Genomic DNA, 44,575 nt, shown 5'->3' with positions numbered 1-44,575 from the left:
GCCCTTTCCTCAATTGTTTCTTACGTTTTCTTACGTTTCCGGCATCGTCGCCTTCACCATCGTGCCGTCTTGTTGTGGGCACAGCATTTTCGACTTCGCGATGCAATATCCTATATGTACTCCTACGCCCCGAAGTTATCCACAGTCTTGCGTGTTGGAAACAGCGAAATGTGAATAACATCAATGTAATTTGTGGATAACTTCGGTGCGTAAAACCGCGCTGTCACGGCCTTTTGCAGGCAGTGAATAAGCAGATATGAATTGTGAACGTCTTCGACAGGTTATCCACATTTTGCTTATGAGGGCACGGTCGCCAGAACCTCGATAACTTTTAAGTGGCCCGGCTATTTTATTGATCTGTTATTTCTCGTTGACGATGGGTTTCAACGTGATGGGATCGATGTCCGGCCCCTTTTCGTAATCGTCGTACTGACGTTCGAGAATCGGTATGCCTTCTGGCGTGTATTCGGCGTCGTCCTGCATCGGAATGCCGTAGCTCGTGGACTTCAGAATAGGCGTCTTGCTGGCATAGTCCCTCATATCTTTTTGCGGAATGACGACGTGGCGCTTGTTTTTGTCGTGGAACTTGGACCATGGCCCTTTGGGATCATGCGATTTTTCGATGAGCTCGTGCAGCGAGATATCTCGCCCGTATTGCAGTCGATGACGAAGATAAATGTCGATGTGGGCGACGTCTGCGATGTGGTTGGGAGTCAAGATTTGTTGGTGAGCTACTTTTATCGTTTGCTTGGATAGTGAATCTATGCCACTGCCTTCCGCGGTGTTATCCTGAGGTTTCCGCCGAGTTCCCTGATGGCGCTCAGGATGGTACGGAACGAGGGGTTCGCGTCCTTGTTCAATGAGTGGTAGAGACTTTCCCGACCGACGTCTGCGCGGCGTGCGATCGCACTCATCTTTCGTTCGGCCGTGGCGGCAGTCCGAAGGGTCTCGAGTACCAGACCCGTTGCCTCCTTGTCGTCCTCGACGTTGTCGATTTCCTCGAAAGCGTCGTTGATGTAGTGGTCGATGTCCTCTTGTGTTTTGAGGTGGTCTGAGATGTCGAATTGCTTGAAGTTAGTCATGGTCTTTCCCGAATCGGTTGTTACTTGTGGATATGTTTTAAATGGGTGTAACGGTTTGCGATGGTCGTTTTCACTTATGGACGTCTATTTGCGGTGTTGTGTTTTCCGGCTCCATTCCTTTTGCATTGCCTTGGCCTTTTCGATGTCACGTCGCTGCGTGCTTTTGTCGCCGCCGGCTAGGAGCAAAATTATCTCTGAACCTTGTTTGGCATAGTAGACACGGTAGCCTGCACCTGTGTGGAAACGACATTCGTTTACGCCGTCTTTCACGCTCTTGGTGTCTCCGGTGATTGCACCGTTGTACTGGATACGTTGGATCCAGAAATAGATTTTATCTTTGGCGCGTTGGTTTGGAAGCTTGTCAAGCCATGTGTCAAAGGTGTCGGTCGTGATGACGTTCATGTAAGAAGTGTATCATACAAAATACAGTTTATGTGATTTCCTGAGTTCAAGTTAGAAGCGTGACACCACTGTTTTCAGTCGGTCTGATTGTATCTGTTTGGTTCTGGTCTGTATCTTCTTTACCGTTCGGTCTTTATATATGCCCTTGTGCGGCTTTTTGGCTTTCCGATGGCTTGCACCTGCCCCGCGGCGATGAGTGTCTTGAGCGCGCGCTGCACGGTCTTGGAGGATTTTCTGGTTCGTTGTGCGAGCTCACGGGCGGTGATCGCGGCGCCCGACGGCATGGCCTCGTAGATGGCTGCCAGAGTCTCTTCCTTGACTTGGCTTGCCGGGCCTCTTCCGTTCGTGCGAGCCTTGTGAGCTGTGCGGGCCTTGAAAATTCGGGGGTTTCCGCTTGGTTTGCTCGTCGGTGAAGAGCCGGCGTGCGGTTCTTGGCTTGTGTGGGCGGTGGAAACTGAAGAGGCTGAAGAGGCCGCAGGGTCCGCAGAGCTTGAAGAGACTGAAAGGTCCGCAGAACCTGCGCTCGCGGATTGTCCTGAGGGCCCTGAGTATCCTAAGAGTAAGGGCGGCAACGCTGGGTCTGCGCGCCACAGAATGACGGTGAACTGGTCGGCGGTGGCGCGGAACGTGGGTTTGGGCAGGCCTCGTTGCTCCAATTGGCGCAGCACGAAGGGGATGCCGGAGCCTTGCCCCTCTACGGTCGTCGCCGTGCCTTCCCCGGGAATCGGGGCGTCGCGTACCAGGACGATGAGCGCGGCGTTGCGGCAGCGTGAGGTGCCGTCCGCAAGGTTTTCCGTGGTTGCCCCGCCCCAAAGCCCGCCGGGGTTGCTTACCTCGACACGGTTCGGGTAGATGTCGACGCTGACCGGCTGGCCGCGGAAATATTGGTGGTATTCGCGGTGCACCACGGCGTTGGCGAGCACCTCGCGCAGCACTTCCTCGGGTATTTCGAGTTCGTCGGTGCGTCCGATGCCCTGGACGAATGAGTATGTCCGCAGGTTGCGGCGCACCGCCTGCAGAGCCGTGTCGAGCATGACCGGGATTGGTCCGTCGCATTGCGCGCGGTCGAGGAAACGCAACTTGCCCGGCTCGGATTTGGTATCGCCAGGGTGGGCCGCTACGTCGATGATGAGCCGCGGGAAGAACTGCTGCGGGAATTGCCCCGTCGCGAGCAGACCGCCGAGCAGAACCTCGCCTTTTTTGTCGGTGATGTCGAGTCTGGCGAGTTTCTGCTGTTTCGTTTTCGCCCCGTAAAGCGCCCGGGAGTTCTTCTTCGCGGCAAAGATGAGCCGTAACTGCTGATCGTCCAGATCGGTGGCGTCACAGCCGGGCACGACCTCCATGTCGGCATAGCTTGGCGTGAGCTGGTGCCGATACTCGTATATCTCGGCGGACGAAAGGCGGATGTCTTTGTCGTCAACGCGTTTGTAACTGCCGTTCTCGACACCTTTTGCCGTCACGTAGCAGGGCTTCTTGCCGATATCGTTGGCGAAGATGGTTACCACGAGAATTTGCCGGCCGTCGACGGTTTCGCGACGCATACGATAGGTGGGCGGGTTGGTGAGTCTGATTCCGTCACTGCCGCCATCTCCCATGCCTTCGACGAACTGGTCGCGGACTTTGTTGATATCGAAGCCTTGCGCCGGCGCGAACCCGCTTGATTCATCCAACCCGAGCAGCAGGATGCCGCCGAATGAATTGGCGAACGAGCTCACGGTGTCCCACACGCTGGCGCTCAGGCCGTGCGCGCAGGCTTTCGCCTCGTAGTCCGCGTCGTCGGTCCGCTGCGATCTCAGCCGTTGGATCGCCTTGGCCAAGGGCTCGTTCAGAATCGTCATCGTCGCCTTCTTCGACATTTATCTTCGTCATCGACATTGTATCATAGACATTTATCTTCGTCATCGACATTATCTTCGACATTGCTGATGGCGCAACGATTTACGGCTGTTTTGAGCGATAGATATTAGGTATCTTCGACATTTTAGTTTTGTCGATGACGAAGATAATGTCGATGTGAAGTCGGCATTTTGGGCGTTGTGAAACGGGCGTCGGTGCGCTAGGACGTGGTTTGATCGTGCGTTGGCGCTTTGGCGTTGGTTGGGTTTGTTGTTTGGTGTTGGTGGGTGTGGGTGCCGGCGCGGGGTTGGTTGTTGGTGTGTTGGTCCCGTGCCGGCACCCTGTTGGTTCCCGTCCTCGGCCGGTTGGTTGGATGCGGCCGGGCGGGAAGTCTTTTATTGGTGGTGCCAGCGTCGGCGGTTGCGGGCCAATTGGCTCATGCCGATGAGGAACACTCCCAAGAGGGTCAGGGCGATGATCAGCATGGTTCGTTGCCCGCCGGTCAGGGGGAGCGCGTGGTGGAAGTAGCCGTCGATGGCGGGCTGGTTCTGCTGGTCGGGCTCGCTGTAGACGTGGAGGTCGGCGTTGGTGTCGCGCCATTGGTAATCGTGGGCTTTCAGCTTAGCGACGGTGCGGTACCTGCCTCCTCTGGGCAGTTCATCTGCGGTGAGGGTCAGCGTCCATGGGTGTTCGGTGTGTCCGTCGTAGGCGAGCATGGCGCCGTGCTGGTCGGTGGGGCTGATGGTCACAACCCGTGTTCCGGCGGGTGTGAGGCCGGTCTGGCCGTCCAACGGTGTGAGGTCGAGTGTGATGGCGTCCTCGCTGGTCCATGGTGTGGCGGTGCCGGTGACAGTCACGGTGTTGGTCATATGGTCGCGTGTGATGCCGGTGACCGTGGGTGTGGCGAGCTTGTGCCAGACGGCGTACAGGGTGGTCTGCGTCTCCGTGACTCCCACAGTGGCGGGCAGTTGGATGTTCCGATTGGAGGGGTCGTTCATGTCTTGGTCGGGTTGCTCGTTGGCGGGTGTGGTGGTCCATCCGGCGAAGACGAAGTGGTCGGGTTTCATGGTGCCGGTCGCGTTGGGCAGGGTGGTCCAGGCCTTGCCGCTGGCGGTGTCGACGAACGACTTGAGGCCGGTTGGCGGTGTGCCGGTGCCGCCGTGGGAGTCGTTGGTGTCGAACGCGACATTGAGCCAGGGCAGGGTGCCGTTCACGAGGCCGCCGCCTGTCTGGGTGGCGGTGGAGTCGATCTGGTTGCGGGTCTGGGGGTCGGTGATCGTGTACATGGCCGCCAGCGTGTAGGCCTCTCCGGGGGCTGGGAAGGTGGTGGCCTGGCCTCCGGTCAGTGAGCCGGGCAGGGCGAACGGGTCGGGGGTGATGGTCTGGCTGCCGGCGGTGGTGCTGGTCTTGGAGGTGCACTGCACCGGGTAGAAGTCGTCGTTCTGGTTGCTGGGTTTGGCGCAGACCTTGACCGTGCCTCCGGCGGATACGGCAGGCTTGGCCGGGTCGTTGCCGGTGGCGCCGATGGCGGGCATGGCCGCATCGAGGTTGGCGGTCACGCTCACATTGACGCCGCCTTGGTCCGTGGTGTGCGGGGTGACTGCCACCGCCGGTGTGCCGGGCATGGCCTGGGGTGTCGAGGTCCACTGCGCGGTGACGGTGGCGGTGCCGCCGGCTCCCTTGGCCGCGGTGATGGTGTGGTTGCTGACCGTGGCCGCGCCGCCGGTGACGTTGCCGGTGTCGATGGTCCAGCCGTTGAAGAGCTGGTGTGGTTTGTTGCCGGTGATGTGGGTGGGGGTGGCAGTGGTGTAGGTGCCGACTTTGAAGGTGGTGTCGATGGCGAGCCCATCGCGCTTGGGCGTAGCGCTGGTGGCCGCCGCACCGATCTGGGTGGGTAGGCTGGTGTCGCCGGTTCCGCCGTTGAGGTTGTAGGTGAGATCGGTCCAGGTGGGGGTGATGTCCGCGCGGATGTAGACGCCGGCGGGGTGTGCGGAGGCGGCGCGTGTCTTGAGGGTGGAGAGGGTGCCGTCACCGGGTGTCCCGGCCGTGGCTCCTACTAGGCCGAGGTCGCTGGGGTGGTGGCCTTTGGGCCAGTCCCACTCGTGCCAGGTGGTGGATGCGGATATGCTGCCGAAGGCGTAGTCGCCCAGTTTGGTGTCGGGGCCGAGGCGGAGGCGTTGCAGGCCCCTGGGTAGCATGCCGCCGGCCCAGCCTCCGAACCTGCTTGTTTTGCCGGTGTCCCAGCCGCTGAGGTCGAGGTCGGTCAGGGCGGTGTCGCCGTCGAACGTGAGGTACATGTCTTCGACGTTGCCTGTGTTCAGGTCGGCGACGTCGAGGTCGGTCAGGGCGGGGTTGCCGGAGAAGGTCCTGATCATGCTGGTGATCTTGCCGGTGTCCCAGCCGTCGAGGTTCAGGTTTTTGAGTTTGCTAAGGCCGGAGAAGGCGAGGCGCAGGTTGGTCTCGGTGCCGGTGTGCCAGCCGGACAGGTCGAGTCTTTCCAGCTTGCTGTCGCTTGCGAAGAGCAGGTTGCCGGTGTTGCGGTCGAGGGTGACGGGGTGGTGGTTGTTGGTGAAGGAGGTCATCTGGGGCATGTCGCCGAAGAGGCTGCAGTCGTTGTAGACATCACCGGTGATGGTCAGGTCGCCTTCGATGCTGACCTTGGTGATGCTGCTTTTGACGGTGTTCCAGGGGATATCGTCATCGTCGGTGTAATCGTCATTGGGGCTGGTGCCGCCGGAAAGGCGCAGGACGCTGTCTTCCACGGTCCAGCAGACGTCGCCGAGGTCGCCCTGGCTGTCGATGCCGGCTATGCGGCCGGCGGAGGTTCCCCATGTCCGCCATCCGGCGGCCGCGCAGGCGCCGGAGGCGGGGGTCTGGGTGCGCGGCCCCCATTTGGCGTAGAGGGTGACGCGGGTGGCGGCCCCGTCGGGCGTTCCCTTGCTGGTGGGTATGGCGGCGGTGCCCATGTAGCCGTCGCCGGCCCCGCCCGGGTCGGCGGTCCACAGGTTGGCGAACGCGGTGCCGGCAGGGGCGGTCATGCCGGTGGCGCCGGGCAGGGTGGGGTAGCCCATGCCGGCGGTGGTGTCGACCAGGCTTTTGGCCTCGTTGTCCGCGCCGGTGCCGGCTCCGGGCTTGAGGATGACATCCATCCAGGGCAGGACGCCGGTGAACTCGGTGCTCCAGTCGCTGGTCACGCTGTGGCCGGAACCGTCGGTGTAGGTGGCGCAGGCCTGGGCCGTCCACGTGGCCCCGGGCGTGAAATAGCTGGCGTAGTAGGAGGACTGACCGGTCGTGGACGTGTTCGACGTGGACTGGTAGTGGCTGGTGGCGGTGGTGGGTTTGACCTGGATCTGCCAGTCGGTGACGCCGGTCTGGAGGCCGGTGGCGGTCAGATAGACGCGGTTCTCCGCGTGGCTGTAGCGGGCGGTGACGCCGGTTGGTGCCGGGACGGTGTGCCATTGTGCGGTGAGAGTGAGGGTGGTGTGCCCGTTGGTTGTGGTGGCGCCGGTGGTGTTGGTGGGGATGTCCCGGGGGCCGGGCTGCCAGAGGCTGGTGCCGTCGCTCCATCCGGTGAAGTCGGGGAACGCGTGCGCGGGCGGGGTCATGGTGCCTTTGTCGGGCAGGGTGAATGTGGCCTTGTTGGCGGTGGTGTCGGTCAGGGCGTCCTTGGCGTCTGGTGCGGTGCCGCCGCTGGCGCCCTTGTCGAAGCTGAGGGTGGTCCAGGGCAGGGTGCCTTGCAGGTCGGTGGTGGCGCTGTCGGCGTTGTTTTCGGTGAGTTTGGCGGTGAAGTGGTGCTGATGTCCGTATCCGTAGCGGGTGGTGTAGTCGGTGGCCGGGAAGGTGACGGTCCAGTTCCATCCGCTGTTGTTGGCGGTGGCGGTGATGGCGGGTTGGCAGGCGGTGTCGCCGGTGCCTTCGGTCATGCAGGCGGTGACCTTGTCGCCCGACTGGACGTTGGCGGTGCCGGTGAGGGTGACGGTGCCGGTGATGTGGTAGGCGGCGGTTAGTCCTGTGGGTGCCTGGACGGTGTGCCATTGGGCGGTGAGGGTGAGTGTGGTGTGCCCGTCGGTGGTGGTGGCGCCAGCGGTGTTGGTGGGGATGTTGGCGGGGCCGGGCTGCCAGGTAACGGTTCCGGATTTCCATCCATTGAACCATGAGTTGGCTGGTGCGTTCATGGAGCCTTGGCCGGGGATGGTGAGCGAGGCCTTGTTGGTGGATGTGTCGACCAGTGCGTTCTTGTCGCCGGGGGCTGTGCCGGTGGCGTCGCCTTTGTCGAAGCTGACTGTCATCCAGGGCAGGGTGCCTTTCAGGTCGGTGGCGGCGCTGTCGGTGCCTTGGCTGGTGCGGGTGGCGGTGAAGTGGTGAGAGTGTCCGATGCCGTATCTGTCGGTGTAGTCGGTGGTTGGGAAGGTGATGGTCCACTGCCATGCGTTGCTGGCGGCGGTGGCGGTGACAGCTGGTTGGCAGCTGGTGTCGCCGGTGCCTTCGGTCATGCAGGCGGTGACCTTGTCGCCGGACTGGACGTCTGCGGTGCCGGTGAGGACGATCTTGTCGTCGCTGTGCCGGTAGGTAGCGGCGAGCCCCGTGGGTGCGGTGATGGTGTGTGCTCTGGCTGTGGCGGTGTAGGTGTCGGTGGAGTGCCTGGGGTAGGTGAAGGTGGCGCCGGGGGCGTAGTCGGTGTGGTTGATGGTCCAGCCGTCGAAGTGGGTGTGGGCGGGGCAGGTGGCTGGTGTGTTGGCGAGTGTGGTGGTGGCGGTGCCGGTCTTGCCGGTGCTGTCGGGGTGCTGGTCTGCCGGTTTGGCGCATCCTGTGGTGCCCATGTCGTAGGTGATGGTGACGTTGGTGGGCAGGGCGTGCCATTTGGCGTAGAGGGTGTGGGTGCCGGCGTCCTGCTGGCCTACGGGGTAGCTTGCGTTGGCGTAGTTGGTGCCGGTGCCGCTGTTGTTGGTGTACCAGCCGTCGAAGACTGCCCAGGCGGGTATGCCCGATGGGGCGCCGTTGACGGGTATGCTGGCCGCGGCGTAGGTGGTGTCGGCGGTCTGGTTGCCGGGTTGTGTGGCGGGCAGGCCGTTGAGGTTGTAGGCCAGGGTGGCTGTGGTGTAGTTGATGTGGGTGCGGGCGGTGGCGGTGTAGGTGGCGGTGGCGTGCTGGGTGAAGTTGAAGGTGCTGTAGGCGCTGTAGTTGTTGTAGTTGATGGTCCAGCCGTCGAAGCGGATGTGGGCGGGGCATGATGGGGTGCCGGCGAGGGTCAGGCTGCTGTAGTTGGCGCTGTCGGCGGTCTGCTGGCCGGGCATGCTGCAGCCGGAGCCGTTGGCGTTGTAGTTGATGGTGACGGTGTCGGGGCGGACGTGCCATCGTGCGGTGACGGTGTGGGTGCCCTCGTCGTGGACGTTGACGCTGTAGGTCTGGCCGGCGTTCATGTTGTTCCAGCCGTCGACGGTCCAGCCGTCGAAGACCTGCCAGTCGGGGTGCGAGGGCGGATTCTGGAGGGCGATTGAGCCGCCGTTGTTGGTGGTGTTGATTTCTTGGGATCCGGGTGTGCCGCCGGGCATGCCGTTGAGGTTGTAGTTGAATGTGACTTTGGTGGTTCTGGTGTGCCAGTGGGGGGTGGCGGTGTGCGTGGCGTCGGTGCGCTGGGGGTAGGTCAGAGTGTGTCCGGCGTCATAGGCGCTCCAGTAGTCTAACCACCATCCGTCGAAGATCTGCCATGAGGGGTGGCTTGGTTCGCCGGCGAGGGTGATGCTGCCTTCGCCATTGGTGGTTTCTACTCTTTGGTCTGCTGGTTTCGACGCGCCTGTCATGTCGGTCATGTTGTAGGTGATCGTGACATACGTTCTGGCGCCAAAGTAGTTGGTGTAGCAGTCGTCGGTGTAAGGGTCGGAGGTCTTCAAGCCGCCCCAGGTTTGGGTGTAGACGTAGACGATGTAGTCGCCATGTCCGCTGGTGAAGTCTGACCCATCGGGTCCCGTGTGGCCCCATTGCTTGTAGATGCCGCCCCATGCGAAGTTGTCGTGGTCGTAGACGCCGCCCGTGTGGCCATCGGTGAGCATCTCCGTGTCGGAGCATTGGGCGGGTATGTTGTTGGTGCCGGCACCGGGGTCGACGCCGGCGGGGCAGAGGCGCATGTGGACCCATGTGTCTTCCCCGTCGATGCGGTCGGCGAAGCCGTAGCCGCTGAGCTTCCCGTCCGGGCTGATGCCCCAGTTGGTGACGCGCACGCCGCCGCCCGAGCGCATGCTCACCCTGGGCGCGCTTCGTGACAGGAGGGGTGAGGGGGCACCGGTGTACGCAAGGTTCGGGGAAGCGACTCGGCTGGGCGCGGCGGGCAGTGTGGCCGTGGCGTGTGGCAGAGTGGCGGCCGGTGTGGTTCGGTAGTTATTGCCGGTGGTATGGGACGCCGATTTCATTCGTTGCAGGAATGTGGCGAGGGTCTTGGACGCGTCGGAGAAGTCTTTTGCTGCGAGGGTGCCTAGGGTTTTGGGTTTGGCTGTGGGGGTGGCGGCGGCGTTGGTGTGGGTGAGGCCGGTCTTGGTGGTGTCGAGCGCGGTGTTCTTGGTGTTTCTAAGTTGTTTTGTTGGTTGGGCGGAACCTTGGGTTTGGCTGGCGTTCTTTGACTGGTTGGCGTTCGACGGTTGTACGGGTTTGTTGGATGCCTGAATGTTGGTGGTGCCTGGGGTCTGACTGGCGGCGTTGCCGGTGGGAGCGGTGGTAGTGGAAGTGGAGAGTGTTGTGGATGAGGATGCGGGGGAGCCGTTGGTCTGGATCGACGATGATGCGGAGACGGAAGTGGAAGTGGGGGCGACCGACGAGTTGGAGGCGGCGGTCTGGCTGGAGGCGGCTGTGCCGGAATTGACCGGGTTGTTTAGTGACGGTTCATTTTGCGGGGGGGGGGTACGATTCCCGTGGCTATGCACATTGTCAGTGCGATGAGACTGTTGATGACGCTCATAAGGTACCCACCCTTTATTACTTCAGACTCTTCTAAATTTCAAAACGCGACTCTGTGTAATACGTCGCGTTTCCACACAACACCGAAACTATTGATTAAACATTAGGGTGTCTTACGCCCAAATTCAATCCGGGGCTGTACGGCGAATCGTGCTTCCTGGCGTCTTTGCCGGGAACCGCGTGGAACGTTTGCCGTCCTACTTTGCCTTACAATTCGTGGGCTTTTGGAAGGATTTGACGCGGTTTCAAAACACAGTGAAACCGCGGTGTCCTTCGGCGTGTCGCGATTTGGGCATAGAAGGCTGGCCCCGTGTGCCTGTATTAGGGGTTTGGGTCTGTGCATGACGGTCCGGTGGCCGGGACGGTTGGTGCCGTCCGTCGGTCGGGTGCGTGCGGGTTGGCGGTGCTGGCCGTCGGGTGGGTACCGCTGTCCTTTGGCTGGGCGTGCGCGGGTTTGTGGTGCAGGCTTTGAGTAGGTGCCGTTTTCCGTTCGTCCGATGATGTGGGCTGTGGTGACGGCTGGGTGCGACCGGCTTTCGCGGAGTTGTGGGGTTTGCTGTTTGGCGGTTCCTTTCGTGTTGTTGTCTGGTGTTGGTTGTTGGTGGGTGTGGGTGCCGGCGCGGGGTTGGTTGTTGGTGTGTTGGTCCCGTGCCGGCACCCGGTTGTTGTTCCCGCCTCGGCCGGTTGGTTGGATGCGGCCGAGGGCGGGAAGTCTTATTGATTGGCGCGGACCGTGTGTTGTTGCCGGTCCGCGTGGTGGGGTTGCGCGTGCTTTCGTCTTTGTTCGTGTGGGCTGTGCTGTTGGTGCTGGCGCTAGTCCGCGCGGGTTGGGTTATGTGTGTGCTCGTTCGTGGCTGTGCATTGGTCTGCTGCCTTCCTATTGGTGGTGCCAGCGTCGGCGGTTGCGGGCGAGCTGGCTCATGCCGATGAGGAACACTCCCAGCAGGGTGAGGGCGATGATCAGCATGGTTCGTTGCCCGCCGGTCAGAGGGAGGCTGTGCTGGAAGTAGCCGGGTAGGTTGGTCGGGCTGCTGGCGGCGGCGCTGTAGACGTAGAAGCCGGCGTTGGTGTCGCGCCAGGCTTGGTCCATGGCTCGGATCTTGGCGTCGGCGCGGTATCGACCGCCTGTGGATAGGTCGTTTGCGGTGAGGGTCAGGGTCCAGGGGTGCGCGGTGTGCCCGTCGTAGGCCAGCGAGTTGCCGTGCTCGTCGGTGGGGCTGATGGTGGCGTACCTCGTGCCGGCGGGGGTGAGGCCGCCCTGGCCGTCCAGCGGGGTGAGGTCGAGGCCGACGCCTTCCTGCGTGGTCCAGGGGGTGGCGGTGCCGGTCACCGTGACGGTGTTGGTGAGCGTATCGCGTTTGATGCTGGTGACGGTGGGGGCGGCGAGCTTGTGCCAGACGGCATACAGGGTGGTCTGCGTCTCGGTGGCGCCGCCGGCGTCGAGCTGGATGATGCGGCTGGCCGGGTCGCCCATGCCTTGGTCGGGGTTGGTGGCGCTCGCGGTGGCGGTCCATCCGGCGAAGACAGCGTGTTCGGGTTTCATGGTGGCGGTCGCGTTGGGCAGGGAGGCCCAGGCCTTGCCACTGGCGGTGTCGACGAAGGACTTGGCGTCGTCGGGTGGGGTGCCTGTTCCGCCGTGGGAGTCGTTGGTGTCGAAGGTGGTGTCGGCCCAGGGCAGGGTGCCGGTGGTGAGGCCGCCTCCGGCTTGGGTGGCCGAAGAGTCGATCTGGTTGCGGGTCTGTGGGTCGGTGAGCGTGTACATGGCGGCCAGCGTGTACTGTTCGCCGGGGTCGGGGAAGGAGGCGGTGTTGGAGTGCTGCCGGGCGCTGCCGGGCAGTTCGAGCGCTTCGGGGGTGAGCGTCTGGCTGCCTCCTGTGGTGCTGGTCTTGGAGGTGCACTGCACCGGGTAGAAGTCGGCGTTCTGGCTGCTGGGTTTGGCGCAGACCTTGACCGTGCCGCCGGCGCTTACGGCGGGCTTGGCCGGGTCGCCGTTGCCGCCCTCGATGGCGGGCATGGCTGCATCGAGCGTGGCGCTGACGCTTACGCTGGCACCTCCTTGGTCCGTGGTGTGCGGGGTGACGGTGACTTGGGGCGTGCCGGGCGTGGCCTCGGGTGTCGAGGTCCATTGGGCGGTGATGGTGGCGGTGCCGCCGGCTCCCTTGGCTGCGGTGATGGTGTGGTTGCTGACGGTGGCGGTGCCGCCGGACGCGTTGGCGGTGACGTTGTCGGTGTCGATGGTCCATCCGTTGAACAGGCTGTGTGGTTTGTTGGCGGTGATGTGGTGGGCGGCGTTGCCGGTGTCTCCGGTGCCGTCGGGGATCGTGTATTCGCCGTCCTTGAAGGTGGTGTCGATGGCGAGCCCGTCGCGCTTGGGCTGTCCGCCGGTGGCCGCCTGGCCTATCTGGGCGGGCAGGCTCGCGTCGCCTGTTCCGCCGTTGAGGTCGTAGGTGAGGTCGGTCCAGGTGGGGGTGACGTCGTCGCGGATGTAGGTGCCTTCGGGGTGTGCGGAGGCGGCGCGGGTTTTGAGGGTGGTGAGGGTGCCGTCGCCGCTGGCGCCGGCCGTGGCTCCTACGGGGCCGAGGTCGGCGGGGTGGTGGTTTTGGGGCCAGTCCCATTCGTGCCAGGTGTGGGATGCGGATATGCCTCGGAAGGCGCGGTCCATGAGTTTGGTCTTGGGGCCGAGGCGCAGGCGCTGCAGCCCGCCCGGCAGCAGGTCGCTCATGTACCAGCCGTTGGAAGAGGTGTTGACTCGGCTGGTGTCCCAGCCGCTGAGGTCCAGGTCGACCAGGGCGTAGTCAGCGTCGAACACAGATTGCATTTCCATGACTTTGCTGGTGTTCCAGGCGGACAGGTCCAGGCCGGTCAGCTTGCGACAGGAGCCGAACATTTGGCTTATCTTCCATACGGTGTGCAGGTCCCAGTGGCTGATGCCGGTCAGCGTCTCCAACTGGTCGCAGTGGAAGAACATGCTGTCTAGCCCTTCGGCGGTGGCGAAGCGCATGGTGGGCAGGTCGAGGCTCTTCAGGCCGGTGTCGTTGTAGAAGAGGTCCATGCCGGCGAATTTGTCGAGGTTGATGGTGTTGCTGTTGTGGGCGAAGGCGGTCAGGTTCGCCATCTGGTCGAAGGGGGTGTTGATGGTGCCGTTCTGGCTGGCGAAGGTGAGGGTGAGGTCGCCTTCGATGCTGATCTTGGTGATGGCGCTTTTCTGCCCGTTCCAGGGGATGTCGGCGGCGCTTCCTGTGTAGGAAGGGCTGGTGCCGCCGGTCAGGCGCAGGGTGGATCCCTCGATGGCCCAGCACACGGCTCCGGTGTCCTGTCCCGTGATGCCGTGGATAACGCCGGCGCTATTTTTCCATTGCTGCCAGCCGGCCACGCTGGTGCAGGGTGTGCCGCGCGCAGGGGCTTGGGTGCGCATCTTCCATTGGGCGTAGAGGGTGACCAGTGTCTCGCCGGTGCTTCCGGGTGTGCCCGTGGTGGTGGGGATGGCAGTGTCTCCGGCGTTGTAGGTGTTGCCGGTGCCGTTGGGGTTGCTGGCCCACCCGCCGGTGGCTTGGAAGGCCATGCCGGCGGGAGGAGTGCCGATGCCTGCGGGCAGGGTCAGGTGGGCTTTACCCTCTCCGGTGTCGACGAGGGCTTTGATGGTGGTGGCCTCGCCGGTGGCCTGCCCGGGGTCGAGGGTCACGGTCATGTAGGGCAGGATGCCGGTGAACTCGGTGCTCCAGTCGCTGGTGACGGTGTGGCCGGAGCTGTCGGTGTAGGTGATGCGGGCCTTGGCCGTCCACGTGTCGCCGGGCGTGAAGGCGCCGTTGTAGTTGTTGTAGGAGGACTGGCCGGTCGTGGACGTGTTCGACGTGGACCAGTAGCCGCTGCTGGCGGTGGGTTTGACCTGTATCTCCCAGTCGGTGGCGCCGGCCTGGAGGCCGGTGGCGGTCAGGTAGACGTAGCCGTCCGTGTGGTTGTAGCGGGCGGTGACGCCGGTGGGTGCTTGCACGGTGTGCCATTGGGCGGTGAGGGTGAGGGTGGTGTGCCCGTTTGCGTCGGTGGATGCGCCGGTGGTGTTGGTGGGTATGTCCCTGCTGCCGGGCTGCCAGAGTGTGGTACCGTCGCTCCAGCCGGTGAAGTCGGGGAACGCATTGGCGGGTGCGGTCATGGAGCCTTGGCCGGGCAGGGTGAATGTGGCCTTGTGGGAGGTGGTGTCGGTCAGGGCGACTTTGTTGCCTGGTGCGGTGCCGCCGCTGGCACCCTTGTCGAAGGTGACGGTGGTCCAGGGCAATGTACCCTTCAGGTCGGCCTGGGTGCTGTCCACACCTTTGCTGGTGAGTTTGGCGGTGAAGTGGTGTTGGTTGCCGTATCCGTAGCGGGTGATGTAGTCGGTGGTGGGGAAGGTTATGGTCCAGTTCCATGCGCTGTTGGCGTTTGGTGCGGCGGATGAGGGTTGGCAGGCGGTGGCTCCGGTGCCTTCGGTCATGCAGGCGGTGACCTTGTCGCCGGACTGGACGTTGCTGGTGCCGGACAGGGTGACGGTGCCGGTGATGTGGTAGGCGGCCGTCAGTCCTGTGGGCGTCTGGACGGTGTGTGTTCGTGCGGTGGCGGTGTAGGTGGCGGTGACGTGTTGGGCGAAGCTGAAGGTGCCGCCGGGGTTGTAGTTGTATCCGTTGATGGTCCAGCCGTCGAAGGCGGTGTGTGCGGGGCAGGTGGCAGGTGTGCCAGCGAGGGAGACACTGCTGTAGTAGGCGCTGCTGATGGTCTGGTCGTCGGGTTTGGCGCATCCGGTGGCGCCCATGTCGTAGTGGATGGTGGCGGTGTCGGGGCGGGTGTGCCATCGTGCGGTGACGGAGTGTTTTTCGTTGGCGTGGGCAGGATACGTGTAGGTTTGGCCGGGGTCCACGTAGTGCGCGCCGTCGACGGTCCATCCTTCGAAGACCTGCCAGTCGGGGTGCGAGGGCGGATAGGGCAGGGTGATCGAGCCACCAGAGTAGGCGGTGCTAATTTCCTGGTAGCCGGCCCAGCTGCCGGACATGCCGTTGAGATTGTAGTTGAACCTGACGCTGGTGGGCTTGGTGTGCCAGCGGGGTGTGACGGGGTAGAAGATGTCGGCGTGTTGGGGGAAAGATACGCTTTGGCCGGCGTTGTAGTTGGTGCCGTTGAGATACCAGCCATCGAAGATTTGCCAGAAGGGGTGGCTGGGTTCGCCAGCGAGGGTAATGCTTTTCGCTTCGTTGGTTGTGTCCACTATCGCGTTGCCTGGCGTGGACGCGCCTGGCATGCTTGACATGTAATAGGTGAGTGTGATTGTTGTGTCTCCTGCGCGGCTGCAGTAGTAGTTGGAGTAGATGATGTTGCCTTGGAATTGGTTCCAGTCATAGTTTCTGTTGTAGGCCCAAATGTTATAATAGCCGGGCCCGGCTCTGAAATCGCTGTCCCTAGTGGTCCAAGTGGTGGAGTTGCCACGGTTCTCGTCGCCGGCCCAAGAGAAAGGCGAGCCGCCCGTATCGCCGCCGCTACTGCCGTTGGTCCAGGTTTCGATGTTGCTGCAGAGTGCGTTGGTGTTGCCCGGGTAGGTGACGGGAGTGGATACGCTAGTGGGGCAGATGACTACGTGGACCCAGTTCCAGGGATAGTAGACTTGGTCGGCGGTGCCGCTGATCTGGAGATGCCCGTCGTCGTATGGATCGGCGTAGAGGCGGGTGAGGCGTGGGTTGTTGGATTGCGGTCCGACCATGGGTTCGTCCTGCGTACTCACTGATGGTGCTTCGCGTGTCAGTGAGTACGCAGTTTGGGGACCGACCGGGCTCTGCTTGGCGGTCAGTGTGGCTGTGGCGTGAGGCAGGGTGCCGTTCGTTGATGACTTGGGTTCGATGGCGGTGGCCGGTGTGGTTTGATTGTTGTCGGTGGCGTGAGATGTCGATTTCATTCTTTGCAGGAACGTGGCGAGGGTATTGGGCGCGTTGGTGAAGTCTTCTGCTGTGAAGGTGCTTAAGGTCTTGGGTTTGGCTGTGGGGGTGGCGGCGGCGTTGGTGCGGGTGAGGGCGGTCGCGGGTGTGGTTTTTGCGTCTTTGCCTGTGGTGCGCTTACTGTTTTGGGTGTTTTTGAGTTGGTCTGCGGTTGTGTTGGGGGTGCCTGGGGTATGGCCGGCGGCGTTGCCGGTTTGGCCGTTGGCGGCCGGGGCGGAAGGTGCTGTGGGCGCGACGGGTGAAGGAGCTGAAATCGAAGAAGTGGTGGAAGTGGTAGTCGCGGGAGTGGAGAGAGCTGTGGAAGCAGATACGGAGGGGCCGTGGGCCTGGACGGTGGACGGAGTCGATACGGAAGCGGGGACGGACGGCGCGATTTGGCTGGAGGCGGCGGCCGGGGTGGAATTGTTCGGATTATTTAGTGACGGTTCATTTTGCGGGGGGGGGGTACGATTCCCGTGGCTATGCACAACGCGAGTGCAACGAGACTGTGAACGACACTCATAAGGTACCCACCCTTTTACTTCAAAACTTCTGACTCTTCTAAACGCGACTCTGTGTAATACGTCGCAGTTTCACACAACACCTAAACTATTGATTAAACATTAGGGGCACTTCCGACCAAATTCAAACCGAGGTTGTATGGCGAATCGTGCCTTCTGGCGTTGTTGCCGGTGGTCGTGTGGAACGTTTGCCGTCCTACTTTGCCTTACATTTTATGGGCCTGTGGAAGGATTTGACGCGGCCTCAAAACACAGCGAAACCGCACCATCCTTCGGCGTGTCGCGATTCGTGCGCAGTCTTCCATCCGCATGTGCTGATTCGGAGGCATCGGATTTGCCGTTGTTCGGTGCTTTCTTTGCTTATAGTCCTGTTATTTCCGGCCCCGTTATTTGCGATATAAATCATCCGTTGAGAAGAACAGCAGGCCGGGGGCGTCCCTTCCGATTTTCGCGCGGACGGTTTTCGCGACGGGCCTCTTGCTGAACAGCGCCAGACGCGTCGATGCGGGCTTGAACCCGGGCACCAGGCCGACCCGTCCCTGCAGTTTGTCGATCGCCTCGGTGACGTCGAAGGTGTTGCGCCATTTGCATTCGCCGATCAGAAGCTGCCCGCGCCCGTTGGCCGCCACCACGTCGATGTCGGTCTGCTCGCGCGCGACGGGGTTGTTGCCCCACCATTTGCCGAATCTCGTTGCGCGGAACGGCAGGTCGAGGGTCCCGCTGTGCCTCGCCACCCACTGCAGGCAGATGTTTTCGAACTGCTGGCCCACATACGTCGCGAACGCCTCGCCGGAAGTCGTCTCCTCCGCCGTTTCGGGGCCCTTTCCGTTTTCGATCACGTCCACATTCGTGCCCACGAAGCGGAACCAGAAGGCGAAGAAGGGGTCCGCGATGACGTACATGCCTTTATGCGATTTCTGCGGGTTGTCGCCGAACGGAAGCTTGCGCTCCACCAGCCCCAGGTCGACGAGCGAGTTGAGGTATCTGGCGACGCTCGAGGCCTCGACGCCCGCGTGTTCGGCGATGCGCTTCGGCGTGGAGCTGCCGTTCGCCACGGCCTGCAGCACGGAAAAGTACGAGGCCGGCTCGCGCGTCTCCTCGCGCAGGAGCATCATCGGCTCTTCATACAGCAGTCCGGACTTGCGGAACATCAGGTCTGCCACGTTGCGCTTGAATCCCCGTGAGGGCCGCAACCGCGCCAGATAGTACGGCGTCCCGCCGAACGTCGCGTAATATTGCACGCGTTCCTCGTTGGAGACGTTCGGGAGGAATTTCGCGGCGTCGTAGTAATCGAACGGCTCGAGCCTGATCTGCCCGGTCCTCCTGCCGTACAGCGGGCTTTTGCCGCCCAGCACCTCGCTTTCCATGAATCCCTGATTGCTGCCGGACAGGATCATCATGACGCTGGTGTCTTTGAAGCCGTGGTCGATGGCCGTCTGCAAGGTCGAGGGCAGCGTCGGGTCGGCCTGGGCGGCGTACGGGAATTCATCGAAGACGAACACGAAATGCCCGTTGCCGGCGCTTTGGCTGTTGCGCGTCAGGCCGACGAAAAATTCAAATGCGCTACGCCAGTCCGTGAACGCGGGCAATTCCGGCATGTCGAAAAAGCTGGACATCTGCCGCGAGAAGACCTCGAGGTTCAGCTTGGTGCTCTTTTGCGAGGCGGTGAAATAGAAGGTCCGCTTGTCTTTGGAGAACTCGTCGATCAGCGACGTCTTGCCCACGCGGCGACGGCCATAGAGCACCATCATCTCGAACCGGCCGCTGCTATACATGTCTTCCAGGGCCTCGAGTTCTTCCGTGCGTCCTACGAACATCGCGTGCCTCCTTTTTGGTTTGCGCTTTTTGGGTTGCGTGCCTGTTTGTGCTTTTGGTTGCGCTGCCGGGGTCGGCGTCGCCGTTTTGCGGTGTTGTTGCTTATGCGCTACGGTTCCGCGTCGCGTTTTTGAGGCCGACGGTTCTGCGTTGCCGTTTTGTGCCGCAGTTCTGTGCGTTCGGGGACGTGCGTTCAGTGACAAGCGTTCGGTGACGGACGAGTTTCCATCTTGATTATAGCAACTTTGATATACCAAGCTTACTCATACCGAACTTCGGTATACCGAACTTCTTCGTACCGAAGTTCTGAAATTCGGCTATGGATGACGGCTCTCATATTTTGGTGTTTATCTTCGTCATCGGCACGGGCTTTGACATTGCCGGTGTTGGAGGTTTCGCAAAGGATACTTGGATGTTTGCGGCATTGGTTGGGTGGGTGTGGGTGCCGGCGCGGGGTTGGTTGTTGGTGTGTTGGTCCCGTGCCGGCACCCGGTTGTTGTTCCCGTCCGGCCGGTTGGTTGGGTACGGCCGGGCGGGAAGTGTTTTATTGGTGGTGCCAGCGTCGGCGGTTGCGTGTCAGCTGGCTCATGCCGATGAGGAACACTCCCAAGAGGGTCAGGGCGATGATGAGCATGGTGCGTTGCCCGCCGGTGAGGGGCAGGGCGTGGTGGAAGTAGCCGTCGATGGCGGGCTGGTTCTGCTGGTCGGGCTCGCTGTAGACGTGGAGGTCGGCGTTGGTGTCGCGCCAGGCGTGGTCGTGGGCCTCGAGTTTGGCGGTGGTGCGGTATCGGCCGCCGGATGCCAGATCGCTGGGGGTCAGTGTGATGCTCCATGGGTGTGCGGTGTGCCCGTCGTAGGCGAGTGTGGCGCCGTGCTGGTCGGTGGGGCTGATGGTCGCGTGCCGCGCACCCGCGGGGGTGAGGCCGTCCTGCCCGTCGAGGGGGACGAGGTCGACGGTGACGTCGTCTTCGCTGGTCCAGGGTGTGCTGGTGCCGGTGACGGTCACGGTGTTGGTCATATGGTCGCGTGTAATGCCGGTGACGGTGGTCGGCGTGGCGAGCTTGTGCCAGACCGCGTAGAGGGTGGTCTGCGTCTCCGTGGTGCCGGTGGCGTCTAGTTGGATGTCGCGATTGGAGGGGTCGTTCATGCCTTGGTCGGGTTGCTCGTTGGCGGGTATGGTGGTCCATCCGGCGAACGCGAAGTGTTCGGGTTTCATGGTGCCGGTGGCGTTGGGCAGAGCGATCCATGCTTTCCCACTGGCGGTGTCGACGAACGATTTGGCGTCGGTTGGTGGGGTGCCGGTGCCGCCGTGGGAGTCGTTGGTGTCGAAGGTGGTGTCAACCCATGGCAGGGTGCTAGTCACCGAGCCGCCTCCGGCTTGGGTGGCTGAAGAGTCGATCTGGTTGCGGGTCTGTGGGTCGGTGAGCGTGTACATGGCGGTCATGGTGTAGGCTTCGCCGGGGGTGGGGAAGGTGGTGGCCTGTCCTCCGGTCAGGGAGCCGGGCAGGGTGAACGGGTCGGGGGTGATGGTTTGGCTGCCAGCGGTGGTGCTGGCTTTGGACTGGCATTGGCCGGGTGTGTAGTCGTCGTTCTGGCTGCTGGGTTTGGCGCAGATTTTGACCGTGCCGCCGGCGTCTACGGCGGGTTTGGCCGGGTCGTTGCCGTTGCCGGTGATGGCCGGCAGGGCCTGGCCAAGCGTGGCGGTGACGCTCACGTTGACGCCGCCTTGGTCTGTGGTGCGCGGTGCGACGGAGACCGTCGGCGTGCCGGGGATGGCCTGGGGGGCCGGGTTCCATTGGGCGGTGATGGCGGCCGTGCCGCCGGCACCTTTGGGCGCGGTGATGGTGTGGTTGCTGACGGTGGCCGTGCCGCCGGTGACGTTGCCGGTGTCGATGGTCCAGCCGTTGAACAGGCTGTGTGGCTTGTTGCCCGTGATGTGGGTGGCGCTCGCGGTGGTGTATTGGCCGTCCTTGAAGGTGGTGTCGATGGCCAGCCCGTCGCGTTTGGGCGTGGACCCCGTGGCCGCCTGGCCTATCTGGGTGGGTAACGCGTTGTCGCCGGTGCCGCCGTTGAGGTTGTAGGTGAGGTCGGTCCAGGTGGGGTTGACGTCGTCGCGGATGTAGGTGCCCTGTGGTGTGGCGGAGGCGGCGCGGTCCCTGAGGGTGTTGAGGGTGCCGTCGCCGGGTGTCCCTGACGTGGCTCCTACCAGTCCGAGGTCGGCGGGGTGGTGGCCTTTGGGCCAGTCCCATTCGTGCCAGGCGTGGGTGGCGTTGAGGGATGCGAAGGGGTCGCCGTTGCCGTATTGGGAGCTCGGGTCGGTGTTGTGCAGTTGGGTGTTCGGGCCTAGGCGGAGTCGTTGCAGGTTGGCTGGCAGCATGTAATTGATGGTGAAGTAGCCGCCGGGTACGTTGCGGGTGTCCCAGCCGCTCAGGTCGAGGTCGACGAGCTTGTCGCACCCGCCAAAGGTGTAACGCATGCTGGTGACGCTGTGGGTGTCCCATCCGCTCAGGTCGAGTGTGGCCAGTTTCTGGCAGGTGTCGAACATCTGGGACATGTTGGTGACGTTGCCGGTCTGCCAGCCGGCTATGCCGGTCAGGGTCTTCATGTTCTTGCAGCGGCTGAACATCGTGTTCATGTTGGTGTTGTGGCTGACGTCCCATCCGCTCAGGTCGAGGCCGGTGAGGGCTTCGTCGCCGTCGAAGAGGTCGTTGCCGGCCCAGCGTGCCAGGCTGACGGTGTGGCGGCCGTTGGTGAGGGTGGTCAGGGCCCCCATCGTGTTGAACGGGGAGATCATCATGCTGTTCTTGCCGGCCAGGGTGAGGTCGCCTTCGATGCTGATGGCGGTGATGGTGTTCTTCTGGCCGTTCCATGGGATGTCGGTGTTGTGCTTGTAGTCGGGGGCGGTGCCGCCGGAGAGGCGCAGGACGGTGCCGTTGTCGATGGTCCAGCACACGGCGCGGGAATCGGGCGGGGCCAGTCCCCCGGTGTCGGCGGCGGGTGTGCCCCAGGTGTTCCATCCTCCGGCCTCGCAGTTGCCGGGTGTGGCGGTGGGGGTGCTTTGTTTCCATTGGGCGTAGAGGGTCACGTCGGTGGCGGGCCCGTCGGGTGTGCCGAGGCTGGTGGGGATGACGGCCTGTCCTATGGGGTAGGGGGTTCCGGTGCCGTCGGGCCGGGTGTCCCACCGGTCGAAGTTCATGGTGGCGGACGGCGGAGCCATGGACTTGTCGATCGCTGTGGGCAGGGTCAGGTAGGCGTTGTGGTCATTTGGGTCGACGAGGCCCTTGGCGTGTGCGTCGGTGCCGGTGCCCGTCCCGGGTTTCAGCGTGGCGTCCATGTAGGGCAGGATTCCGGTGAACTCGGCGCTCCAGTCGCTGGTCACACTGACGCCGGAGGGATTGGTATAGATGGCGCGGGCCCGGGCCGTCCATGTGGCGCCGGGCGTGAACGCGCCGTCGTAGTTGTAGTAGTAGGACTGACCGGTCGTGGACGTTTTTGACGTGGGCTGGTAGCTGCTGGTGGCGGTGGGTTTGACCAGTATCTGCCAGTCGGTGACGCCGGCCTGGAGGCCGGTGGCCGTCAGGTAGATGTAGTTGTTCGCGTGGCTGTAGTGGACGGTGACGCCGGTTGGTGCGGTGACGGTGTGCCATTGAGCGGTGAGGGTGAGAGTGGTGTGCCCGTTTGCGTCGGTGGATGTGCCGGTAGTGTTGGTAGGGATGTCCCTGCTGCCGGGCTGCCAGAGGGTGGTACCGTTCGTCCACCCGGTGAAGTCGGGCCAGGCGTATTCGGGGACAGTCATGGAACCTTGACCTGGTAGGGTGAACGTGGCCTTGCCACTGGCCGTGTCGGTCAATGCGTCCTTGGGGCCGGGTGCGGTGCCGCCGCTGGTGCCCTTGTCGAAGCTGAGGGTGGTCCAAGGAAGGGTGCCCTTGAGATCGGCGGGGATGCTGTCGGCGTTGTTTTGGGTGAGTTTGGCGGTGAAGTGATGTTGGTAGCCGTAGCCGTATTTGGTGGTGTAGTCGGTGGCGGGGAAGGTTATGGTCCAGTTCCAGGCGCTGTTGTTGGCGGTGGCGGTGATGGCCGGTTGGCAGGCGGTGTCGCCGGTGCCTTCGGTCATGCAGGCGGTGATCTTGTCGCCGGCCTGTACGTTGGCGGTGCCGGTGAGGGTGACGGTGCCGGTGATGTGGTAGGTGGCGGTGAGGTTGGTTGGTGCCTGGACGGTGTGGGTGCGGGCTGTGGCGGTGTAGGTGTCGGTGGAGTGTCTGGGGTAGGTGAAGGTGCCGCCTGGAGCGTAGTCGGTGCCGTTGATGGTCCAGCCGTCGAAGGCGGTGTGCGCGGGGCAGCTGGATGGTGTGTCGGCGAGTGTGGTGGTGGCGGTGCCGGTCTTGCCGGTGCTGTCGGGGTGCTGGTCGGCGGGTTTGTTGCAGCCGGTTTCGCCCATGTCGTAGGTGATGGTGATGTTGGTGGGCAGGGCGTGCCATTTGGCGTAGAGGGTGTAATTGGTGTCGTACTGGTAGCCGCCGCTTAGAGAGCGGCCCTGGTAGTTGGTGCCGGTGCCGTCGGTGTTGAGGTACCAGCCGTCGAACGCGGCCCAGGAGGAGATGTTGGACGGGGTTCCTCCGACGGTGAGGCTTGCGGAGTTGTAGGTGGTGTCGGCGTATTGGCTGCCGGGTTGTGTGGCGGGCATGCCGTTGAGGTTGTAGTAGACGCTCAGACCCGTGTAATGGATGTGCCATCGGGGGGTGACGGTGTACGTGCCATTGGCTTGATGACCGAAGGTTACGCTCTGGCCGGCGTTGTAGCTGGAATAGTTGACGTACCATCCGTCGAAAACCTGCCATGGGGAGTGGCTCGGTGCGCCGGCGAGGGTGATGCTTTTCGCTTCGTCGGTCGTGTTCACTGTCACGCTGTCTGGCGTGGAGGCGCCCGTCATGCTTGACATGTCGTATTTGAGGGTGACGTAAGTTTGCCCCCGCGAGCAGTAGTAGTTGGAGTGGACGATGACCGGTATGCTGATGCCGAAGCCGGAGGTGCGAGTGGCGGCCCAGATGTCGTAATAGCCGGGCCCGTTCATGAAGCTGCTGTCGCGAGTGGTCCAGTTCGGGTCTCTGATGAATTCGTTGCCGTACCAGCTGAAGTTGTCCTGCCCCCCGCCGTCTCTGATGGCTTCGATGTTGCTACAGCCGGGCGCGCTGGGTCCGTTTTCGGTGAAGTTGGGATTGGAGGTGCCTGCAGGGCAGACGGCGATATTGACCCATGTTTCCATGCCATAGATGGTGTCGGCGGTGCCGGCGAGTTGGATATGTCCGTCGTCGTAGGGGTCGACTCGGAAGGTGGAGAGACGTATCGCGCCGCCACCACCCTGCGGGCCGACCGTGGGTTCGTCCTGCGGGGTTGCTTTGGGGGCTTCGCGTGTCAGCGGGAAGACCGGTTTGATGCCGACCGGGCTTTGACTGGAGGGCAGGGTGGCTGTGGCGCGTGGCAGGGTGGCGGTCGTCGATGATCGGGATTCGATGGTGGCGGCCGGCTTGGTCCGGTGGCTGCTGATGCCGTGGCGGCTCGGTTGTTTTATTTGTTGCAGGAATGTGGCGAGGGTCTTGGATGCGTCGGAGAAGTCTTTTGTTGCGAGGGTGCTGAGGGTTTTGGGTTTGGCTGTGGGGGTGGCGGCGGCGTTGGTGTGGGTGAGGCTGGCGGTGGGCATGGTCTTGGCGTCTTTGTCAATGCGGCGGCCGGTATTTTTTGTATTACTGTTATTGGGCTGGGTGGTGACAGTTGAAGATGAAGATGCTAAAGAAGCCTGGGTCTGGATCGTCGATGATGCGGAGACGGAAGTGGAAGTGGGGGCGACCGACGAGTTGGAGGCGACAGTCTGGCTGGAGGCGGCTGTGCCGGGATTGGCCGGGTTGTTTAGTGACGGTTCATTTTGCGGGGGGGGGGTACGATTCCCGTGGCTATGCACAACACAAGTGCAACGAGACTGTTGATGACGCTCATAAGGTACCCACCCTTTATTACTTCAGACTCTTCTAGACGCGGCTCTGTGTAATACGCCGCGTTTCCACACAACACCTAAACTATTGATTAAACATTAGGGTGTCTTACGCACAAATTCAACACGGAGATGTATGGCGGATGGAGGTTTGCGGCGTCGTTGCCGGGAGTCGTGTGGAACGTTTGCCGTCCTGTTTTGCCTTACAATTCGTGGGCTTTTGGAAGGATTTGACGCTAGTTCGGAACGTAGTGAAACAGCGGTGTCCTTCGGCGTGTCGCGATTTGGGCGTGAAGGACTGGCCCCGTGTGCCTGTGTTAGGGGGTTGGATTGCGCGTGACGGTCCGGTGGTCGGGACGGTTGGTGCCGCTGTCCGTTCGTCCGTTGATGCGGGCTGTGGTGACGGCTGGTGCGGCCGGCCTTTGCGGAGTTGTGGGGTTTGCTGCCTGGCGGTTCCTTTCATGGGGTGGTTGGTGTTGGTTGTGAGGTGTTTGGTGGGCTTCTGCTTTTCTGGCGTCTCCTTTAATGAAGTGGTTGGTTTGGTGTTGTTTGTTGGTGGGTGTGGGTGCCGGCGCGGGGTTGGTTGTTGGTGTGTTGGTCCCGTGCCGGCACCCGGTTTATTGTTCCCGTCCGGCCGGTTGGTTGGGTACGGCCGGACGGGAAGTCTTTTATTGGTGGTGCCAGCGTCGGCGGTTGCGTGCGAGCTGGCTCATGCCGATGAGGAACACTCCCAGGAGGGTCAGGGCGATGATCAATATGGTGCGTTGCCCGCCGGTCAGGGGGAGTGCGTGCACGAGGTTGTCGTCGATGGTGACATCCTGCGTGGCCGTAGCCTTGACGTAGCGGTGGGCGACGCCTCGCCATGCACCGTCGTCGCCGACCGCGCTGGCGGACACCTGGTAGTGGCCTTTGTCGGGGAGGCTGGCATAGGGCAGGGTGAGCGTCCAGCCGTGTTGGGTGGCGCCGTCGTAGTCGCCGGATGTGCTGACAGTCGGTGTTTGCGGGGTGTCCAGGGCGCTGCCGGTCTGCCCGTTCATGGCATGAATGAGGACTTCGACGGGTTCGTCGTTGGTCCATGGGGTCGTGTTGCCCGTTAGCGTGGCGTCCTTGCTGGAGGGGTCACGTTTGCCTTTGGCGTCTATGGTGGGCTTGTTGAGCTTGCGCCATACGGCGTGCAGCGTGGTGTCGGCCTCGGGCGAGCCGGCGGGCGCGCTCAGGGTGACGGTTCTGGATGAGGGGTCGCCCATGCCGGTGTCGGGTGTAGTGGCGCTTGCGCTGGCGGACCAGCCGAGGAAGACGCTGTCGGCGGGTTCCATCGAATCGGTGGGCCGGGCGAGGGTGATGTCGCTTAGCCGGCTGCTGTCGGTGGTGTCGATGAGGCTTTTGCCGGGGTCGGGCGCGGTGGCAGTGGTTCCGCCGGGCATGTTCGTGTCGTAGGTGGTCTTGAGCCAGGGCAACGTGCCTTGCAGATCCTGGGCGCCGCCGTTGGCGCCTTGGCTGGTCTGGTGGGCAGTGAAGTGGTGTTGGCCGTTGGCGCCGTAGCGGCTGGTGTAATCGCTAGCGGGGAAGGTGACGCTCCAGTCCCAGCTGGCCGTAGTCGGTGCGGCCGGCGGGGTGGCGGTGTAGTGGTAGCGGCTATAGATCTTGACCGGTGTGCCCATTTGGCGGATGCTGGTGGTGTTCATCGAGAAGGCGGTGTAGGCCCAGATATCGTAGTAGCCGTCGCCGTTTTTGAAATCGGTGTCCTTGGTCGTGTGGTCGTTGTCTGTGGGTGCGGGCCTAGCGTGGCCGTTCCAGACGACGGTGTCGTTGGCGCCGATTATGAATTTCCCACCAGCGAAGGTGCTGATCTCGCTGCAGTCGGCGGGCACGGCTCCAGCGGTGGGTGCAGGTGTGCCCGCAGGACAGACGCGCACGTGGGCCGTGGTGGCGTTGGGGCCGGTGAATGTGGTGTCGCGGTCGACGTGGCCGGTGATGGCGATGCTGCCCACGTCGTTGGGATCGACTGTGAAGGTGTCCACGCGGGGGTTACCGGTAGTGATGGGTGTGAACGCGCTACCGGGTGCTGGCTCGGGTGCGGGACGGGAGTTGGCGGCTGAGGTTCGGCAGGTGTCGGTTTCACCGTCACCGTCCGTCATGCAGGCGGTGACGGTGTCGCCGCCCACGCCCATGGCTGTGCCCATCAGGGTCACGGTGTTGCCGGTGTGATGGTAGGTGGCGGTGAGAATGCTGGGTTTGGCGACGGTGCTCCAGGTGGCGGTGAGGGTGACGATGGTTTCGCCGGTCCCGCCAGCGGTGCCAGCAGTCTTGGAGATGGCTTGCGCAGGACCGACCTGCCAGGGTCGTCCTCCGGCCTGCCAGCCGGTGAACGCGGCCCCGCCCGGGCCAGTCAGCCCAGTGGGGCTGGCGATGTCAAAGTAGGCCTTGCTGGCGTTGAAGCCACCGCTGTTGTCGATGAGGGCCTGGGCGCCCGCAGGAAGTGTGCCGGTGCCGCCGCCCTTGGCGTACCGAAGGGTGATATAGGGCAGAATGCCGTTTTTGGTGGTTGTGGCGGTGACGGTGTCGGAGGGGTCGTCGGGGTTGGGCGCGGTGACAGTGGCAGTTATCGTGTAGGTGCTGCCGGGCGTGGGGCTGGTCAGGTCAGAGATTGGATGGAAGAGGGCGATGCAGTACCCGGATGGGCTGGCGGTGGATTCCGTGCAGGAGACCAAAGTAGTGCCGGTGGTGGCGGATGTCACGCTTATCGACCAGCCTTCGGGCGTGTTCCGGCCCTTGTAGGGGGTCACGGAAAAGGTTGATGCCGCGCCCGCAGGTGCATGTACGATGGGGTCGTCGAGCGACGGGTTGTCCATGGTGGTCCACTTGGCGGCTAGGGCGAGTGTGTAGTGAACATTGCCATCCAGGCTAGTGGCCTCCGAAATGGGCAGATCCTGCGCCCCGGGCTGGTAAGTGGTGGACGGGCCGGCCCACCCGGCGAACCAAGCGTTCGGGCCACGCAAGTTTCCACGTGTAGGGACGGGGATTGCAGCAGTTTGGTATAGCGTGTCGACCAGCACGTCGTCAGTTGTGGCAGGCTCGTCGCCGGTCACCGATCCAGCCGGGGTCGTGCCCCGGGCGAACGTGGCCCTCATTGAGGCTAGGGTGCCGGTCTTGTCGGTGATCCTTGTCATACGCTGGCCAGTGGTGGGGTTGGTGACCGTCAGTGTCAATGAGACGTGGTACTGGTAGCGATCGGCCGCACCGCGAGTAGTGTCAGTAAGCCTGTCGGCCGCCCAGCCTGTCGCCTTGCAGCTTCTGGTCGATATCGATAAGGTGCATCCGTCAGTTCCGTTGGTCCGGTGGGTGTCAATGTCCATTTTAACCGAGAGCCCGCTGAGCAAAGCTCCGGTGTCTCCGGTGTCCATGGGGTCCGCGTATTCGAAGTCGACGGTCGTCGGTGTCCCCTGTCTCGCGTGTACTGCGTTAGTGTAGTAGGACGGAGTGCCTATTTGCGTCCAGTGTGGCGTCAGTGTGGCCTGTAGTACTCCACGGCTGACTTCGTTGCCTATCGTGTAGTCGGTTCGCCCTGGGGCGATCGTCCGGACGCCTATTATATTGTCGGTGTACGTCCAGTAATTGAGGTATGTGTCCCCGCCCGGTCCGGTGAGTCCTTGTTGGCCTGGTATGTTCACGGATGCCTTGGTGCGCGTGCTGGACCTGTCGACGTACAACGGGGCTTTGATGTCCTGTGGCGGGGTACCGGTGCCCGTCCCCCTTGAGAAGATCAGGTGTTCGTAGGCCAGGTAGCCGCGTTGGGTGGTGCTGGTATCTCTCGTGACCCATTGTCCGGTGTATGGGTCGTGTATGGCGGCCGTGGCCGTGGCCGAGTACTGCACGCCGGGTGTAGGTTCCAGGCTGGAGGCCGAGATGGTAACGTCGCAGTTTCCCGTGGAGGTGGAAAGCGAGCATGAGCCCGATCCCCCGTGCCCGGTCGTGACATCTATCCTTTCGCTGTTGGCGGTTTTCGCACCCTCCTGAATCGTGAACTTGACCGGTCCCGCCGGGCTGTCTTCAGGCTCCAGCGACCAAGAGTTGTTGATGAAGGACAGCGACGCCGCGGGTACCGCCTTCCATTTGGCGGTAATGGTCACCTTGCCTCTTACGTTTTTGGGGTAAAACCAAGAGTTTGTGGCAGCGGCGGGTCTGCATTCGTTGGGGTGGGGTGAGCTCCATCCGTCGAAGATTTTGCCGGCGGGGTTAGTCAGAATGTTTGACGGGATCGTGATGGTCTGGTCGGAGGAGCTGGTGTCGACCCTGTAGGAGTGGACGCTGGTGGTCGCCCCGGGGCCCGGGTCTACGGTGATGGTGAAGTTCGGGACCATGAGCTTGTTATCGATGTAGTAGCCGGCGGGGTTAGCAGAGCTGGCGATGGCGGCTAGAGATTGGTTCCCGCCGATGGTGGAAAGGGGAAGCTCATTGGTGTCGAAGCTGGAGGTTCTGACCCAAATTCCTACATTGATGTCCGTGAAGACGTTCGTGTTCAGGCGTGTGGCCGAGCCTAGCCGCAGCATCCGTAATCCAGACGGTAGGTAATCCAATGCCGTGTTGGGGAGCGTGGCTTTGCTGGTGTCGAAGCCGTTCAAATCCAGCAAGACCACTTTGTAGCAGTACAGGAACATGCTGCTCATGTTGGTGACGTTACTTGTAGCGAAGTGGGATACATCAAGTGTGGTGAGGTTGCTGCAGCCACTGAACATATCGTGCATGTCGGTGACGTTGGTGGTGTTGAAGCTGGACAGGTCCAGTGTGGCGAGCGTACCGCAATTTTCGAACATTCCGTTCATAAGAGTGACGTTGGTGGTGTTGAAGTTGGATATATTCAGTGAGGTGAGGTCATTGCAGCCGTTGAACATGTCGTACATCCCGGTGACGTTAGCAGTGTTGAAGTTGGATATATTCAGTGAGGTGAGGTTACTGCAATACATAAACATGCTACCCATGTAGATGACGTTGGCAGTGTTGAAGTTGGACAGGTTCAGTGAGGTGAGACTATCGCAAGAATCGAACATATGCCACATGCTGGTGACGTTGGTGGTGTTGAAGTTGGACAGGTTCAGTGAGGTGAGGTTGCTGCAGCTACGGAACATCTCGCCCATGTCGGTGACGTTGGTGGTGTTGAAGTTGGACAGGTTCAGTGAGGTGAGGTTGCTGCACCAGTCGAACATGCCACCCATGCTGGTGACGTTGGTGGTGTTGAAGTTGGATACATTGAGTGAGGTGAGTTTGCTGCAGCTACGGAACATCTCGCCCATGTCGGTGACGTTGGTGGTGTTGAAGTTGGATACATTGAGTGAGGTGAGGTTGCTGCATCCGTCGAACATGCCACCCATGTCGGTGACGTTGGTGGTGTTGAAGTTGGATACATTGAGTGAGGTGAGGTTGCTGCATTCGTCGAACATATGCAGCATGCTGATGACGTTTATGGTGTTGAAGCTGGACAGGTCCAGTGAGGTGAGGCCATCGCAAAAATAGAACATTCGACTCAAGTCAGTAACTTTGCTGGTATCCCAACCGTAGATGCCAGAGATGGAAGAAAGGTTGTGATCGCCTTCGAACAGTGCCTCGGCAGCCTTCCCAGCTAGGTGTAGCGTGTTGCCGTTCACCGTAGCGAGGTTGGACATATCCTCGAATATGCCTTTGTAATATGCACTGTCGTTATCGGTGTAAAGCGTGAGATTGCCGTCAATTTGAATACGGGTTATAAGATTTTGCCCGTCGTCATTTGCATATGTGTACCAAGGCTTGTCATCGTAGCCGGTGTAGTAATAGTCGGGGCTGGTGCCGCCGGAGAGATAGAGGGTGCAGGAGCTGTCGACGGACCACGTGACGTCTCTGGTGTCGCGGCCGTATATGCCACTGACGCCGGGGCCGTTGTAGGCAGTGCCCCAAGTATGTGTGCCGCTGGGCGTGCACGTACTCTGCGGGCCCACTTGAGGTTGTTGCGACTTGTTCTGGGTTTGGGGTTTGGTTTGGCTTGCGGGTTGAGTCTTGGGGTGTGTGGCACCGGGGTTTGTTGATAAGGCAGAATGCGCCACAGCTGATTGGGTGGTGTGCTTGGTGGTGGACTTGGCTTGGGGACGGGATACAGCCGAACTGGTGACGGCCTGGCTGGAAGCCGCAACCGAATTTGAATTGTTTGACTGATTTAGTGACGGTTCATTTTGCGGGGGGGGGGTACGATTCCCGTGGCTATGCACAATGTCAGTGCGATGAGACTGTTGATAACACTCATAAGGAACCCACCCTTTTTACTTCAGACTCTTCTAAACTTCAAAACGCGACGTCGTGTAATGCATCACGATTTCTATACAACACCGCAACTATCTATTAAACATTAGGGGCCCTTACGCCCAAACTCAATCCGAGATTGTATGGCAAATCGGGGTTCCTGGCGTCGTTGTCAGAAATTAAGTGGAACGTTTGCCGTCTTACTTTGCCTTACATTTTGTAGGGCGATGGAAGGATTTGACGCTGCTTTAAAACATAGTGAAACCGCCCCATTTATCGGCGTGTCGCGGTTCATACTCGGAGCGTCTCTGTGCGCTGTCCTGATAAAGCTGGTAATCAATGGCCGGATTGTTGATGCAGTTTCGCCTCTGTCCGCTGGGTTGGCTGTGTCTTGATGGTGCTGTCGGTTCGGTGTCGTATCTCACCGGTTTGCGTGCGGGTGTGGTTGTGATGGTTACCGGGCGTAAGAGGCTGAGTTGCAAGGGAGTAGTGCTGTCTGGTGTCTCCTTTCAGCCAAGTGCTGGTTGGCGGCTGGTGTGGTCGGTGCGCATCGTTGCGTTGCTGTTGGTTGTGTGGGTGGATGCCGGCGCGGGGTTGGTTTGGTGTTGTTTGAGTCCGCACCGGCACCCGATTGTTTCCTGCCCGGCCGGGTGGGGCGCAGGGCAGGAAGTCTTTACTGGTGGTGCCAGCGTCTGCGGTTGCGGACGAACTGGCTGCCGGCGATGAGCATGACGCCGACCAGAACGAGGGCGACGATCAGCTGCGTGCGTTGCCCGCCGGTGAGCGGCAGGGAGTGCTGGTAGTGGCCGGCGATGGGCGGATTGGCGCGCAGTTCCCAATCGCTGTAGACGTAGGTGCCGGCGTGGGTGTCGCGCCAGGCGTGGTCGAGGGCCCTGAGCATGGTGCGGGTGCGGAACCTGCCGCCTGCGGGCATCTGGTCTTCGGGGATTATGGCTTGCCATGGGTGCGCGGTGTGCCCGTCGTAGGGCAGCGCGTGGCCTTGCCCGTCCGCGACGCTGATGCGGGTGTTTAAGTAGCCCGGGGTGAACCCGGCCTGTCCGTCGAGAGGGTTGATCTCAACGTACATGTCATCATCCCTGGTCCAGGGGGCGGCGGTGCCGGTGATGATGACCCTGTTGTGGAAGACGTCGCGTTTGAGGCTGGTGACGGTGGGGACGGTGAGCTTGTGCCAGACGGCGTAGAGGACGGTCTGGGTCTCGGTGGCTCCCGTGGTGGCGGGCAGCTGGACGTTGCGGTTGGCGGGGTCGCCCATGCCGGTGTCGGGCTGGATGGCGCTCGCGGTGGCGGACCAGCCGGCGAAGACGAAGTGGCTGGGTTTCATGGTGTTGGTGGCGTTGGGCAGGGCGATCCATGCCTTGTTGCTGGCGGTGTCGACGAAGGAGCTGAGGCTTGCGGGCGCGGTGCCGTTGCCGCCGTGGGCATCGTTGGTGTCGAACGAGGCGTTGAGCCAGGCCAGGGTGCCGTTCACGGACCCGCCGCCGGACTGTGTGGTCGGGGCTTCGATCTGGTTGCGGGTGACGGGGTCGGTGAGCGTGTAGGTGGCAGCCATGGTGTACTGCTGGCCGAAAGTCGGGAAGGAGGCCATGTTGGAGTGCAGCCGGGCGCTGCCGGGCAGTTCGAGCGCCTCGGGGGTGATGGTCTGGCTGCCGCCGCTGGTGCTGGCCTTGGAACGGCACTGCACGCCGCCGTAGTCGTAGGACTGGCTTGCGGGCTTGGCGCAGATCTTGACCGTACCGCCGGCGCTTACGGCTGGCTTGGCCGGGTCGCCGTTGCCGGCTTCGATGGCGGGCATGGCTTGGTCGAGCGTGGCGGAGACGCTTACGCTGACGCCGCCTTGGTCGGTGGTGTTCGGGGTGACACTCACCGCCGGTGTGCCGGGCATGGCCTGGGGGGCCGGGGTCCATTGGGCGGTGATGGTCGCGGTGCCGCCGGCACCCTTGGATGCGGTGATGGTGTGGTTGCTAACCGTTGCTGTACCGCCGGACGCGTTCGCGGTGACGTTGCCGGTGTCGATGGTCCAGCCTTGGAAGAGGTTCTGTGGCTTGTTGCCGGTGATGTGGTGGGCCGCGTTTCCGGTGTCGGTTGTGCCGTCCGGGATGGTGTATTCGCCGTCCTTGAAGGTGGTGTCGATGGCGAGGCCGTCGCGCTTGGGTGTGGAGCCCGCGGCCGCCGCGCCGGGCTGGGTGAACAGGCTCGCATCGCCTGTGCCGCCGTTGAGGTCGTAGGTGAGGTCGGTCCAGGTGGGGGTGACGTCATCGCGAATATACACGCCTTCGGGGTGTGCGGAGGCGGCTCGGGTTTTGAGGGTGTTGAGGGTACCGTCGCCGGATGTTCCGGCCGTGGCTCCCACGGGGCCGAGGTCGCTGGGGTAGTGGTCTTTGGGCCAGTCCCATTCGTTCCAGTGGGCGTCGGGGTGGCTGTCGCCGATTTCGCTGAACGCGCTGCTGTCGAACTTGGTTTGTGGTCCGAGGCGGAGGCGTTGCAGGTTGCCGGGCAGCAGTTCGCCGTCTCCCCATGTTTTTGTGGTGTTCCAGCTGGAGAGGTCCAAGTCGGCTAACTGGTCGTCGCCGCGGAACGCGGCCATTGCGTCTTCAAGTTTGCCGGTGTCCCAATTGGAAGGGTCCACGCTTGTCAGGTGTGTGCAATAATAGAACATCTCGTACATCGTGGTCACGTTGCTGGTACGCCATTTGTTGATGCCTTTTATTTGTTCGAGCCCAGAATCGAAGCTGAATATCTTGTCCATGTTGACGGCTGTGTGAACGTCCCAGTTGGACACATCGATGGAGGGGAGGCGGTTGTCCTGTGTGAAGAGTCCGTTGCCCGCAGAACGGTCGAGGACGAATTTGTGGCCGTTGGTCTCGAAGCTTGTCAGATAGTATGCGTTGTTGAATGGACCGGAGATCGGAGAAGTGTAATACGGCCTTGGCGTGCTGCTGGTGAGGGTGAGGTCGCCCTCGATGCTGATCTTGGTGAAGTTGGTCTTCTGTCCGTTCCAGGGGATGTCGGCAGCAGAAGAGAAGTCGGGGCTGGTGCCTCCGGTGAGGCGCAGGGTCGTGCCGTTGTCGACGATGGCGTAGCAGGGGCTGCCGGTGACCTGGCCGTCGATGCCGGGTATGGCGGGTTGGGTGGCTGCGGTACCCCATTGGCTCCAGCCCGGTGAGTCCGCGCAGTGGCCTGGCTGCGGGGGCTGGCCGGTGTAGGTCCAGCGGGCGTAGAGGGTGTACAGGGTCTGGCCGGGTTCGCTTCCAGGGTTGCCCGAAGCGGTGGGTATGGGTATGTCGGTGTCGACTTGGTAGGTGTCGCCGGTGCCGTCGGGGTTGGTGGTCCACTTTTCAAAGTCCATGCCAGCAGGTTTTGCGCCCACGCCGGTGGGCAGTGTGACATAGGCCTTCCGCTCGGTGAGGTCGGTGAGTCCCTTGGCGTGGGTGTCGCCGCCGGGCGTCTGCTGGCTGCCGGGTTTGAGGGTGACGTCCATGTAGGGCAGGATCCCGGTATACTCGCTGCTCCAGTCGCTGGTCACGCTGTTGCCGGAGGCATCGGTATAGGTGGCTCGGGCCTGGGCCGTCCATGTGGCGCCGGGCCTGAAAGATGAACCGTAATAGTAGGACTGGCCGGTTGTGGACGTGTTGTATGCGGCCTGGTAGTAGTGGTTGTCCGTGTTGGGCTTGACCTGTATTTGCCAGCCGGTGACCCCGGCTTGCAGGCCGGTGGCGGTCAGGTAGACGTAGCCGTCCGCGTGGCTGTAGCGGGCGGTGACGCCGGTGGGTGCGGGGACGGTGTGCCATCGGGCGGTGAGTGTGAGTGTGGTGTGCCCGTTTGCGTCGGTCGTCGCGCCGCTGGCGTTGGTTGGGATGGCGGCGGAGCCGGCCTGCCAGGTGAGGGTGCCGTCCGGGTTCTTCCAGCCTTCGAACCATGAGCCGGTGGGCGCGGTCATGTCGCTTTGGGCTGGGACGGCGATCGTGGCTTTGCCGGCGGCGGTATCGACGAGGGCGTCTTCATCGGTGGGTGCGGTGCCGGTGCCGGTGCCTTTGTCATAGGTGACGGTCATCCAGGGCAAGGTGCCTTTCAGGTCGGCGGTGGTGCTGTCTACGCCTTTGCTGGTGAGTTTGGTGGTGAAGTGGTGCTGGTGTCCGTAGCCGTATCTGGTGGTGTAGTCGGTGGATGGGAAGGTGACGGTCCAGTTCCAAGCGCTGTTGTTGGCGGGTGCGGCGGATGAGGACTGGCAGGCGGTATCGCCGGTGCCTTCGGTCATGCAGGCGGTGATCTTGTCGCCGGAGACCACGTTGCTGGTGCCGGAAAGGGTGACGGTGCCGGTGATGTGGTAGGCGGCCGTCAGGCTGGTCGGCGCTTGGACGGTGTGGGTGCGTGCGGTGGCGGTGTAGGTGGCGGTGACGTGCTGGGTGAAGTTGAAGGTGCCGTAGGGGTCGTAGTTGGCGTAGTTGATGGTCCATCCGTCGAAGGCGGTGTGGGCGGGGCATGATGGCGTGCCGGCGAGGATCAGACTGCTGTAGTTGGCGCTGTCGGCGGTCTGGTTGCCGGGCATGGTGCAGCCGGAGCCGTTGTCCTGATAGTGGATGGTGACGGTGTCGGAGCGGGTGTGCCAGCGCGGTGTGACGGTGTATGTGGCGTTGGTGCCCTTGGCGAAGGATACGCTCTGGCCGGCGTTGTAGCTGGAATAGTTGAGGTACCAGCCGTCGAAAATCTGCCAGTAGAGGTGACTTGGTTCGCCCGCGAGGGTGGTGCTTCCCGCCCCGTAGGTCGTGTCCACTGTTGCGTTGCCTGGCGTGGATGCGCCCGGCATGCCTGACATGTCGTATCTGAGGGTGACGCTGCTTGGGGCGAATGGAGGGTAGTAGTCGGTGATTGCCGCGACGGGGGTAGTGAGGTTCTGGTAGAAGCGGTCGCGTCTGAACAGCCAGATGTTGTAGGAGCCGGGTCCCTCCTTGAAGTCGTTTGGGGTGATGGAGTGCGAATGGTCGATGGAGGTGTTGGCGGCCGATCCGGCGGCGCTGTAGAAGATGCCCCAACGGCCGGGGCCGAATGTGAACGTGCCTGTTTCGCCGCTGGCGTGGCCGTTGGTGTAGAGTTCGACGTCGCTGCATTCTGAGGGGATGGTTGTTCCGGAGATGTGCGGGGTGCCGGTGCTGGTGGGGCAGAGACGTGCCATGATCCACGTGCTGTCGTAGCCGAAGGGCTTGTCGGTGTCGTCGGCGGTGCCGGTGATGTTGATGTTGCCGGCGCTGTCTGTGGTGAATTGCACGTTTCTGATGTGGCCTGAGGGGTCGCTGTTTGTGTAGTATTGCGGGCCGACCGTGGGCTCGTCCTGAGGGGCCACGGCGGGTGTTTCGCGTGTCAGGGGAGGGGCGGCTTGAGCGCTGACCGGGCTCTGGATTGCCGGCAGAGCGGCTTTGGCGAGCAATGTACGGGTGGGGGTTGATAGCAAGGGGTGCTTGGATTGCGTGGATCGTGCGGATTGCCGAGGTTGCCTGTATTTTGGTGATTTCTTGGCTTTTAGAGACCGTGTGGACTGCGTAGTTTGTGGAGCATCAGTTGTGATGCCGCCAACCGTCCTAAGCATGCGATGTGTGCCATGGCGTTTGTTGGCTGTTTTATGGCCCCTATGGTTTCGATGGCCGGGTGACTTTATCTTTCGAATGAAGTCGCTCAGCGTTTCTGGCATGGCTGCGGGTGTGCCAGCGGCGTTGGTATGGGTGAGGCCTGACTTGGCCACGCTGGAATTGGTATGGGTGAGGCCTGACTCAGCGGCGCTGGTGTTGGTGCGGGTGCCAAGCTTGGGTGCACTAATCGTGCTGGCATGGGTGAGGCTGGTGTTGGCAGCCTTGGCGGCGTTTACTTTTGCCGTTGCGATTTGCGATGGCTTGGTTGGTATGGCTTGTGTTGGCGAGGTCTTTCCCGGCAGGTTTGCTGAACGGATTGTCTGGGTAGGGAGGCTGCTTGCGGTTGCGGTGTCGGTTGGGGCAGCCGATTTTTCGCGTGCTGTGCCTGCAGGGGCAATGAACGATAAAGTAATACATAATGTAAATGAGACAAGAACATTAATGACACTCATTCCCCAACGGACCTTTTATAGACTATTTCCCCCAAAACCCATGGCATGCTGTGACATGGGGCCACCAGTCAAATGACGAAGTAATTATACAATATATTACATTTTGTGCAAATTACTTGTTGCGCGTTTCTGGCAGGTTTAATGCGACTGGTTGATTGTGGTTTCGGGTTATTGGCCAGAATTGACACGCTTTTTGGCCAATAACCCGTGATTTGTTGGGTGTGCCGGTTCGTTTGCGAAACTCGGAAATATGTTGGCAGTGTTGCCGATTTTATAGCGTTTTATAGCACTGTGTCCTGTGGCGCACCGTGTTGATACGGCGTCACAGGACACAGTTGTTGTTATTTAATTATCGCCTATTGGTGGTGCCAGCGTCTGCGGTTGCGGGCGAGTTGGCTGCCTGCGGTGAGGATGACTCCGAGCAGGGTGAGGGCGATGATGAGCATGGTGCGTTGCCCGCCGGTGAGGGGCAGGGCGTGGTGGAAGTAGCCGTCGATGGCGGGCTGTGCCTGTTCATCGGGTTCGCTGTAGACGTGGAGGTCGGCGTTGGTGTCGCGCCAGGCGTGGTCGTGGGCCTCGAGTTTGGCGACGGTGCGGTACCTGCCGCCCGATTGCAGGTCGCTGGGGGTCAGCGTGATGGTCCACGGGTGTTCGGTGTGCCCGTCGTAGGCGAGTGTGGCGCCGTGCCCATCGGTGGGGCTGATGGTCGCATGCCGCGCGCCTGCGGGGGTGAGGCCGTCCTGCCCGTCGAGGGGCACGAGGTCGAGGGTGATGTCGTCCTCGCTGGTCCAGGGTGTGGCGGTGCCGGTGATGGTGACCGTGTTGGTCATGTGGTCGCGTGTGATGCCGGTGACGGTTGTTGGTGTGGCGAGCTTGTGCCAGACCGCGTAGAGGGTTGTCCGGGTCTCCGTGGCGCCGGTGGCGTCGAGTTGGATGATGCGGCTGGCGGGGTCGCCCATGCCTTGGTCGGGGTTGGTGGCGCTCGCGGTGGCGGTCCATCCGGCGAACACGAAGTGTTCGGGTTTCATGGTGGCTGTGGCGTTGGGCAGGGAGGCCCAGGCCTTGTTGCTGGCCGTGTCGACGAACGATTTGGCTTCGGTTGGCGGGGTTCCGGTGCCGCCGTGGGAGTCGTTGGTGTCGAAGGTGGTGTCGGCCCAGGGCAGGGTGCCGGTGGTGAGGCCGCCTCCGGCTTGGGTGGCGGTGGAGTCGACTTGGTTGCGGGTCTGTGGGTCGGTGAGCGTGTACATGGCGCTCAGCGTGTACTCCTCGCCGGGGGCGGGGAAGGTGGTGGCTTGTCCTCCGGTCAGGGAACCGGGTAAAGCAAACGGGTCGGGGGTGATGGTCTGGCTGCCGGCGGTGGTGCTGGTCTTGGATTGGCATTGGCCGCTGGTGTAGTCGTCGTTCTGGCTGCTGGGTTTGGCGCAGATCTTGACGGTGCCGCCGGCGTCTACGGCGGGTTTGGCCGGGTCGTCGCCGGTGGCGTCGATGGCCGGCATGGCCGCATCAAGCGTGGCGGTCACGCTCACGCCGGCGGATCCCTGGTCGGTGGTGCGCGGGGTGACTGTCACCGCTGGCGTGCCGGGTGTGGCCTGGGGTGTCGGGCTCCATTGGGCGGTGATGGCGGCCGTGCCGCCGGCGCCCTTTGGCGCGGTGATGGTGTGGTTGCTGACGGTGGCTGTTCCGCCGGTGACGTTGGTGGTGTCGATGGTCCAGCCGTTGAACAGTTGGTGGGGCTTGTTGCCGGTGATGTGGGTGGGGGTGGCGGTGGTGTATTGCCCGTCCTTGAAGGTGGTGTCGATGGCGAGCCCGTCGCGCTTGGGCGTGGACCCGGTGGCCGCCGCGCCTATCTGGGTGGGCAGTGTGTTGTCTGCGGTGCCGCCGTTGAGGTTGTAGGTGAGGTCGGTCCAGGTGGGGTTGACGTCATCGCGGATGTAGACGCCTTGGGGTGTGGCGGATTCGCAGCGTTTTCTGAGGGTGTCTGTCGTGCCGTCGCCGGCGGTGAGCGGTGTGGTGCCGACGGGCCCGTTGTCGGCGGGGTGGTGGCCTTTAACCCAGTCCCATTCGTGCCAGGTGTGGGCGGCGTCCACATTTTTGAAGGGGTCGTACCAGCTGTCGACGGGGTCGGGCAGGCGGGTCTTGGGTCCGAGGCGGAGGCGTTTGAGGCCTTTAGGGAACATGGCGTTGGCGTCGAGCGTGTTGAGGTGTGTGGTGTCCCAGCCGGATAGGTCGATATCGGCGAGGTTGTTGTTCGAGGAGAACATGGCGGAGGTATTGTGGAGTTTGCGGGTGTCCCAGCCGGACAGGTCGAGGCTGGTCAGGTTGCTGGCCCCCTCGAACATGCGTTCCATGGTGGTGACGTTGCCGGTCTTCCATCCGGACAGGTCCAAGGAGGTGGCTGTGGTGTTGAACATACTCTCGAAGGTGGTGGCCTGGCTGACGTCCCAGCCGGACGGGTCGATGTCCGACAAGTTGTAGGCGTAGACGAAGAGGTTTCTGCCGGCCTGGTTGGCGATGCGCAGCTTGCCGCCGTCGCGGGTGGTGAGCGTGGTGAATTTGCCGTAGTAGTGGCCGTAGCCGAACAGGCCGCTGTAGCTGTCGTTGGTCTTGTTGAGGGTGAGGTCGCCCTCGATGGAGACCTTGGTGATCCTGTTGGACTGGCTGGCCCAGGGGATGTCCGAGCTGGATTGGTAGTCGGGGCTGGTGCCGCCGGACAGGCGCAGGACGGTGCCGTCGATGACCCAGCAGGCGGCCGCGGTGTTCTGCCCGGCCAGCCCGGAGACGGGCCCTGCGGGAGTGCCCCATTGCGCCCAGCCGGCTGCGCCGGCAGCCCCGTCGGTGCAGTGGCCGGCCGCTGGGGCGGGTGATTGGGGTTTCCATTGGGCGTAGAGGGTGAGCCTGGTGGCCTGCCCGTCGGGCGTGCCCTCGCTGGCGGGGATGGGCTGGTCGGTTCCCGAGGCGTGGTTGGTGCCGGACCCGTCGCTGCTGGTGTTCCATTGGTTGGCGAAGATCCTGCCGTCGGGCCCGCTGATGCCTTTGTCGGTTGCGTTGGGCAGGGTGAGGTGGGCGTTGTGGTCGTCCGGGTCGACCAGGCCCTTGACGTGGGGGTCGGTGACGGGTCCGGTGCCTTCGCCTGGTTTGAGGATGACGTCCATGTAGGGCAGGATGCCGGTGATCTCCTGGCTCCAGTCGCTGGTGACGGTGTGGCCGGAGCCGTCGTTGGCGGTGGCGCGCACCTGTGCGGTCCATGTGTCGCCGGGCGTGAAATCAGAGTAATACGTATGGTAGGTGTCGGTGGGTGTCATCGTGTCGTTGGGCGAGGTCCACCAGGACTGGCTGCTATTGGGCTTGTAGCGTATCTGCCAGCTGGTCGTCCCCGTCGGCAGGCCTGACGCCTTGAACGAGATCCAGCCTGTGGTGTGTGACCATGTGGCGGTGACGCCGGTGGGTGCTGGGACGGTGTGCCATTGGGCGGTGAGGGTGAGTGTGGTGTGCCCGTTCGTGTCGGTCGACGCGCCGCTGGCGTTGGTGGGGATGTCCCTGCCGCCGGGCTGCCAGAGGTTGGTGCCGTCGCTCCAGCCGGTGAAGTCGGGGAACGCGTTGGCGGGTGCGGTCATGGTGCCTTTGCCGGGCAGGGTGAACGTGGCCTTGTTGGCGGTCGTGTCGGTCAATGCGTCCTTGCTGCCGGGCGCGGTGCCGCCGCTGGCGCCCTTGTCGAAGCTGAGGGTGGTCCAGGGAAGGGTGCCCTTGAGGTCGGCGGTGGCGCTGTCGGTGTTTTTGCTGGTGAGTTTGGCGGTGAAGTGGTGTTGGTGTCCGTAGCCGTATTTGGTGGTGTAGTCGGCGGCTGGGAAGGTGACGGTCCAGTTCCAGGCGCTGTTGTTGGCGGTGGCGGTGAGTGCTGGATGGCAGCTGGTGTCGCCGGTGCCTTCGGTCATGCAGGCGGTGATCTTGTCGCCGGATTGGACGCTGCTGGTGCCGGACAGGGTGACGGTGCCGGTGATGTGGTAGGCGGCGGTGAGGTTGGTGGGCGCTTGGACGGTGTGTGTTCGCGCGGTGGCGGTGTAGGTGTCGGTGGAGTGTCTGGGGTAGGTGAAGGTGCCGCCGGGGGCGTAGTCGGTGCCGTTGATGGTCCAGCCGTCGAAGTGGGTGTGGGCGGGGCAGGTGGCGGGTGTGCCGGCGAGTGTGGTGGTGGCGGTGCCGGTCTTGCCGGTGCTGTCGGGATGCTGGTCGGCGGGCTTGTCGCATCCGGTGGTGCCCATGTCGTAGGTGATGGTGATGTTGGTGGGCAGGGCGTGCCATTTGGCGTAGAGGGTGTAGCTCGCGTTTGACTGGTAGCCGAGACTGAGGGTGCGGCCTTGGTAGTCGGTGCCGGTGCCGCTGGTGTTGGTGTACCAGCCGTCGAACGCGGCCCAGGAGGGTATGCCCGAAGGGGCGCCGCCGACGGTGAGGCTTGCGGAGTTGTAGGTGGTGTCGGCGTATTGGCTGCCGGGTTGTGTGGCGGGCATGCCGTTGAGGTTGTAGTAGACGCTCAGGCCCGTGTAGTTGATGTGCCAGCGTGCGGTGACGGTGTGGGTGCTTTCGTCATGGGCGGGATATGTGTAAGTCTTGCCGGGGTTTACGTTGTCCCGGCCGTCGACCTGCCAGCCGTCGAAGACCTGCCAGGCGGGATGTGAGGGCGGGGAGACCAGGGTGATCGAGCCGCCGTAATATGTGGTGTTGATTTCCTGGGAGCTGGGTGTGCTGCCGGACATGCCGTTGAGGTTGTAGTTGAACCTGACGCTCGTGGGCAGTGCATGCCATCGTGCGGTGACAGTGTACGAGGCGTTGGTGCTCTTGGGGAACTCGACGTACTGGTTGGCTGAATAGTTCGTGCCGTTGAGCGTCCATCCGTCGAACACGGCCCAGGACGGGTGGTTCGGCTCGCCCGGCAGATACACGCCGGCTGCGGCGCGGGTCGTGTCCATGGTCTGCGTGGACGGCGTTGACCAGCCTGACGGCATGCCATACGACAGCGTCACCTTCGTGCCGGTGACCTGTGTGCCGTTGGCGTAGTAGTTTGATGCCACGGTGAAGGGGCCCACCCTCGTGTTGCCCCACGCGGTTTGGGAGAAGACCCAGATGTTGTAGTAGCCCGCCCCGCTTACGAACATCTTGTGGCTGCCGGCATAGAAGCCGCCCCATGGGAAGTTGTCGGGCCCGTCGTATCCGCCGCTGTGGCCGTCGGTGAGCATCTCCTGGTCCATGCAGCCCTCGGGCCTTGAGCCGTTGGGGAGGTTGGGGAAGGGGGTGCCGACGGGGCAGGCGCGCAGGGCGATCCATGTGGTCTGCCCGCCGATTGTGTCGGCGGTGCCGGACGCGTGGACCACGCCGTCCGAGTCGACGCTCCACGACGAGACGCGGACTTGGCCTGAACCCTGGGGGCCAACCACTGGATTGCCCTGCGGGCCGACAACCGGTTCGTCCTGCGGGCTTGCCTCGGGCGCTTCGTGTGCCATCGGGGAGGTGGCTTTCGAGGAGACTGGGCTCTGGCTGGCGGGCAAGGTGGCTGTGGCGCGTGGCAAGGTGCCGGATGCCGATGATTGTGTGCTTGTGATGCTTGCTAATCTGGCCTGGTGGTCCGGTTGCTTTATCCGCTGCAGGAATGTGGCCAGGGTCTTGGATGCGTTGGAGAAGTCTTTTGTTGCGAGAGCGCCGAGCGTTTTGGGTTTGGCCGTGGGGGTGCCGGCGGCGTTGGTGTGGGTGAGGCCGGCGGCGGAGGTGTGCTTGGCATCTTTGCCTGGTGTACGTGTTCCGTTTTGGGCGTTTTGGGGTTGGTTTGCAGGTTGGTTGGTATTCGGCTGTTGCGTGGGCTTGTTGGATGCCTGCGCGTTGACGGTGCTTTGGGTCTGATTGGCGGCAGAGTTGCCGGCAGAGTTGCCGGCGGTGTTGCCGGTTTGACCGTTGCTGGCTTGGGTGGAGCCAGCGGAGGTAGTGCTAGCGGAAGCGGAAGGAGCCGAAGACGCAGAAGTCTGAATCGTGGAAGATACTGAGGCGGAAGTGGCCGATGCGGCCTGGCTGGATGTCGTCTGGGTGGACGGCCCCACCGGGTCATTGGACGCTCCAGAAGACATCGGAGCCATGATTGTCATGGCTATACATAGCAATGAAGCGACAAAACCGTTAATAACACCCATTTCCCAACCAACTTTTCTATTTCTCTGATCACAACTCCGTGATCCAACACATCACAGAACTGTGATCTAACCAACACACCAAGTATTACTATATGCAATTTGTTGTACAAATTCATCTTGTTTGTTCGGAATGGATGAATTCTATTGATTGAGAAATGCGACACCGGTCATAGGTTTGTCATTGCTTTTGTACTGCGTTTTGTTGGTTTCTTGGAAAGTTTCGGGATGATTTAAAAGATATGAAAACCCGCTTTTTCTGTGTCTTGCTTCGGCGTGTCGCGGATTAGGTGTGGGTGGTGTGTAGGTGCTGGCGCGGGCATAGGTTTGGGGCTGGCCATCCCGAGTCGTGGTCTTGCAATGGTTGTTCCGTGGTCTTTGTCTGCATCGTGCTCAATCGGTGGAGTTCGCCCGGTTCATCTTGCTTTCAGATTGCCTACTTGTTGACGAACGTGTACAATGCGTATTGTTTACGTTCGTGGACAAAAGGTGGCTGAAAGCATGCAAATCCGGACAATGCTTGACGTAGGTATGGCGATTAAGGAGGGGCGCGAGGGCCTGGGGCTCACCCAGCAGCAGCTCGCGGATCGCTCGGCGGTTTCGCGTAGCTGGATCGCCCAGGTCGAGACGGGCAAGCCCTCCTTTGACATGTATAAGGTGCTGCAGGTGTTCTCGGCGCTGGGGCTGCGGCTGGACGCGGAACGTGAGCCGCAAACGGTGGAACCTCGCCGGTTTGCCCGCGGTGCCAAGGAGGTCGGATAAAGGTCTCGTCTGGGTATCCCGGCCCAACGGGGCGAGGGCATCGTCAACGACGTTGTTGACGGCTTGCGGGGCGCGCTGCCACAGGTGGCCGAGCGGTATTCGGCCATGGACCGGGACGGCATCATCACTCGGACGGTGGAAGGCATTGTGGAGAACTCGGCTTTGCTGCGGCAATGATGCCGGAGCGGGGGGATTGGGATAATCGCTTGGCGTGGCTTGTGACGTGATTGGCTGCGATTGTTTTGCTCGTTGGTTGTGTTGGGTGGGTGCCGGCGCGGGGTTGGTTGTTGGTGTGTTGGTCCCGTGCCGGCACCCGGTTGGGTTCCCGTCCTTGGCCGGTTGGTTGGGTACGGCCGGGCGGGAAGTCTTTGATTATTGGTGGTGCCAGCGTCTGCGGTTGCGGGCGAGCTGGCTGCCTGCGGTGAGCAGTACGCACAGGAGGGCGAGGGCGACGATCAGCATGGTGCGTTGCCCGCCGGTCAGGGGGAGTGCGTGGCTGTAGAGGCCGGTGAGGGTGATGGGTGAGGAGGAGCTTTCGGCGTAGACGGTGTGTGGTGCGGCGCGCCATGGGGTGTCTTCTCCGTTGAGTCTGGTGTCGATGCGGTAGCGTCCGCGAACGGGTAGCTGGTCCTCGGTGAGGGTGATGCTCCAGGGGTGTTGGTAGCTGCCGTTGTTGAGACCGACGGGGTCCATGTCGGTGGTGTGCCATTGGTTGTCGAGGATGGTGCCGTCGTTTTGACCGTCGAGGGGGACGATTTTGAT

13 protein-coding genes (1 of these 13 cut by a window edge) are annotated in these 44,575 nt (G+C 62.3%); 1 reads left to right on the top strand and 12 read right to left on the bottom strand.

All coding sequences use genetic code 11. The annotated features are described in order from the left end of the window. Positions 1 to 360: 360 nt before the first annotated feature. The 11 genes from OZX62_RS09980 to OZX62_RS09930 form a co-directional block, all read right to left on the bottom strand. On the bottom strand, positions 361 to 717 hold the full coding sequence (locus OZX62_RS09980; protein ID WP_277176023.1) for a hypothetical protein: 357 nt from the start codon (positions 715 to 717) through the stop codon (positions 361 to 363). A gap of 44 nt (positions 718 to 761) precedes the next feature. Continuing rightward, positions 762 to 1,082: an addiction module antidote protein gene (locus tag OZX62_RS09975; RefSeq protein WP_277176022.1), complete on the bottom strand. Its 321-nt coding sequence runs from the start codon at positions 1,080 to 1,082 to the stop codon at positions 762 to 764. A gap of 84 nt (positions 1,083 to 1,166) precedes the next feature. Continuing rightward, a complete protein-coding gene (locus OZX62_RS09970) occupies positions 1,167 to 1,484 on the bottom strand; it encodes a type II toxin-antitoxin system RelE/ParE family toxin (protein WP_277176021.1) in 318 nt (105 codons plus the stop codon). Positions 1,485 to 1,603: 119 nt separating this feature from the next. Continuing rightward, entirely contained in the window at positions 1,604 to 3,340 is a 1,737-nt protein-coding gene (locus tag OZX62_RS09965) for an ATP-binding protein (RefSeq protein WP_277176020.1), read from the bottom strand. 375 nt (positions 3,341 to 3,715) lie between these two features. Then, complete coding sequence (locus OZX62_RS09960) at positions 3,716 to 10,234, bottom strand: BspA family leucine-rich repeat surface protein (protein WP_277176019.1); 6,519 nt, start codon at positions 10,232 to 10,234, stop codon at positions 3,716 to 3,718. Between the two features lie 911 nt (positions 10,235 to 11,145). Continuing rightward, positions 11,146 to 16,689, bottom strand: coding sequence for a BspA family leucine-rich repeat surface protein (locus tag OZX62_RS09955; protein WP_277176018.1), 5,544 nt, complete (start codon positions 16,687 to 16,689; stop codon positions 11,146 to 11,148). 419 nt (positions 16,690 to 17,108) lie between these two features. Next, the gene (locus tag OZX62_RS09950; RefSeq protein WP_277176017.1) at positions 17,109 to 18,539 is read right to left on the bottom strand and encodes an ATP-binding protein; all 1,431 of its coding nucleotides are present in this window, start codon (positions 18,537 to 18,539) and stop codon (positions 17,109 to 17,111) included. A gap of 542 nt (positions 18,540 to 19,081) precedes the next feature. Then, positions 19,082 to 24,493 carry a BspA family leucine-rich repeat surface protein gene (locus OZX62_RS09945; protein ID WP_277176016.1) on the bottom strand — a complete coding sequence of 1,804 codons (5,412 nt, stop codon included), beginning with the start codon at positions 24,491 to 24,493 and terminating at the stop codon, positions 19,082 to 19,084. A gap of 698 nt (positions 24,494 to 25,191) precedes the next feature. Next, positions 25,192 to 30,492, bottom strand: coding sequence for a BspA family leucine-rich repeat surface protein (locus tag OZX62_RS09940; RefSeq protein ID WP_277176015.1), 5,301 nt, complete (start codon positions 30,490 to 30,492; stop codon positions 25,192 to 25,194). 971 nt (positions 30,493 to 31,463) lie between these two features. Further along, on the bottom strand, positions 31,464 to 36,884 hold the full coding sequence (locus OZX62_RS09935) for a BspA family leucine-rich repeat surface protein (protein WP_277176014.1): 5,421 nt from the start codon (positions 36,882 to 36,884) through the stop codon (positions 31,464 to 31,466). 356 nt (positions 36,885 to 37,240) lie between these two features. Next, entirely contained in the window at positions 37,241 to 42,991 is a 5,751-nt protein-coding gene (locus OZX62_RS09930) for a BspA family leucine-rich repeat surface protein (RefSeq protein WP_277176013.1), read from the bottom strand. A gap of 591 nt (positions 42,992 to 43,582) precedes the next feature. On the opposite strand from OZX62_RS09930, the gene OZX62_RS09925 reads away from it, so the two are divergent. Further along, the gene (locus OZX62_RS09925; protein WP_277176012.1) at positions 43,583 to 43,813 is read left to right on the top strand and encodes a helix-turn-helix domain-containing protein; all 231 of its coding nucleotides are present in this window, start codon (positions 43,583 to 43,585) and stop codon (positions 43,811 to 43,813) included. 372 nt (positions 43,814 to 44,185) lie between these two features. Here the strand turns inward: OZX62_RS09925 and OZX62_RS09920 are convergent, their stop codons facing one another. Beyond that, positions 44,186 to 44,575 carry the end of a BspA family leucine-rich repeat surface protein gene (locus OZX62_RS09920; RefSeq protein ID WP_277176011.1) on the bottom strand. Its footprint extends 5,079 nt past the window's final position, so 390 of the gene's 5,469 nt are visible here — the last part of the coding sequence; the start codon falls outside the window, past its right edge; the stop codon is at positions 44,186 to 44,188.

It is taken from the genome of Bifidobacterium sp. ESL0690 (assembly GCF_029392315.1).
Taxonomy (GTDB): Bacteria; Actinomycetota; Actinomycetes; order Actinomycetales; family Bifidobacteriaceae; genus Bifidobacterium.
This window is presented reverse-complemented; position numbering and strand designations above follow the sequence as displayed.

Excerpts from the sequence above, each read along its gene's own strand:
- OZX62_RS09975 (WP_277176022.1), bottom strand. The coding sequence starts at position 1,082 with ATGACTAACTTCAAGCAATTCGACATCTCAGACCACCTCAAAACACAA.
- OZX62_RS09930 (WP_277176013.1), bottom strand. The coding sequence starts at position 42,991 with ATGTCTTCTGGAGCGTCCAATGACCCGGTGGGGCCGTCCACCCAGACG.
- OZX62_RS09950 (WP_277176017.1), bottom strand. The coding sequence starts at position 18,539 with ATGTTCGTAGGACGCACGGAAGAACTCGAGGCCCTGGAAGACATGTAT.
- OZX62_RS09970 (WP_277176021.1), bottom strand. The coding sequence starts at position 1,484 with ATGAACGTCATCACGACCGACACCTTTGACACATGGCTTGACAAGCTT.
- OZX62_RS09935 (WP_277176014.1), bottom strand. The coding sequence starts at position 36,884 with ATGAGTGTCATTAATGTTCTTGTCTCATTTACATTATGTATTACTTTA.
- OZX62_RS09925 (WP_277176012.1), top strand. The coding sequence starts at position 43,583 with ATGGCGATTAAGGAGGGGCGCGAGGGCCTGGGGCTCACCCAGCAGCAG.
- OZX62_RS09965 (WP_277176020.1), bottom strand. The coding sequence starts at position 3,340 with ATGTCGAAGAAGGCGACGATGACGATTCTGAACGAGCCCTTGGCCAAG.